Here is a 47,035-nt window from a genome sequence, read left to right as displayed (position 1 = left end):
ATTTCAAAGTACTTCTCGATATAATTCGCTTTTGCGAATCGCTCAAAGGGACGATTTGAAGAAAGTTTTCTTTGGGTGTTGGGTGTTGGGTGTTGGGTGTTGGGTGTTGGGTGTTGGGTATTGGGTGTTTAAAACTATACTTTTTAATTTAAAATTTAGCATTAAACATTTATAATTTATGAATGATTCTAAAAACTCAATACTATATTTCAAAAACTATTTCTCTCTACTTTTCAACACATTTACAATATCATTGAGTTTATATCCTTTAGCTTGAAGCAAGATTAAGTAATGAAATAGTAAATCGGCACTTTCGTTTAAGAATAAATCATCATTATCGTCTTTGGCTTCAATGACAACTTCCACAGCTTCTTCCCCAACTTTTTGTGCTATTTTATTCATTCCTTCTCGGAATAATGAAGCCACATAACTTTTTTCGTCTTCTTTGTTTTCTTTGCGATTTTGAATCGTATCTTCTAATTGACTTATGAAGCCATAAGACATTGTGTTTTCTTCATTCCAGCAGGTATCCGAACCTTTGTGACATGTTGGTCCAACTGGGTTTACTTTGATGAGTAAAGTATCTTTATCACAGTCATTTTGAATGCTTACTAGGTTGAGAAAGTTTCCGCTTTCTTCCCCTTTTGTCCATAAGCGTTGTTTTGTTCTGCTAAAAAAAGTTACTTTTTCGGTGGCAATTGTTCTTGCATACGCTGCTTCATTCATGTAACCTAACATCAAAACATTTTTAGTTTCATTGTCTTGAACGATGACAGGAACAAGTCCATCGTTATTTTTATTGAAGTTAATCTTCATTTATCGAGTATTGAGGTTTTTGGATTTTGAGCTAATTTGTTTACTTCCAAAGTATAAACTATCAAATTTATAAACTCTTACACCTTATTATTTGTCGCCAAAAATAAGAAAACTTAGCGGAGTCAAAGTTAAATTATATATAATTTATAGTTTAAATTCTGACATTAATTCCGTTATCTTTTAAATTTTGTTTAAGTTCAGGTATTCCGATTTCTTTGAAATGAAATACACTTGCAGCTAAAGCGGCATCTGCTTTTCCAGTAACGAATGTATCTTTGAAATGTTGCATGTTTCCTGCGCCACCAGAAGCTATGACTGGAATATTAACCGTTTCTGATAGTTTTGCCAAAGCTGTATTTGCAAAACCGTCTTTTGTACCGTCATTGTCCATTGATGTGAATAGAATTTCTCCTGCGCCACGTTGTTCGACTTCTTGTGCCCAATCAAAGAGTTTGATTTCTGTTGGAACTTTTCCTCCTACTAAATGTACAATCCATTCGCCATCAATTTGTTTTGCGTCAATTGCAACGACAATACATTGATTTCCAAATTTGGACGCTAATTCATTGATTAATTCTGGGCGTTTTACTGCTGCCGAATTGATAGAAACTTTATCTGCGCCCGCTTGGAGTAAGCGATCTACATCTTCTGTAGAGGAAATTCCGCCGCCAACTGTAAATGGTATGTCTACTTGCGAGGCAACATCTAAAACCAGTTTCTGCAATGTTTTTCTACGCTCTTCGGTTGCCGAAATGTCTAAAAACACCAATTCGTCTGCACCTTCATTTGCATATATTTTTGCGAGTTCTACAGGATCGCCAGCATCACGGAGATTTACAAAGTTGACTCCTTTTACTGTACGTCCGTTTTTGATGTCTAAACACGGAATGATTCTTTTTGTAAGCATTGTTTATCTTTTTATGTCATTTCGAATGAAATGAAGCAACCTGTTACTTTAAGATTACTTCGACATACTTTCTCGTAATGACCTATCTTTTTTATACTAATTTTTCAAGTTGCTTGAGTGATATTTTGTTTTCGTAAATCGCTTTCCCAATAATTACACCTTCACAACCTAGTTCTTTAAGTTTTGGCAATTCGTCAAACGTAGATATTCCGCCGGAAGCGATTAATTTTAATCTAGAATCGCATTCCACCATGATCCTTTTGTATAATTCAAATGATGGTCCTTCGAGCATACCGTCTTTGGCAATGTCAGTACAGATTACATATTGAATGTTCTTTTTTAGATATTCTTGAATGAAAGGAATCAATTCTTCATTACTTTCTTCTTGCCAACCGCTAATTGCGATCTTTTCATCCATTGCATCTGCACCTAAAATAATGCGTTCTCTACCATATTTTTGAATCCATTGTGTAAATAGCTCTCTGTCTTTTACGGCAATGCTTCCGCCTGTAATCTGTTTTGCGCCACTTTCAAACGCGACATGTAAATCTGAATTCGATTTAAGTCCGCCACCAAAATCAATCTTTAAGTTTGTTTTAGAAGCAACGAGTTCTAATACTTTATAATTGACAATATGCTTGGCTTTAGCGCCATCCAAATCGACCATGTGTAAGTATTGAATGCCAGCATCTTCAAATTGTTTTGCGACTTCCAACGGACTTTCATTGTATATTTTCTTCGTGTCATAATCACCTTTCGAAAGTCGGACGCACTTTCCGTCGATAATATCTATTGCTGGTATGATTCTCATGAGTTATTTTTTTGTTGATTCGTTTGTTTGTCTTTTGTTAGTAAATAACAACTATAAAATTTCAAAGTATATTTTGAAACTTCTCAATTCTCAATACTAACACCTCAATACTACTTTATAATTTCAAAAAATTTTGTAATACTACACTTCCTGCTTTGCTACTTTTTTCTGGGTGAAATTGCACTCCATAAAAGTTACCTTTTTGCAAAGCCGAAGCATAATTGATATCATATTCACTTTCAGAAATCATTTCAGGTGATTTTTTAGCGTAATAACTGTGAACCAAATACATATATTCATTTTCTCTGATTCCTTCAAATAGTGGGCTTTTCAAATTTTGAATCGTATTCCAGCCAATTTGTGGCACTTTTACATTTGCTGAAAAATGAACGACTTCCGTATCAAAAATGCCCAACCCTTGTGTGTTTCCTTCTTCCGAAGAGTTACACATGAGTTGCATACCTAAGCAAATTCCTAAAACTGGTTGCGTTAAAGTCGGTATGATTGTATCAAGCTTACTTTCTTTTAGCTTTTTCATCGCGCTACTCGCCTCTCCTACGCCTGGAAATATAACTTTGTCTGCGTTTCTTATTTCGTCTACATTATTGCTCAAAATAGCTTCTACTCCTAATCGTTTCAAAGCAAATTTGATGCTTTGTATGTTTCCTGCTCCGTAATTTATGATGACTACTTTCATTTATTTAGTATTGAGATTTTAGATGTTAGTATTGAGATATTTTAAAACTCAATTCTCATTACTAACATCTCAGAAGTATATTAGAGCATTCCTTTTGTTGATGGCAAAATCATTTTTTCGACATCTCGTTTTACGGCTGCTTTGATGGCTTTTGCGAATGATTTAAAGATTGCTTCAATTTTGTGGTGTTCGTTGATGCCTTCCGCTTTGATGTTTAGATTGGCTTTTGCGCCATCAGTGAACGATTTGAAGAAGTGATAAAACATTTCTGTTGGCATTTTTCCAATCATTTCACGCTTGAAATCTGCTTCCCAAACCAACCAATTTCTTCCTCCAAAGTCAATAGCTACTTGTGCCAGACAATCATCCATTGGCAAACAGAAACCATAACGTTCTATGCCAAGTTTGTTTCCTAAAGCTTCCGCAAATACTTCACCCAAAGCAATCGCAGTATCTTCAATTGTGTGGTGTTCGTCTACTTCTAAATCGCCTTTTACAGTTATATCCAAATCTAATTGTCCGTGACGTGCAATTTGATCTAACATGTGATCGAAGAATGCAATTCCTGTTTCTATGTTTGATTTTCCTGTTCCATCTAAGTTTAAATCAATTTGAATCTTAGTTTCATTTGTATTTCGTGTTAATGAAGCTTTGCGCTCTTTTGCTTTTAGAAACGCGTAAATTTCATCCCAATCGTTTGATTCTAAACCAATATATTCATCTAAATCAGAACGTTTTACTGTGATTTCATCTGTTCCTAAAAAGGTTTCATCGTTGATGTAAATTCCTTTAGAATCTAAGTTTTTAGCCAATTCGATATCCGTTAATCGATCGCCAATTACGAATGAATTTGCTAAGTCATAAGCTTCCGAAAAATATTCTGTCAGCAAGCCCGTATTGGGTTTACGAGTTGGCGCATTGTCTTTGGCAAAAGTTCTGTCAATGACTATTTTATCAAAAACAATTCCTTCTCCTTCTAGCGTTTGCAAGATAAAGTTGTGCACAGGCCAGAATGTATTTTCTGGATATACATCTGTTCCTAAACCATCTTGATTAGTAATCATTACCAATTCAAAATCTAGTTCGTTGGCAATTTTTCGAAGTGAAGATAAGGCTTTCGGATAGAATTCTAGTTTTTCAAAACTGTCTATTTGCTCGTCTGCTGGTTCTTTGATGATCGTTCCGTCACGATCTATGAATAGTACTTTTTTCATAATATTTTTTATTCCTGTATTTTAAACTGCGATCAATATGACACGCAGGAATCTATTTTATAGGTTTTATAATTGCATCTCGACTGCGCTCGATGTGACATTTAGTATTTTGAAATTGCTACTAATTCCGAAATCAATTTCTTGTTCTCAAATTCAGTTCCTACCGTAAGTCGCAAACAATTTTCACATAAAGGTTGCGTTGTTCGGTTTCTGATTACGATTCCTTTTTCTATTAATTGTTGGTAGCGAAGATCGGCATTATCTACCTTAACTAAGATAAAATTGGCATCTGATGGATATATTTTCGTTACAAAGTTTACATTCTTTAATGCATTCGCTAATTTCACTTTGTTTTCTTGAATGTTAGCTATTTCTTGTTGTACACCTTTTTCATCTAAAATACGATCCAATGCATGCATTTGTGTTAGTAGATTCACATTATACGGAGGTTTTATACGATTTAAAACATCAACAATAGTGAACGAAGCATAACAGATTCCAAGTCTGATGCCTGCCATTCCATACGCTTTTGAGAGCGTTTGTGTAATGATAAGATTAGGAAATTCCTCAAGCCGTTTCAACCAACTTTCTTGGCTTGAGAAGTCTATATATGCTTCGTCGATCACTATGATTCCGTTAAATTCTTTGAGTAGTTTTTCTACTGTTTCCGTATCGAAACTGTTTCCTGTTGGATTGTTTGGCGAACAGAGAAATAAGATTTTACTGTTTGCGTCTGCTGCATTTAAAATTTGATCTGCTTTTGGTTGAAACGATTCCGTTAAGCATATTTCTTTTACAGCAATGTCGTTTACGCCTGCCAATACATTGTACATTCCATAAGTTGGCGGCAACGTGATAATGTTGTCTTGCTTAGGTTCACAAAATGCTCTGAAAATCAAATCGAGAATTTCATCACTTCCATTTCCCAAAACCATATTGTTTGGATTGCAGTTTTTTACGGCTGCCAACGCTTTTTTTACATCCTTCTGTTTTGGATCTGGATAGCGATTTACGCCATTTTCATACGGATTTTCGTTGGCATCCAAGAATACCATGTCATTCCCAGAAGCTTTGTATTCATCTCTTGCAGAGGAATATGGCTTGAGTGTTTTTATGTTTTCTCTTATGAGAGAATTTAGATTGAATGTGTCCATCTCTATAGCTCTTAGCTGTTTGCTTTTAGTTCATTTAATCGAAGTGTCACAGCATTTTTGTGCGCTTGTAAGCCTTCTGCTTCTGCCATGAGTTCAATAGCATTTCCAATGTTTTGGATTCCTTTTTTGGATATTTTTTGAAATGTCATGCTTTTTTGAAAACTTGCTAGGTTTACACCAGAATATGCTTTTGCATAACCGTTTGTTGGCAAGGTGTGATTGGTTCCTGAAGCATAATCGCCCGCACTTTCTGGCGTGTAATTACCAACAAAGACAGAACCTGCATTTTGAATTCCGTTTGTATAGAAATCTTCATCTTTTACACAAATGATAAAGTGTTCGGGACCGTATTCATTGATTAAGTCTAAAGCAATTTGATCGTTTTCAACTAAGATTAGTTTTGAATTGTCAATCGCTTTTGCTGCAATTTCTTTTCGTGGCAATTGTTGTAGTTGTGTTTCTACTGCTTTTTCCACTTCCGTTAGAAAGTTCTTTGAGGTCGTTACTAATATTACTTGACTGTCAGTTCCATGTTCTGCCTGACTTAGTAAGTCGGAAGCCACAAAGTCTGCATTTGCAGAATCGTCTGCTACAACGAGTAATTCACTTGGTCCGGCTGGCATGTCAATAGCAACTCCGTATTTAGTTGCGAGTTGTTTTGCTACAGTTACGAATTGATTTCCTGGTCCAAATATTTTATAGACTTTGGAGATGGTTTCCGATCCAAAGGTCATACCTGCAATGGCTTGGATTCCTCCTACTTTGTATATTTTGGTAATTCCGCATAATTGTGCAGTGTACAATATTGCTGGATTTACCTTGCCTTCTTTGTTTGGTGGCGTACATAGAATTATTTCGTTGCAACCTGCAATTTTTGCAGGAATAGCCAACATTAAGATCGTTGAGAATAAAGGTGCCGTTCCGCCAGGAATATACAATCCGACTTTTTGAATGGCTCTTTTTTCTTGCCAACATTGTACGCCCTGAGTCGTTTCTATCGTTACAGTAGCGGTTTCTTGTGCCGCGTGAAATGAAGTAATATTTGCCTTTGCGACAGCAATGGCCGCTTTCAGTTTTTCTGAAACGGTTTTTGCAGCAGTATCTATTTCAGCTTGACTGACAACAAAATTATCTAGTAAAACATTGTCAAAGAACGACGTGTATTTTTTAATTGCTTGATCGCCATTTTTTTGAACTTCAGAGAAGATTTGCGAAACCGTAGCTTCAATATCGTCTACTGTTTGTGTTGGACGCTCTAAAATTGCTGTCCAAGTGGATGGTTGTGGATTGAATATTTTGTTCATTATAATACCATTTTTTCGATTGGACATACTAAAATTCCTTCTGCGCCATTTTGTTTGAGTTCATCAATGACGTCCCAAAAGTCTTCTTTTTTGATTACTGAGTGCAGTGAACTCCAGCCTTCTTCAGCTAGTGGAAGAATTGTTGGGCTTTTTAATACAGGTAATATTTTGCTGATGGCTTCTATTTTGTCGTTTGGAGCATTGAGCAGAATGTATTTGGAAGTGCGCGCCGTTAATACAGATTGAATTCTGAATTGTAGTTTTTGAAGAATTTCGTTTTCTTCGGGTTGAATTTTTGGAGAAACCGCTAGTACAGCTTCACTTCTTAGCATGATTTCCACTTCTTTAAGATTGTTTTTAAAGAGTGTACTTCCACTGGAAACTATGTCGCATATTGCATCGGCAAGTCCTATGTTTGGTGCAATTTCTACAGAACCATTAATGATGTGTAATTCTGCATTAACATCTTTTTCTTTGAGATATGCTTTCACCGTTTCTGGATATGAAGTTGCGATACGCTTGCCTTCAAAGTCTTTAACAGAATTGTAGTTTTCTCCTTTTGGAATGGCTAATGAGACTTTGCATTTGGAGAATCCTAGTTTTTCGGCGATGGTGATGTTTTCTCCTTTTTCTACCAATACATTTTCTCCAATGATGGCAACATCTACCACGCCGTCGCGAAGGTATTGTGGAATGTCTCCGTTTCTTAGGTAGAAAACTTCTAAAGGAAAGTTGCGTGCTGCTGCTTTGAGTTGTGCTTTTCCGTTGTCGATGGAAATTCCGCAGTCTTTTAACATTTTGAGCGAATCTTCATTGAGTCGTCCCGATTTTTGAATGGCAATTTTTAACTTTTTCATTATTTCTTTTATAATGTTTGAGTACAAAAATTGAGCATTAAAAAACCCGTTTGATGTACTCAAACGGGTTTTAATATATTTTTAAATTACTTCAATACATTATCATTTCGCCTGAGAGCAAGTATGAGAATGATGATGATGTAATTGTGTGTAAGACATGTTTGTTTTTTATTTGATGCAAATGTAATTAATATTTTTGATAGCTTCCTAGTGTTTTTTCAAATAATTTTTCTGCATTTTATCGAAAATATACGATTATATGTGTTTTTTTGGCAGTTATGATTGCGATATCGGAAATGAATCCCTAATTTTAGAAGCATTAATAGCCAGCCCAACTATGAAACATTTTGTGATTGCCTTTGTACTCTTTTGTACATGGTTTTACTTTGGTGTTCGTTACTACGAATGCAATGTAAAGAATCTTTGTGAAGTTCCTAAAAACCCAGTAGTTGATACTATTAAGGTTGTTAAGGAAGTTCCAGCAAAAAAAATACTTACTTTTTTACCTTTTTCTATTACAAAAAATGCTGCGGCTGTTTCTTTAATTGATTCAGTTTCTAATCCGCTGCAACCGTTTTTTACATATTTGAATGCAAATCAAAAAGAAGAATTGATTGTTACTTCATTTTTTAGTAAAGATGAAAATGGTGCTATTGCACTTTCTCGAAACGAGGTTGTAAAGAAAAAGTTAGCCAGTTTTGGAATTAATGTAGATCGCGTTGTATTTCAGACCAAACAAGAAGACATTAAGTTTGTAACGAATAATCAATATGATAAAGGCTTTGCGTATGAATATCAAGAAATGTCTGAAGAGCGCATAAATGCTATTGATGAGAGTATTGCTTCTAAGATTTTATACGCTGGTTTTGGCTCAAAAACATTTAAACCAGATAATACCTTGAATGCATATGCTATTGAATTGAAAAGTTATTTAGCAAAACATCCTTCAAAAACAGTTGAAATTATTGGTCATACTGATAGTAGTGGCGATGCAGAAGATAATATGTGGTATGGAAAAGAACGCGCTAAAAGTGTGATGCACTATTTTGTTTCTCAAGGAATTGATGCTAGTAAATTGACTATTTCTTCTAAAGGTGAAACCGAACCAATTGCCCCAAATACCAAAGAAGGACAACGATTGAATAGACGCATTGAAATTAATATAACACAAGACTAACTAAACATAACTAACACAACTAATTGATTATATGCCACTTTTATTTTTACAAAACCTCACACCTACATCTACTTGGGAATATTTTGTAGTATTCTTGATAGGATTTGGTTGTTTTTTGATTGGCTGGATTTTTTCGAAACGTAGCTCTAAACGTAAATATGAGAAGTTACTCGCTGAACAGAAAAAGAAAAACAAAGAAGAATTTATTAATACAAGTTATGCCCCATCTAAAGGTGTACGTGCTGTAAAAACACGCGAACGTTCAGGAAGAGCTGTTGATGCCACTGATGACTTAGGTGCTACAGAAGGTGCAGCTATTGAGAATTCTCCTTTAAATTTTGAGAGCTTTGGAGTTGCAGATGCTTCAGAGAAAGATGATTTGAAACGAATTAAAGGCGTTGGCCCTTTTATTGAGAATAAATTGAATACGATCGGAATTTATACATTTGATCAAATAAGCAAGTTTTCTTCAGAAGATATGCAAACAGTTACGGAGTTAATTTCGTTCTTCCCAGGACGTATAGAACGTGACGATTGGAAAGGACAAGCTTCTGTTTTGAAAAAAGATAGTGATACTGATTTTAGCAAACGATTAAGCTCTGATAAATAGATTGCTGTTAGACTTTCTTAGATTTTTAGATTGTTAGATTATAATGATATTAAAATACAGGATAGCTAAATGAAATTAAAGCGTCCTCCTTACCTAGAATTACTCAGAATAAAAAAAGGGAAACTTTAAGCCAGTTTCCCTTTTATTTTATGTGTTATTTTGTTTTCTATTTTATTGATTTCCTAAGATTAAAGGCATTCCTCCTTGTCCAGAACCAATAACAATTACTTTAGAGTTTGGAGACTCCGATAATTTTATAGTAGCTTCAATTCCTTTTTCTTGAAGAATCTTGTCTGTTAACGAAGCACTTAAAATTTTGTTTGCTGCTGCTTTACCTTCCGCTTCTACACGTTGTCTTTCAGCTTCTTTTTCGGCAGTTTGTAATAAGTACTTATATTTTTCTAATTCCTGCTCTTTTGTTTTCTTGTCTTCAATTGCTGCAGTAATCTTTTTTGGTAATTCAATCTTTTCAACTAAAACTTTTAGTAAGTCAATATATACTTTCTCTAAGTCTTTTTTAGTTTGCTCTTCAATTTCTTTCTGAATTGAATTCTTTTTAGATGAATACAATTCTTCCGCAGTATATTGTCCAATAATACTTCTTGCTACCGAGTTAATAGCTGGTCTTACTTTTCTTGAGTAATAGTCTAAACCTACTGTTTGGTGTAATTTACCTAAGTTTTCTTGGCTAGGTTTGTACTGAATTGTTAAATCTACTTCAACAGGTAAACCATCTACTGATAATAACGCTGGTAATTGTTCTTGAACTGTTTGATCTCTTAATTCATATTTAATCATACTATTCCAAGGTGCTACTACATGAAATCCTTCTCCATAAGTGTTTTCGAGGTCAACTCCGCCAGAAAATTGTTTGTATAAAACGCCTGCTTCTCCAGAGTTTATGGTTACTGCCGATTTTGCAATTAGTACAATTGCTATAATTACAATGATTAATATTGGTATTCCAATTTTAGGTAATTTGTCCATTTTTATTAGTTTTTGATTATTTTTTTAGTGATTATATTTCCGTTTGTTAATTCTATAGTTAGTATATAGATACCTTTTGAGAGTGACGATATATCTATTGTATTCTTTTTTATGTTTGTTTTTATAGATTCTCCTAGTAAATTATTGATATGTATGTTAGATATGTCATTTGTTACATTAATCGTTAGAATTCCTTTTGTTGGGTTTGGATATATTTTAATATCATTTATTGTAGTTGATTGATTCTGTACAAATTGACCAGTATTATCAGATGAATTGGTAGCTCTAGAAGCTATAAATGATCTATCATTAAATGTATATACAATGATCCCTCCATCTGTATTTCTTAACGCGATAAGTTCGTCGTTATTTGTTTCAGCATTAAAGTTACCACTTCCTAAAATATTTCCTTCTATCTGTTTTTTGTGGAATGTTTCTGATCCCAATGCTCCAATAGTATAGGTACTTCCACTTTCGTTCACATGATACACTTTATATTTTGATTCATAGTTACCATGCATGATAATATTGTCTTTTCCATCACCATCATAGTCACCAACAGTCAGTGCTTGCCAATCATGACCTGTTCCCCAACCTGTATTTTGTGATTTGACTTCAAACTGATATGTACTTGTGTTTAATGACAGTACGTAATATCCATTGGTTAAATAGTCTGGAGAATTTACTAATACTACCAATTCATCTCCTAGTATATTGTCAATCACATTTCCAGAAGCAATTCCTGTTATTGTAGCATTTGCTGGTATTTCAAGTAATGCTTTTAGTGAAATAGTAGACCGTGCTGTTCTAGCACCAGTAGCATCATGTGTAAATAATCGTATTTCCTGGTTATAATTTCTTGCTAACACAAAATCTTCTCTATCTGTATTGTCAAAATTACCTGCTGCTGCTCCAACCCAGTCTGATGCTGCCCCCCAACCTATAGCTTCAGTATCTTGGACAATATTTCCTGCTGAAATACTGTATATGTAATAACCATTTTTTCCAACTTCATTAGAGACAATCACTATTTCATCCTTTTCATCACCATAAAAATCTCCTGCAGCTAAATTTCCCCAATCAAAACTACTTACATGAGAAAATGGGGTAATTATGTCATCCTTTATTTTATTATCAGAAGTAATTGTTCCAATTCTAATGGTTCCTTCTTTGTTATTTGCATACACAAATTCTTCAGTAGGATCGTCATAAAAATTTCCACTATCTACACCAGACCAATTTATATCTGTAGCATATTTGTGTTCAGATGCTATTGGTGCAAATAATTGTTGTGTTTTATGTAAAAATGCAATAGTTAATCCTCTTCGTAAGTTTCTTGAGAAGTTATCTATAGAATTTAGTGTTGGATAATAATTTGTAGTATTGAAATCAGTAAGCATTTGATGAATTCTAGCATCTACACTTGCATACAACATCCAATAATCATATAAATAACCATTTGGAGCTTCTGTAAGAGGCAATCCTGAATCATATGGATGAGTATTGGTATTGTCTTTAAAATTCCATGTATTATTTACTGTATATCCATTGTCTACACCATCATCAAGTTCTAATATATCTATAAATATATCATTTAGAAAAGTATTGGCGTATTGTTGTATATCCGTAGCTGTAAAGGTACTTGCAATATTATATTCTACACACTCATAAGCAAATGCAGCAGTTAAAGCAGCATGCGAGATATCTTCTCTTAATGGATCTCCGTCTCTTGCAATATCTGGATGCTCAGGGTCAGTTATTCCCGTTGGCAATGATGCAGTAGGTGTCGGATCTACATATCCCCAATATGTCCATTGTTTAGCATCTGCAACTACTTTAGTATATTCTTTTATATAATCTGCTAATAGCTTTGCTTTATCTAAATATTCGGAATTGTCAGTAGCCTCATATAATTGTACAAATGCTCGTCCCATACTCGCTTGCATATTCATAGGAAGTCTAGCACCTTTAAATGCTAGAAAAGCATTTGCTCCATTATGTTCTCTATAATAACCTATGGTGTTTCCGCCAGCACCCAAAGCAGTTTCCCAAAAAGTGTTGAAATACGTATAAGTTGCTTCAGATGCATCTAATAAATCATCTGCTATTTGTAAATATGTATAGGACAAATTTTCTGATTGTCCAAAATGATTAAAATTAGTGTCTTGAATAGCTGTGTCAGCATCTTTTATAATATTGTAAAACTTTGTAAAAGCATAAATAATATTAGCATTTCCAATTAGATGCGGAACGTCTTTACATTCAGGACAACTTGTATATTGTCTTGTAGGTGCATGTGTGTTTTTATGCCAATCGTCGTCTCCACCAAAACCTTCGTATCTTGGACAGCCTTTATTATAATATCTAGTTGACCATACTTTATTCAACGTAGTTCCATCATACGGATCAATTGGGTCATACTCAACAGATGTAGCATCAGGAATAGGAATGATGCCATTTCTATTATCGTCACGTCTATTGAGTGTTCTATTTGCATTCCATAAAAAACGGTCTAAATAATAAGTATTTCCTGTATTTTCATACATAACTAGCAATGCATCCATTCGCATGCTTATGTCATAATAAAAAGAAGCTCCATCATACGCATAGTATGCGCTTGCCATATCTATTCCTCCTGAATCATTTACATAGACATCTTCATAATAATTAGCTAATTGGGCAGAAGAAATTATTACATTGAATAGTAATGCGATGAAAAGTATTGTTTTTTTCATGAAATGAGTTGTTGGTTATATTAGACCGTAATATTTTCTTAAAAACCATTCTAAGGCAAGGAAAACTGCTATTATTGCAAGTAAATATTTCCAATCTATCAAAGATACGACCTTTTCATTACTTTTCTCAATGGTTTTGAAACGTTGATCGTTAATTAATTCAGAAATTATATTTTGCGAATTGTCATTGATATGAAATGTTTTACCATTGGTTTTAGCAGCAATAGCCTGTAATCGTTGTGTATCTGCGTTTAAGAATTGTTTTTCAATATCGAATTCAAGAATTTTGAAACTTCCCGATTTACTGATATTCTTTCCTTCTGCTCGTACAGTGAAGTTATAGGATGCTGGCGGTAAATTGTTTAAATCGACTGTGTAGAAACCTGCGTTTAACAACATCGGATACGTTGTAGTTTCGTCTGTATCTTTGTTTTTGACGATTGCAGTTAGGTTTGCATTTGCATCAAATTCATAAGATGGATTGAAGTATTGCGCCGTGAGTTGAATTTCACGATTTCCATAGTAGAATGATTCGTAACCAACCGTTAAGCGTTCGCGTTTTTTGTTAGACGCTAGGTATTGTACCAATTTCCCAAGAAACGTATCAAATTCAATAAAGTTTTCTTGCGCCAAGAAACTGTTTGCACGCCATTTCCAAATGTTTTCTCCAGCTAAGATTGCTGCACGTTTATTATCGTCCGTATACGTTGCCAATAATGCTGAATTTGTAGAAACACCAGATATTACTTGCGATAAAATGATTTCGTGCGCCACATTGAATTCTACTTCTCCAAATGCATTTTCTAATGGCGGATAGTCTGAAAAGTCAATAGCATCAATCAAGAAATTTGTGTAGTTTGAATTTAACTGCCCTTGCACTTCTTCTGTTTCTTGCAAGTCATCTTTTCGGAAACTCGTTTGAATATCGTTTAAGAAATTCCAGTCGGTTTGTGTTCCTGTAATTGTAAGTGTATTTTTCTCTAAACGTTTAATGTTTTGGTATACTTCCTGAAATTTTCTATTTGGCTGATAGAGAATAACTAACTGATAATCATTCAGTACGCTTGAAGCTTCATTGGGTTTTAAAATATCTACGCCGCGTAGTTCGTTACTTTCTAAGCTTTTCTTTAAGGCTCCTAAATCCGGATGGATAATGTCTGAAACCAATGCAATTTTCACTTTTTGGTCAATGACTTCTACAGCAAAATAGCGTGAATTATTTTGTGTATTTTTTTCTAAATTTAAAGGTGTCAACGTAGCACGTAATGTTTGTACACCAATTTTTGTAGCAGACACATTTAAATTTACTACTTTGGAATTGTCTGTAGGTGAAAATGTCAATGCTTTACTCGCCAAACGTTTTCCATCGGCAGTGAGTATTAAATTTGTTTGAACCGTTTCGTTTCCAGTATATGTTGCAATGACTTCTACAGGAAATTTATTTTTCAAATACGCGTATTTGTTTGCGTTTAGTTGATCGATTTTTAAATCGACAAATGTTGTAGTATCTCCTGCTACGACAGGAAATATAGGTTGTTTTATTTTTGAGGATAGAAACTGATAATCGTTTCCATAAGTTTGATTTCCATCAGTAATTAAAATGGTAGGCGCAATAGCATCTTTGTAGAGTTTATTGATGTCTTTTAACGCTTTGCTAATATTTGTTTGTGATCCTGTAAAGTTTACGGAATCGTTTTCTTTCAATTCATTTGAAAAAGTATACGTATCAATTTCAAATTTATCTTGAAGTTCTTTCGAGTTTTTTAATGCTGCTAAAATAGAAGTTACTTTAGTATCGTAACCCAATTCTGCTACCGAAGAAGAATTATCAACTGCAATAGTCAATACTGGTTTTTCGGTGTAATAGCTTTTTTGTTTAAATTTTGGATTGATAATTAAGAGCAATAGGGCAAATACACTTAAAAATCGTAAAAACGAAAAAAGCACTAATTTTTTAGTGCGTTTTTTCGTTTTATAGTAATAATGAAATATCGCAACAAGTGCTGATATTATAGCTGCTATACAGATGTATACTATCGTTGTTGTTTGCAATAGTTTATTTTGTTTTTATGAGTTCAAAAGATTTTAAGAAGCGGAAAATGCTATCATTATGATCCTTGTCTGCCGTACAAATTACTTGTGTGATAAACATAGAATTTTCTACTAGATACGCATTTATGTATATAAATCCTTTTTCCATTTGAATTTTGATGCTTCTTCCTGGATATCCGTTGAATTTGACTGGATGGTCAAAATTTAAAAATCCTTTTACATTTGAAACCGCTCCTTTAACAGCACCATCTAATACAGTATTGTTGTATTCTTCGTCTGCATTTTTGAATTGTTCTTTAGGATAGTCTGAGCGAATTACAGAATACACAGCATTGTCATCACCAGAAGCTGGTGTATACATAATCATGTGCATGTCTAGTTCACCAACAGCCGTATCAATTTTTTGAACAGTTCTTTTGGGTTCACTAGGAAAATGTGCTACAAATCCTAAGTCTTCTGCTTTATACTTCTCCCAGTCTTGTGCTTGTACTGCATTGAACGAAAGAAAAAATACTGTCATTAAAAAAAGTGCTTTCTTCATATTTATTATTATTGTGGTTTAAGTTAACATTCCACCGTCAACGTTGAGCACTTGCCCAGTAATGTACGCTGACATATCACTAGCAAGGAAAACACATGTATTTGCTACATCTTCAGGTGTTCCTCCTCTTTTTAACGGAATTGCATCTCTCCATCCTTTTACGACATCTTCTGGCAATTTACCTGTCATTTCAGTTTCTATAAAACCTGGTGCAATTACGTTGCTACGAATGTTTCTAGAACCTAATTCTAATGCTACTGATTTAGAGAATCCGATAATTCCTGCTTTGGAAGCTGCATAATTTGTTTGTCCAGCATTTCCTTTAACTCCAACAACAGAACTCATATTAATGATAGAACCTTTACGTTGTTTCAACATTGTACGTTGAACTGCTTTGGTCATATTGAAGACAGATTTTAAGTTGACTTCGATTACTTTGTCAAAATCTTCTTCTGAAATACGCATTAATAAATTGTCTTTCGTGATTCCTGCATTATTAATCAATACATCAATCGAGCCAAACTCTTTTAATACTTCTGCAGCCAAGTCTTGTGACTCTTGATAATTTGCTGCATTACTCTTATATCCTTTTGCTTTTATGCCTAATCCGTTTAATTCTTTTTCTAATTCGTTGGCAGCTTCTACAGATGAACTGTATGTAAAAGCAACATTTGCTCCATGAGCTGCAAATACTTGCGCTATTCCTTTTCCTATTCCTCTACTCGCGCCTGTTATGATGGCTGTTTTGCCTTCTAGTAATTTCATACGTAATAATGGTTGAATTTATTTAGTTCAAATATAGTTAGAATAGTTAGGTTTTCAATAGCAAGTTTTAGGATTATTCAGAAAATAATAAAGGGTTTCTGATATAATGAGTTCGCATGTAATAGTTTATAAATTTATCAAAATAAAGATGAAGTTGAAGATAATTTCTAAAAAAATTATGTTAAATAGTGTAACAAAATTCTAGTTTCACAGTCTTACAGGGATATCATACAAAAAACAATATCATGAGAAAACTACTGCTTTTTTCCTTAGTACTGCTTTTTATAGCATGTAAAGAGGAAGCCAAAAAACAACCTGAGCTTACAGAATTGAAGCCACCACCAAAAATTTCAGTTGAAGATTTCTTTAAGAATTCTGAAAAAACATCATACCGTTTATCTCCAAATGGTGAATACCTTGCTTACTTAGCTCCTTACAAGGATCGAATGAATATTCATGTACAAAAGATTGATGGCGACGAAACGACTAGAGTTACTAGCGTAGAAGATCGTGATCTTGCTGGATATTTCTGGGCTAGTGACGACCGTTTAGTATATGCAAGAGATAAAGGCGGAAATGAAAATTTTCATGTTTTTGCTGTAAATAAAGATGGAAGTAACGAAAAAGATTTGACTCCTTTTGATGGCGTACGTTGTGAAATAATTGATGCACTTGAAGATAATCAAGATGAAATGATTATTGGATTAAATAAGAGAATTCCGCAAGTATATGATCCGTATCGCTTGAATATTAATACTGGAGAATTGACAATACTTTACGAAAACCCAGGAAATATTACAGGTTGGGACACTGACCATGACGGGAAATTACGTGTAGCTACGAAGACAAATGGTGTTGATACGACTATTTTATACCGTACTACAGAAGAGGAACCTTTTAAAGAAGTAATGACTACTAATTTTAAGCAAACATTAGCTATTCAATATTTTGATTTTGATAATGGTGATATTGTATATGCTGCTTCAAACTTAGGAAGAGATAAAGCTGCGATTGTTAAGTACGATTTAAAAGAAAACAAAGAAGTTGAAGAGATTTTTATGGATACAGAAGTTGATGTAAGCGGAATATCTTATTCTTCTAAAAGAAAAGTACCTACATTTATTAGCTATACCAAAGCAAAATTGAATAGAAAATTTTTAGATAAAGATGCTGAAAACTTTTTTAAAATGCTTGAAGATAAATTAGGTGCAGACAACGAATATTATATTACATCAAGCAATAAAGATGAAGATAAGTTTTTAATTTATGCTGGAAATGATAAGACAAGAGGAATATATTATTTTTATGATGTGAAGAAAGAAAGCCTAAAAGAATTGGCTAATTTAAGTCCATGGATCAATTCTGAACACATGGCAAATATGAAACCTATCACCTACACTTCTAGAGATGGTTTGACAATTCATGGATATTTAACATTGCCAGTTGGTGTAAAAGCAGAAAACTTGCCAGTTGTTGTAAATCCGCATGGTGGACCTTGGGCTCGTGATAATTGGGGATTCAACCCAGAAGTACAGTTTTTAGCCAATAGAGGTTTTGCTGTATTGCAAATGAATTTTAGAGGTTCTACAGGATATGGGAAGAAGTTTATGGAAAGTTCGTTTAAGAAATGGGGACAAGAAATGCAAAACGATATTACTGATGGCGTAAAATGGTTGATTAAGGAAGGTATTGCGGATAAAGATCGTGTTGCTATTTATGGTGGAAGTTATGGTGGTTATGCTACTTTAGCAGGAATTACGAATACGCCAGACTTGTATGCAGCAGCTGTTGATTATGTAGGTGTTTCAAACTTATTTACATTTATGGAAACAATTCCTCCATATTGGGAACCATATAAGAAAATGTTATATGAAATGGTTGGAGATCCGAATACGAAAGATAGTATTATGATGAAAGCTAACAGTCCTGTTTTTCATGTTGACAAGATTAAAACACCATTATTTGTTGCACAAGGAGCAAATGATCCGCGTGTAGTACAAGCAGAATCTGACCAAATGGTTGAAGCATTGAAAAAGAATGGAGTTACTGTAGAATATATGTTAAAAAAGAACGAAGGTCACGGATTTAGAAACCAAGAGAATCGTTTCGATTTTTATAATTCTATGATTACATTTTTAAATGAAAACATGAGAACTAAAGTGAAAGGGTAATTTTTTATCCAATTTACAACTATAAAAAAAGCGCTTCGAATGAAGCGCTTTTTTGTTGCATATAATTTTCTTATTGTTTGATCTCCTTTGCTTTTTCGTAGTTGAAAAGATAATCGACATCCATTTCTTGAATTTCCCCAAGCTTAGATAAAGCCTTCATATCAATGTCCTTTTTGTTTCCTATAACCATAACATTGAATTCTTCTCCTTTTACATTTTCATTAAAGAATGTTTTTAAATCAGCCAACGTCATATTTTTAATAGCGTTATACTCTTCTTTTATATCACTCATTTCAATTCCTTTTTCTTTAAAGTTTTCATGAGTCCAAAATATATTCGACTTGGTAATACGATCGGCTGCCATTTGTTTTAAAATTGATTCTTTAGCAGTGTTGAATTGCTCTTCTGCTTCTGGCATATCATTCATTAACGCCATCATAGCATCAACAGCTTGCGGCATCTTATTGGCTTGTGTTCCAATAAATGCCATTAAATAGTTCGATTTTCCTTTTTCTGAAGCATCAGCATAAAATGCATACGTGGAATATGCTAATGACTTTGATTCTCTTATATCCTGAAATACAATATCTCCAAAATATGAATTGAATAAGTTTGAAGCCGCCATGTTTTCTGTTTTGAAAGTGTTTCCTTTTGCTAAGAGTGACATTTTAGCCTGTACCATATCATAATCAACAAAGAATACATTTCCTCCAGTTTCTTGCTCTACATATGCTGTCGCTTCTTGATATGGTTTTAATTCATCTGCTACTTTATGGTGTTGATTTAGCGCTGTTATCGCTTTCCCCACATCTTTTCCATAATAGAAAATACGCTGCTCATAATTCTTAAGATCCTTTACTAAGTCTACCAATTCTTGCGGATTCATATCTAGTAACTCGCTTCTACTGTATATATTACGTAAACGTGAGTTTTCACCATATTTAGCAAAGTTTCGCAAACCTGTATTTAAAATAGTGCTTTCACGAACTTTGTTGTCTTGTCTTGTTTTGATGATTTTTGCCACATATTTATCGTAGGCTTCTTGGTTTGGTATGGCATTATTCCATAAGTGAGACAACAACTCTAAACCTTTAGGTAAGTTTTCCTTTAAACCGTTCAATCCAACATACGATCTCTTAGCTCCTGTACTTACATAATAATTGATTCCTAATTTATAAAACTCCTTCTTTAATTCTTCTGCGGTGTATTTATTTGTTCCTAAATATTCCATATAACGAACCCCCAAAGCAAGTTTTTTATTATGATCTTTTCCCATGTCAAAAATAACATTGAGTTCGAATAAATCGTTTTGCTCATTTTCAATATAAGAAACCTTAATACCATTGGTTAGTTGTGTTTCTTTTATTTTTGATTTAAGGTCTGGAAATACTGGCTCTATTGGGTCAGATTTTCTCGAATTAAATGCTTGTAGATACGGAGAACTTTTATCTTTATTAAGGTTTACAGGTGTTATTCCTGGGTTTTCAACTTTTACAACATTAGCATCTGTTCCTTTACGCTTATAGGTAATTACATAATTGTCTTTGTAAAATTTGTTAGCAAAATCAACTAATTCTTGCTTAGTGACTTTTTTCATTTCATTTAAAAACTTCACTTTTTTATCCCAATTTTCTCTATGAATAAACGCGCTGTAATAGGCTTGTGCTACATTTGTGCTACTTTCATAGTCTTCAGTTTGTCGTAGTTTTAAATCGTTTACAACTGCTTCAATCATCCATTCATCAAACTCTCCTTTTTTTAACTTTTCAATTTGATCTAAAATCAGATTTTTTACTTCGTCTAACGATTGACCAGCTTTTGGAAATCCTCTAAGCATTTGATATCCATAATCATTTAAAAATGTTGCAGAACCTCCTGCATATTGTACTAATTGTTCTTGATTTAAATTTAAGTCAATTAAACCAGCTTCTCCATTCGCTAAGATCATATCTATTAATGTCAATAATACTTCATCTTTCGAGTTAATTCCGCCTGAACGAAAACCAATAAAAACATTTTCAGCAGTTGGTCCAAAAACTTCTCTTTCTATTGGAGCTGTAATAGGTTCTTCTTTAGGTAATGTAGGATGTGACACTTCCTTTTTCTCCATTTTACCAAAAGTATTGTTCACTTTCTCAATAGTTTTCTCAAAATCTAAATCACCCACTAAAACAATTGCCATATTGTTTGGTACATAGTATTTGTCAAAATAATTGTTAATATCAACTAGTGAAGGGTTTTTTAAGTGTTCTGCAGTTCCGATAGTACGTTGCTGTCCATACGGATGATTTGGAAATAGAGCATCCATCAAGGCATAGTATCCTTTTCTGTAGTCGTTATCTTGTGTTCTATTAAATTCTTCGAATACAGCTTCTAATTCTGTGTGAAACAAACGTAAAACCAGCTGACTAAAACGTTCACTTTCTAAGTCTAACCATTTGTCTAATTCATTAGAAGGAATTTTTCCTTTGTAAATCGTTTCTTCAAACCAAGTATGTGCGTTGGAACCTGTTGTTCCTAATGAACTTGTCATTTTATCATATTCATTGGCAATGCTATAGTTTGAAGCAACTAGAGAAACGCTATCAATCTTTCGATATAAGACTTTCTTTTTTTCTGGATCTTTTTCTGCTCTATGTTGTTCGTATAAAGCGGATATTTTTTCTATTTCTGCTTTTTCTTTTTCCCAGTCTTGTGTTCCAATCTCGTCTGTTCCTTTAAAAAGCATGTGCTCTAAGTAGTGAGCTAATCCTGTAGATTCTTTCGGATCGTAGTTAGAACCCGCACGCACCGCAATATAGGTTTGTATTTTAGGCTCATCTGTGTTCTTACTTAGGTATACTTTCAAACCATTTTCTAAAGTATACAGTCGCAATCCTGTTGGATCATTTGATACAGTTTCATACGAAAAACCATTCGCATCTTTTTGTTGATTGACTTCAACAGTATCATTCGTTTTTTTACAACTAAAAATTACAAGTGTACTTGTAATTAACAGCAGCAGGTTAATTTTTTTCATTTTCATTTTTTGATTAATTTACATTACAGAAACCAGCAATATTGTGTTCTAATATAGCGTATCACAATATATTACATTTTTCAACATTTTGGTTTATTGTTGTGTAGCAGATCAAGTCAGAAAACGTTATTTTTTTCGAATAGAACAGTATGTTTATTTTTTAATAGTTTTTTACTTAACAATATTGAAAGAAATTCGAACATGTAGTGTGTAGAGACAAAAAAAGTGAACCGAAGTTCACTTTTCACTTTTTTTCATGATAATTAATGTATTAACAAATACCTATTGGCTCACAAGAAATACTTGGCGGACAACCATCAGTTGGACTACAACCAATTTGAGTTCCACAATTGTTAGTTCCGCAATTGTTTTGTGTTCCACAATCATCTGTTTCAATTCCACAAATTCCAAATGGTTGACAAGAAATTGTTCTCATTCCTCCTTTTACACCATTCTGGCGCCCTAAGTTCGAAATTGACTTTTTGTTCAATGATAAATTTGTTAAATTTCTTTTTTTCATGGTTAACGTATTTAGAGTTAATTTTCGAATCTAAGCTACATATCCTAAAACGATTTTAAAAGAAATCACTCTTCAGATTCATAAATCATAAGCAACAAAAACAAACGCAACTAAATGATATAAAGATCATTATATTCAATACTGTAGTTCAATAACAAGATTGTGACAACACATACCATTTGTGTTTTTAAAGTGATGTTTTTATAGCAAACCATGTAACTAATTAAGCATTTTTACTTATCAATATTAGAAATCTATTATCGTCCTATTTTAAACAATTTAGGTTGTTAGCTAGCTTAATGACAATTAATTTTAGGTTTTTATGAGATACCTTTAGACATATTAATTTTAAAAAAATCATTATGTTACAAAATTTAGAAAAGTATCAAATCGAAAATCAAGAGGTTATTACTGGAGGAAGTAATCATGTTGGCAATCCTGATTGTTTTGGAGAAAATCAATAAGTGATTGATTATAATTATGAACTAAAAAAGCGCATTACCAATACGATAATGCGCTTTATATATTTTAAAAGTGATTGTTATGCCATCACTTCTGCTACTTTCTTTCCAATTTCAGCTGGAGAATCTACTACGTGAATTCCACATTCGCGCATAATTCTTTTCTTAGCTTCTGCAGTATCATCTGCTCCACCAACAATTGCTCCTGCATGTCCCATTGTACGTCCTGCAGGTGCTGTTTCTCCTGCGATGAACCCTACAACTGGTTTTTTACTTCCGCTTTCTTTGTACCATTTAGCTGCATCTGCCTCTAATTGTCCACCAATTTCACCGATCATTACTACACATTCAGTTTCTGAATCATTGATTAATAACTCAACAGCTTCTTTTGTTGTAGTTCCAATAATTGGATCTCCACCAATACCAATTGCAGTTGTAATTCCTAATCCTTGTTTTACTACTTGATCCGCAGCTTCATATGTTAATGTTCCTGATTTAGAAACAATTCCTACATTCCCTTCTTTAAAAACAAATCCTGGCATAATTCCAACTTTTGCTTCTCCTGGCGTAATTACACCTGGACAGTTAGGACCAACTAAGCGACAGTCTTTGTTACTAATATAAGCAGCAACTTTAGTCATGTCTCCTACAGGAATTCCTTCTGTAATAGTGATGATTACTTTTATTCCTGCATCAGCAGCTTCCATAATTGCATCGGCAGCAAATGCTGGCGGTACAAAGATGATTGTAGTATCTGCTCCAACTTTTTCAACAGCTTCTGTTACTGTATTAAAAACTGGTTTATCTAAGTGAGTTTGTCCACCTTTTCCTGGAGTTACACCACCAACTACGTTAGTTCCGTACTCAATCATTTGACCTGCATGAAATGTTCCTTCACTTCCTGTAAATCCTTGAACAATTATTTTTGAATCTTTGTTTACTAAAACGCTCATTTTGATATTTGTTTTTTGGCTGAACAAAAATAGTTTTTTCTATAGTATTACTAAAGTATTTTTTGAGTTTTATCAAGAAATACTTTTTCTACCCAAAAACTATCTATTCGTTTAAGTTTTCTATTTTCTTTATCAATTCTGGAATTTGACGAATTGCTGCAATTTCCTTGTATTTTTTTCTAAAATCATCTGCTGGTGTTCCAAAGTAGCTTTTTCCACCTTCTAAGCTTTTGCTTACGCCAGATTGTGCCGAAATAACTGCCTTTGCTCCTATGGTGATTCCGCTTGTAATTCCTACTTGTCCCCAAATAGTAACTTCATTTTCTATAACAACACAACCAGCAATTCCTGTTTGTGATGCAATCAAACATTTTTCTCCAATTACAGTATCGTGACCAACATGTACTTGATTGTCTATTTTTGTTCCTTGTTTGATAGTTGTATCACCTGTAACACCTTTATCAATTGTACATAACGAACCTAAATCTACATTATCTTCTAAGACTACTCTTCCGCCAGAGCGTAATTTATCAAATCCTTCAGGGCGTTTTTTGTAATAGAAAGCATCTGCTCCTAAAACCGTTCCTGAATGAATGGTTACATTATTTCCAATTACGGCATTGTCATATATAGCCACATTTGCATGAATCATACAATCTGAACCAATAGTTACATTGTTTCCAATAAAACAATTTGGCTGAATTACCGTACGTTCTCCAATGGTTGCTGATGGCGAAATTGCCGCAGACGCACTTACAAAAGGTCTAAAATGATCTGTAAGTGTATTGAAATCTCTAAAAGGATCATCAGAAATTAATAATGCTTTCCCTTCTGGACACTCAACTTCTTTATTGATTAATACGATTGTTGCTTTCGATTCTAATGCTTTATCATAGTATTTTGGATGATCGACAAAGACAATATCTCCAGCTTCGACTACATGAATTTCGTTCATTCCATGCACAGGAAACAAATCGTCACCAACATAATTTGTGTTGATGATTTCCGCTATTTCTTTGAGAGTGTGTATTCTAGGGAATTTCATACTGCAGTTAAATCAAAAAAAGCGCAATGTTAGTGATTGCGCTTTTTGGTTTATTTATTCTTTTATACGTTCCATGTAGGAACCTTTTTCTGTCTCAATTTTAATTTTGTCTCCTTCATTGATGAATAATGGAACATTTACTCTTGCTCCTGTTTCAACCGTTGCAGGTTTTGTAGCATTTGTTGCTGTATTTCCTTTTACACCTGGTTCTGTGTGTGTTACTTCTAAAATAACACTTGCAGGCATATCTACAGATAATGGCAAGCTATCTTCTGAATTGATCAAAATTTTTACATTTTCTCCTTCTTTTAATAAGTCTGGAGCATCTAAAGCAGATTTTTGTAATGTAATTTGGTTGTAATCAGATGTATTCATGAAGTGAAACGTATCACCATCACTATATAAATATTGGAATGTGTGCGTTTCTACACGAACATCGTCAATTTTGTGTCCAGCAGAAAATGTATTATCAATTACTTTTCCTGTAGTAACACTTTTTAGTTTTGTACGTACAAATGCAGGTCCTTTACCTGGTTTTACGTGTAAAAACTCAATAATTTTAAATATATCGTGGTTGTAACGAATGCACAATCCTTTTCTAATGTCTGATGTTGATGCCATTGATTATTATTTTAATTTTAGTTTGAAGCAATATATCCTTTCATGATACCTCTGTGTGAGTTTTTGATGAATTGTAATATTTCATCGCGCTCAGTAGTGGCTTCCATTTCTGCTTCTATGATTTCCGCAGCTTGCGTATTGTTATAATTTTTTTGGTATAGGATTCTAAAAATGTTTTGAATCTCTCTTATTTTTTCTGTTGAAAAGCCTCTTCTACGCAGTCCAACCGAGTTGATTCCTACATACGATAATGGTTCACGTGCCGCTTTTACATACGGTGGTACATCTTTACGAACTAACGATCCACCAGTTACAAACGCATGGTTTCCAATGGAACAGAATTGATGTACAGCCGTCATTCCCGCAAGGATCACATGATCTCCAACAGTAATATGACCTGCTAAGGTACTATTGTTTGAAAAAATACAGTTATCGCCTACAATACAATCGTGTGCAACGTGGCAATATGCCATAATGAGGCAATTTTTACCAATTTTCGTTTTCATACGATCGGTTGTTCCTTTATTGATGGTAACACATTCTCGTATGGTAGTATTATCACCTATTTCAGCAATTGTATCTTCTCCTTGGTATTTTAAATCTTGTGGTGGTGCTGAGATTACTGAACCTGGAAAAATATTACAGTTTTTCCCAATTCGTGCTCCTTCCATTATGGTTACGTTTGAACCGATCCAAGTTCCTTCTCCAATAATTACATTGTTATGAATGGTTGTAAAAGGTTCTACAACTACATTTTTTGCAATTTTTGCTCCTGGATGAACATAAGCTAAAGGTTGATTCATCTACTACTTTTTAGTTATTTGTATGATTTGACTCGATAATCGAGTTTTAATACGCTGACACTTTCGCCAATATATTTTTATTACTTTATTATAGTTCAAAATTTCTTTTGAGTATAATTTATTTGTGACAAAATACACTTTTTTTTGGAAGTGTTATTTTTTTACGATGTCTTCTTCTTTTTTACGTGCAATTTGCGCCATTAATTCTGCTTCAGCAACTAACCTACCATTTGCATACGCGTATGCTTGCATGTGGCAAATTCCTCTACGAATTGGCGTAATTAAATCGGCTTTGAATATTAAAGTATCTCCAGGAATTACTTTTTGTTTGAATTTTACTTTATCAATTTTCATGAAAAAAGTCAAATAATTTTCTGGATCAGGAACTGTACTAAGTACTAGAATTCCACCTGTTTGTGCCATTGCTTCTACTTGTAATACACCTGGCATTACTGGTGCTCCCGGGAAATGCCCTACGAAAAACGGTTCGTTCATCGTTACATTTTTTACACCAACTACATGACTATCAGACAATTCTAATATTTTATCTATAAGTAAAAATGGTGGCCTGTGTGGCAACATTGTCATGATTTGATTTATGTCCATTAATGGAGTTTGATGCAAATCGTATGTTGGTACTTTGTTGCGTTTTTCTATCTTGATTATTTTAGATAGTTTTTTTGCAAATTGTGTGTTTACAAAGTGTCCAGGCTTGTTAGCAATGACTTTTCCGCGAATGCGAGTTCCTACCAAAGCTAAATCACCTATAACATCGAGTAATTTGTGACGTGCAGCTTCGTTTGGATGATGCAATGTTAAGTTGTCTAAAATTCCATTAGGTTTTACTGCAATATCTTCTTTTCCAAAAGCAACTCTAAGCTTGTCCATCGTTTCTGGAGATAATTCTTTATCTACATATACGATTGCATTGTTTAAATCGCCTCCTTTAATAAGTCCGTGCTCTAATAACATTTCTAATTCATGTAAGAAACTAAATGTTCTTGAGCTTGCAATGTCCTTTTTAAAGTCTGAAATGTGCTTTAAGGTAGCATTTTGTGTTCCCAATACTTTCGTTCCAAAGTCAACCATAGTAGTTACTTGGTATTCATCAGAAGGAATGATTGTTATTTCGCTGCCTGTTTCTTCATCTATATACGAAATTACATCTTTTACAATGTATTCTTCACGTGGTTTGTCTTGTTCAACAATACCAGCTTTTTCCAAAGCTTCTAAAAAGAATTTCGCAGAACCATCCATAATTGGCGGTTCGGAAGCATCCAATTCTATACTTACATTGTCGATTTCTAAACCAACTAATGCAGCTAGTACATGCTCACAAGTTTGAATTTTTACGCCTCTTTTTTCTAAAACCGTTCCACGTTGTGTATTTACAACATAGTTTGCATCAGCTTCAATAACTGGGCTACCTTCAAGATCGACTCTTACGAAAGTGTATCCCTGATTTTCTGCTGCGGGTTTAAAAGTTAAGGTAACTTCTTTTCCTGTGTGAAGTCCAACGCCTTTTAAAGAAACTTCTTTGGCGATAGTAGTTTGTTTAACAATAATTTCACTCATTGTTGTTTATTTTTTTTTCTAGTTGATTTATTGTTTTTGCAAGTTTTGGCAAGTTTTTGAAGTATACATACGATTTGTTGTAATCTCCATAATTTAATGCTGGCGAACCTTGCAACGTTTCCCCGTCTTTTACGTTTCTTCCAATTCCAGATTGCGCTTGAATTTTTACATTGTCACCAATAGTAATATGTCCTACTATTCCAACTTGTCCACCAATCATACAGTTTTTACCAATTTTGGTAGAACCTGCAATTCCTGTTTGTGCTGCAATGACTGTGTTTTCTCCAATTTCTACATTGTGAGCAATTTGAATTTGATTGTCGAGCTTTACGCCTCTTTTTATTACTGTTGAACCTAAAGTCGCTCTGTCTATAGTAGTTCCTGCACCAATATCTACATTCGCTTCTAGAATTACATTTCCTGTTTGTGGTACTTTTTGATATTCACCTTTTTCATTCGGCGAAAAGCCAAATCCATCAGCGCCAACAATAGCTCCACTATGAATTACACAATTGTCTCCAATAACCGATTCCGAGTATATTTTTGCTCCTGCAAAGATAATTACATTGTCTCCAATAGTAACATTATCTCCAATGTAAGCGTTTGGATATACCTTTACATAGTCACCAATTTTTACATTGTCGCCCATGTATGAGAACGCTCCAAAATATAAATCTTCTCCATACACAGCAGAGTCTGATATAAATGCTGGCTGTTCAATTCCAACTTTATTCAGCTTTACTTTATTGTAATATTCTAAGAGTTTTGAGAATGATTTGTATGCGTCTTCTACTTTTATAAGTGTTGTATACAATTCTTCTTCTGCCGAGAAATCTTTATTTACGATGGTTATGGATGCACGCGTACTATATATGTACTGTGTGTATTTTGGGTTTGCTAAGAAAGTTAATGAACCTTCTGCACCTTCTTCTATTTTAGAAAGTTTGGATACTTCAGTGTTTGGATCACCTACGATATCTCCTTCTAAAATACCTGCTATTTGTGTCGCTGTAAACTTCATTCCCGCAAAAGTATAAAAAAAGTACTAAAGTTTGTCTTTTGGGTAACATATATAATATTTTGTCACCAGTTTTGAAAGCGCTTTCAGATTTAATTGGTCAGAAGCCTTAACTACATCTTGAATTTTTCCTGTTTTTAGTAAGATATTTATATTTTGACTTGTGGTTTTGTATGCTTGATTAGAAATTTCGCCCGAAAATACAAAATACGCTGCTTCCGTTTTGCTAATTTTATACTGTTCCATCAAAGTTTCAGTTTCGCTTTGAAGTTTTTTATTAGAAATCTTTTTCTTTTTGATTTTTATCTGAAGTAAATCGCGATTAATAATCATTCTACAAAGGTTTGACAGAACAAAATCGTCTTCTTCTACCCATTCTTTCATAGCGGAAACAATATCGTAATCGTCCAATTTGGCAAATCGATCTAACACTTCATAATTAAAATCTTCAATAGATATTTCATTCTGAATGAAAAAAGATAACGCTGCACTTGCTTTTAAGTTAGTGCCTTGCAAAGTCAATTCTTTCGCTCTTTTTAAAACTCTAATAAGTAATTGCTCTGCGACTAAACTCGTTTTGTGCAAATATACTTGCCAATACATTAAACGCCTGGCAACCAGAAATTTTTCAACCGAATAGATTCCTTTTTCTTCAATGACTAATTCATCATCTACGACACTTAACATCGTAATAATTCGTTCTGAATTAATGTTTCCTTCAGCAACACCAGTATAAAAACTATCGCGCTTTAAATAATCGGCTCTATCCATATCAATTTGACCAGAAATTAACTGATACATGAATTTTCTTGGGTAGTTTCCTTTAAATATTTCGATGGCAAGCGTTAAACTTCCGTTAAATTCTTCATTTAATTGCTCCATCAACAACAACGAAATTTCTTCATGATGCACGCTATTTACGATACTGTGTTCCATTGCATGCGAAAAAGGTCCATGACCAATATCGTGTAATAAGATCGCAATTAACAAGGCTTCTTTTTCTTCTTCTGAAATTTCAACGCCTTTAAAACAAAGCACTTGAATTGCTTTTTGCATTAAATGCATACAACCCAACGCATGATGAAAACGTGTGTGATGCGCACCAGGATATACCAAGTATGACATTCCCATTTGTGAAATTCTGCGTAAGCGCTGAAAATATTTATGCTCAATTAAGTCAAAAATGAGCGGATTGGGAATTGTAATAAATCCGTAAATTGGGTCGTTTAAGATTTTAAGCTTATTTCTAGTATTCAATGTGTAGTTTTTTATACTTTTTTTAGAATAAGCACAAATATAAGTACATTACAAGATACCTTACTAACAATTTACAAATAAAGACATACATGAGTGCATTCAAGATTCTTTGGGTTGATGACGAAATTGACCTATTAAAGCCACATATCCTCTTTTTAGAGAAAAAAAACTACAATGTAACTACCTGTACAAGTGGTACAGAAGCTATTGAAATGATTGATGAAGACAATTTTGACATTGTGCTTCTAGACGAAAATATGCCAGGTTTGACAGGGATTGAAACATTGGCAGAATTAAAAGAAAAGCAAAACAATCTTCCTGTGGTAATGATTACCAAAAGTGAAGAAGAATATATAATGGAAGAAGCAATTGGCTCTAAAATTGCTGATTATTTGATAAAACCAGTAAATCCGAATCAGATTTTATTGAGTTTGAAGAAAAACTTGGACCATTCGCGTTTGGTTTCTGAAAAAACAACTTCTAATTACCAGCAAGAGTTTCGAAAGATTGCGATGGACATGGCAATGGTGAATACAATTGAGGAATGGATTGAATTGTATCAAAAACTGATTTATTGGGAATTGCAATTAGAAAGCATTGAAGATACTGGAATGTTTGAAATTCTAGAGTCGCAAAAACATGAAGCTAATGTGCAATTTGGGAAATTTATCGATAAAAATTATCCTGATTGGTTTGGAAATGAAGAAGCACCGATTATGTCGCACACTTTATTTAGAGAATTGGTCATGCCAGAAATTAGCAAGGCACAACCAACCTTATTAGTTGTGGTTGATAATTTACGTTACGATCAATGGAAAGCTTTTGAACCAATTGTAAATACACATTATAAAAAAGAAAAAGAAGTTCCGTTTGTGAGCATCTTGCCTACTGCGACACAATATGCTAGAAATGCTATTTTTTCTGGTTTAATGCCATCGGACATGGAGAAGTTACATCCAGAATACTGGAAGAACGATACAGATGAAGGTGGAAAGAATTTGCATGAAGATGATTTCTTAAAAGCACAATTAAAACGCTTGGGACTTAATATTAAGCACGAGTATCACAAAATTACCAGCTTAAAAGGCGGTAGAAAGCTCGCAGACAACTTTAAATCACAAAAAGACAATGACTTAACGGTTGTCGTTTATAACTTCGTAGACATGCTCTCACACGCTAAAACCGAAATGGATGTTGTAAAAGAGTTAGCTTCAGATGATAAGGCGTATAGATCGCTCACGCAGAGTTGGTTTAAAAATTCTCCTTTGCTGGATATTATACAACAATCGCAACGCTTAGGTTTTAAATTGATCATTACAACCGACCACGGAACAATTAATGTAAAACATCCATCAAAAGTAGTTGGAGACAAAAACACAAGTTTAAATCTGCGATACAAAACTGGAAGAAGCTTAACATACGAACAAAAAGATGTATTGGCAGCCAAAGATCCAAGAACAATTCATTTACCAGCTATCAACATGAGTAGTTCTTTTATTTTTGCTAAAACGGACTTATTCTTCGCGTATCCTAATAATTACAATCATTATGTAAGTTATTACAGAAACACCTACCAACATGGTGGAGTTTCTTTGGAAGAAATGATCATTCCGTTTGCAGTTTTATCGCCTAGATAGTGTTCAAAATATAGAGTCAGCAAGTGATTTTATAGGCATTTACAGAATTTTTACTAAATTTGAGGAAAGCCTCAAAAATAAAAACCTAGTGAAAAAAGAATACAATCTTTCTCAAATTGATGAGATTGCAGAAGCTATTTTAGCGGAATCTGAGCATAAAATTATTGCTTTTCATGGAGAAATGGGCGTTGGCAAAACTACCCTCATAAAAGTGTTAGCCAAACAACTTGGTGTAAACGAGTTGACTAGCAGTCCTACATTCTCCATTGTGAATGAATATCATGCACCGAATGATATTTTATACCATTTTGATTGTTACCGAATAGAAAATGAAGAAGAAGCCTATGATATTGGCATTGAAGATTACTTATATAGTGATGCTTGGTGTTTTATAGAATGGCCGGAACACATTGAAAATTTGCTTCCTGAAGACATAACTAAGGTCACAATTGACAAAATAAATGAAAAACTGCGCTCAATTCACCTAAAAAATTGAGCACTTTACCGAAAAATGAATAACTATAACCTATAAATAATTGAAAAGACTGACAAATGACTGACTTTTATACTATATTGAATGAAAATTCTTATAATATACAAAAGTGAAAAATTGATAAAAATACGGAGAAAATAAAATATGATAATTTTCTGAAAATCATTGCTTTAGTCGATAAGTTTGCATCATCGTAAAACTAAAACCTAAAACAAAATGAAATTAAGAAATTATTTATTCGCAGCAGTCGTATTCGCATCAGTAACATTTGTGTCTTGTAACCCAGATAGCATTGCAGACGAAGACAACCCATACCAAACAGAAGAAAAAATCGACAAGAGTAAAGTCAAAATTCCTGGGGAATAGTGAAAACAAATCTAGACTCCAGTCCAAAATAGTATTAAATACTTTAGTCGCATTATTAATAGCAATTACACCATATCTATTTCAATTGTATGAGTACGTACCTAAAGGTACAAGCGTATGGGAAACGCCTTTTTTTACAATAACTGAAACTAATTATGACACTGTACGGATATTAGTTTGGTCAAGTATGAATAAAGCTATTCCGTTGTTATTAATGATTATTTGGTTTTTAACCTGCAACAAATGGTGGTATCATGTCATTTTAATTCCTATGTTCATGTTTGGATTCCAACTATTTGGAGCTATAAATGATAAATCGAGTATTTTAGACGTAGTAGAGATTTATTGGTTATTACCTATCATGATGATAATAATTCCTTTTGTTTATCTCATAAGAATAAAACTCATGGACAAATTAGTTCACGGAATAGATTTAAAAAAGATAGATGCTGAATTAGCAGAATATGAACGTAAAGAACAGGAGCAACAAAGTTTACTAACAAAAACACAAGAATAATAAGTTCATTGAAATAAAATAATATACTATTTTCTACGTATTTCATTAATATTAGGTAAAACTAGCAAAAATACGTAGAAAATATATTATGCTTTTTTTAAAGGTAACATTTGGTTATTCAATAAGTTTGACCCATCGTTAAACTAAATAATCTAAATTAAAATGAAAACTAAATTCTACCTTTACTTATTAGCAGCCGTATCGTCAATTTTATTTGTATCTTGTAATCCAGATAGCATTGCTGATGAAGACAACCCATACGAAACAGAAGAAGGAGTCAAAAGAGGAGATATCAAAACGACAGATATGGGCTAAAAAGAAAATATTTATAGATTCATTAATCATATTTTCTATAGCCATTTCACCTTTTTTAGCTTATTTATATTTATATGTACCTGAAGGTGATAGCTGGACTACAGCATTTTTTACTGTTGACAAAAATGGTTTTTCCAGTGTTAATATCGCCATATGGATATACTCGGGTAAGATAATACCCCTGTATCTATTGATATTTTGGTTTTTAACTTGTAAACATTGGTGGTATCATATTATAATTGTACCAATTACTTTATATGCATTTCAATTATTCACAGTTTTAAATAAAAAGGCTGATTTTATAGATGAAAACGAAATTGTATGGGTAATAACTGTATTAATGATTATTGCTCCATTTGTTTACTTAATTAGATTAAGATTATATGATAGACTTGTTCTAGGAATTGATTTAAAGAAAATTGACGCTGAACTAGAAGAATATGATCGAAAGGAAAAAGAAGCTAAAAATAAAATAGAAACTAAATAATTACGTATATTCGCGAAAATACTTACGTAAAAAATACAAAAAATACCAAATTCTACGACTTTTGCTAGTTTTGCCCAAAACTAGCAAAAGTACGTAGAAAATATATATACGTATTTTTCTGAAAACTAGCTGGTTATTAAATAAGTTTGTACCATCGTTAAACTAAATAACCTAATTAATCAGATGAAAACTAAATTTTACTTTTACTTACTAGCCGCTTTTTCAACAATATTATTTGTATCTTGTAACCCAGACAGTATTGCTGATGAAGACAATCCATACGAAACAGAACAAAAAGTCGATAAAACAAAAATCATCCGTCCTACTAAAGGGTAGTGTCATTGCTATTTTAATAGCTATAACACCATATATATATTATTTATACGAAAGTTTCCCAGAAGAAAAAGTCTGGGAAACTTTCTTATTTACTTACGAAGCTAAACATTATCAGACTGTTGATTATGCTGTTTGGATATTTATGGGAAAAATAGTACCTATAATATTACTCATCTTATGGTTTGTAACTTGTCGTGATTGGTGGTATCATGTAATTTTAATTCCAATCGCCATGTATTCATTTCAACTATATAGCGCTATAAATGATGATGTTAAATTCATGGATGAAGTTGAAATTTACTGGATGATCCCAATAATGATGATTATCGTACCAATTGTATATTTTATTCGAATTAAATTATTTGACAAATATGTATACAATATAGACCTCAAAAAAATGGATGCTGAACTTGCTGAGTACGAACGAAAAGAAAAAGAAATGTTAGAAGAACACAATGAGTAGTTTTTTAACTTCATTTTTATTTGTAACTTCATGTTTTAACCAATCGTAATGCTTCATGGCTGAGTCTTTATCACCTTTTACCAAACAACAATTACTTCCGCAAGAGGAAACGCTTGAAATTTTAAAACACAAGAAAGAGTTGTTTATTGGTATTCCAAAAGAAACATCGTATCAAGAGAAACGTGTTTGTTTAACTCCAGATGCAGTAGCAGCTATTGTTGCGCATGGACACCGTGTGCTGATTGAAAGTTGTGCCGGAAAAGAAGCTAATTTCTCTGATAAAGAATATACAGAAGCTGGTGCAGAAATTACAAATGATACTCAAAAAGTATTCTCCTGCCCTATTATCCTAAAAGTTGAACCACCAACTTTGGATGAATTGCAATTATTGAATCCGCAAACAATTTTAATTTCTGCCTTACAGATAAAAACACAAACCAAAAAATATTTTGAAACTCTTGCAAGCAAACGCGTTACCGCACTTGCTTTTGAATATATTCGTGATGAAGACGGAACCTATCCTGCTGTACGATCTTTAAGTGAAATTGCAGGAACTTCCTCAGTATTAATCGCTTCTGAAATTATGACAAATGTAAATAGAGGAAATGGATTAATGCTAGGAAATATTAGCGGAGTTCCACCTGCAGAAGTCGTAATTCTTGGTGCAGGAACTGTTGGAGAATTTGCTGCACGTTCTGCTTTAGGACTTGGTGCGAATATTAAAGTGTTTGATAATTCTATTACTAAACTACGTCGTATTCAAACAAATTTAGGAAGGCCAATATACACCTGTACCGTGCAACCAAAAAATTTACTAAAAGCTTTAAAGCGCTGTGATGTATTGATTGGTGCTGTTCGCGGAAAAAATAGATCCCCAATTTTAGTTACTGAAACAATGGTTTCACACATGAAAAAAGGTGCTGTTATTATTGATGTAAGTATCGATATGGGCGGTTGTGTAGAAACTAGCGAAATTACTTCTCACGATAAACCAACATTTGAAAAACACGGAGTCATACATTATTGTGTTCCAAATATTCCTGCAAGATACTCCAGAACTGCTTCTGTATCAATTAGTAACATCTTCACTCCATATTTACTAAAAATTGCAGATGATGGCGGATTAGAAAATTCGCTTCGTTTTGACAAAGGATTGAAAAATGGTTTGTACTTTTACCACGGCGTTTTATCGAACAAATCAGTAGCAGAATGGTTCGATTTGCCGTACAGAGATATCAATTTATTAATTTTTTAGTACATGAATAGTAGTCTTTTAAGACGTTTTGGATTTTATTTCGCAGGATTAGCCATTGGATTGGTAATGTTTGCTTTTCTCGTGAAAGGTCGTGGAGTTAAATGTGAGTTTGATTATTTACCAAACGCTCGAACTTTAAAAAACATTCGCAATAAAGAACGCCGTTTCTCACCTGAAATTCGTCAATTAATTGATAATAAAGAGATTGATACAGCTGAAATTTCAAATATTCTTAGAGATGGTGATGTAGATTTTTCAAGAAGCAAAGCCAAAGTAGACGCCGATACGTGTAAAGTGTATATAATTGAAGGTACTCTTCGCAATAAAGATATTGAATTAACTATTCACAACTGCGACAGCACTGCTTTGATAAAAACGATAAAAATGAAAAACTAATTTAATCAATAATTAGTTTTTCAGCTCATTTCCGTAAATATCTAATTCCGTAGCATCTCCTTTTCCAAAAGCATTCACTTCTTTTAATTGTGTTTCTTTGTCTCCAACAATCAGATAAAACATATCCTCTTCTTGAATATGTGTTTTAATCATATCTTGAAAATCATCGAGAGACATATCAACCAACTCTTTTTGCTCTTTTTCAAGGAAATCGAAATCCTTACCGTATTTACTAATTTGTCTTAAGATTCCTAATTTAGAATTTAATTCCTCATAATCTTTCGCACTACTTTTCAGGATTTTATTCTTCGTAATTGCTACTTCTGGTTCGTTAAAATCTTTCGAATAATTATCAACTAGATTTTTAATAATCTTTAACGACGGTAAAGTCGCATTAGCTCTTACGCTAGTCTGCACAACAAAAGGTGCTTTTTCATTTAAGTTTTGTAAATACGAATACGCTCCGTACGTATATCCTTTTTCAATACGAAGTGTTTGAAATAAACGTCCACTAGATCCTCCACCAAGTATTTGATTTGCATATTCCAAGTTATTATACATAGAATCCGCTTCTGATAACGCCAATTTTCCAGCATAAATAACAGATTGTTTTGCACCAGGGAAATCAATAAAATATATCTTCCCAGCTTTATCTTGTTTTGGCAATGTATACACTGGAGCATTCACTACTTTAGCTTCCCAATTTTTCCCAAGATTTTCAAGTGATTTTACAGCACTAACTTTACTAACTGCGCCAGCGATATGAATATTAGCCAAACTTGCAGATATATTTTTGTTATAAAATTCTTTTAAATCATTTAATGAGATATTTGAAATCGTTTTTGTGTTTCCAATAGCGGGAATTCCTAAAATATGATCGTCTCCATAAATCAATTTTCTAAATGATTGATACGCTATCGTTTTAGGATTTGCTTCTCTACCTTTTAAACTAGTTAACAACTCCTTTTTAAGTCGCTTATATTCAGACTCATCCCAACGTGGTTTTAACAATATTTCTTCTACTAATGCGATCGTTTTGTCAAAGTTTTTAGCCAAACAACTTCCTGAGACCGTCATGTTTTCATCTCTTGTGCTAATATTGATTCTTGCTCCAAGCAACTCAATAGCTTCTTCCAACTCTGATGAAGTTTTAAACTCAGTTCCTTCTTTCATCAATCTTCCTAATAATGAAGATAAGCCAGCTTTGTCTTTCGGATCTAAATAATGACCTCCATCAATTGTAATTGTAAATGAAACTAAAGGAACTTCGTTATTTTCAATTCCATAGACATCAATTCCATTTGCCAATTTACTTTTCCAAACTTCAGGAGATTTAAACAATGGCAACTCTCCGAATTCTGGTTCAGATCGATCATGCTTTGTTACTGTTTTTTCATAATTCGCTTCTGCTCCTTGTCCAACTTCCTCATTTGCTTTTCCTTGTACAATTTTTTCTTGATACACTTCAGCCTTTTCAGCACCGTTCATAGCCAAGTCAAATTGCCCTTTAGGAACAAATGATGTCATTACATAATGATGATCTTTAACATATTTATTATAAACACGAATTACATCTTCTTTAGTTACCTTCTTAGTCAACTCTGCATCTTTAATAATACGCGCAGGATCATTAGCATATTCATTTCCATTAGCTAAAGCAAACGCTTTGTCCATCACGGATTCAGTGCCGCTATACAATTGAACCTCTTGCAATGCTTTAATACGTTCTAACTGAGCTTCATCAAAGTTTGCTTCAAAATTCTTTAATCCAGCATCAATTGCATTTTTCACTTCATTCAAGTCTACACCAGCATTTGCACGCACAATAAATGTAAACTCTCCTGCCAATTCACTACTACTATTGAAAGAAGTAACTCTAGGTGCTAATTTTTTTGAAACGACTAATTCTTGATAGAGAGGAGATTTTTTACTTCCGCTTAATATTTCCCCCAAAATATCTAAAGCATATTGATCTTCATGATACATCTCTACTGTTGGAAATACCATTCGAAGTTCTGGAAGCTTTGCAAAATTGTCTTCAAAATACAAAGATTTCGTTTCTGTTAAAGCAACTGGTTTTGGTTCTAAATCTTGTATTTCATTTCCTTTTTTAATTTCACCAAACCACCTTTTAACAGCTTTTTTAGTCTTTTCAATATCTATATCTCCAGCAATTACCAAAGTCGCATTGTTTGGGCCATAATACATATTGTAAAACTCTTTTACATCTTCTAAGGTAGCTGCTTGTAAATCAGGAAGTGAACCAATTACTGTCCAGTTATACGGATGGTCTTTTGGATATAAATTTGCTCGAATGACTTCAGATGTAAAACCATAGGGAACATTATCATAGTTTTGACGTTTTTCGTTCTTTACAACCTGTTTTTCACGCTCTAGCGCTTCAGTTGTAACAGTATTAATCATGTAGCCTAAACGATCAGAATCTATCCATAATATTTTTTCAAAAGCATCTTTAGGAACTACTTCATAATAAATTGTTCCATCAGACCAAGTCCCACCATTACGACTTCCACCCCATTCCGGAATTACTTTTCTATTAGAACCTCTTGGCACATTTTCAGAATCATTAAACGCCATGTGCTCGAAAAAATGAGCAAAACCTGTTTTCCCTGGCTTTTCTCTGTTTGATCCAACATGCATAAGCGTGGCAACTGCAACCATAGGATCTGAATGATCTTCGTGCAATACTACTTCCAAACCATTATCTAAGGTAAATTTCTCATAGTTCAGCGTAAATTTTGAATCATTTTCTGTAGTTTTCACCTCCTTTTTCTCTTCACAAGAAAAAGTTATAGCTATAAACAGAATTAATAATTTAGTAGGTAGAATAGTGGTTTTCATGGTTGTATTCTGGTTATTTTAGGTTGGCAACTTTTGGTACAATGGTTTTTATATCTTTCTTCTTTTTCGTTCTTGTTTTAATAAACTTAATTCTCTAGATGTTTGTCCTGCGACAGAAGTGTTTTCTTCCGCTCTTCTAATTAAATATGGCATTACATCTCTTACGGGACCAAAAGGTAAGTATTTTGCTACATTATATCCAATTTTTGCTAAATTAAAACTGATATGATCGCTCATTCCATATAATTGACCAAACCAAACGCGCGCATCATCATTGGCAACTCCTTTATTTTTCATGATTTCAGCAACTTTATAAGAACTCTCTTCATTATGCGTTCCTGCAAAAACAGCCATACAATCCAAATTGTCTAACATATACGCAACAGCAGTATCAAAATTTTCATCGGTAGCTTCTTTCGAAACACATATTGGTGACTTATAACCTTTATCTTCTGCTTTTTTATTTTCTTTTTCCATGTAAGCTCCACGTACCAATTTCATCCCAATATGAAACCCTTGTGCCTTTGCATCTATATGTAACTGTTTTAAGTAATCCATTCGATCCCAACGATACATTTGCAGTGTATTGTAAACAATCGCTTTTTCTTTATTATACTTTCGCATCATATCTGCAACAATTGCATCAGCTGCATCTTGCATCCAACTTTCTTCACCATCAATCAATAAAGCTACGTCCATTTCGTATGCTTTTTTACAAACTGTCTCATAACGGTTTAACACACGTTCCCATTCAGCCTGCTCTTCGCTTGTCAATGTTTCGTTATTACCTACTTTTTCATACAAATCAATTCGTCCAAAACCTGTTGGCTTAAATACCGCAAAAGGAATGGCTTGTCTTTCTTTGACAAAATTTAAAATTTTCAGTATTTTTTCTAGTGTTGCATCAAACTGCTCTTCTTCTTGTTTTCCTTCTACAGAATAGTCAAGTACGCTGCATACGCCTTTTTCAAACATATTGTCTACTACAGACAAACATTCTTCTTCTGTCGTTCCGCCACAAAAATGATCGAAAACGGTAGCTCTAATTAAGCTTTCTACAGGCAAATGCGCCTTAATAGCAAAGTTAGTTACCGCAGTTCCAATCCTTACTAGAGGCTGGTTTGAGATTAGTTTAAATAAAAAATAGGCTCTATCGAGCTGAGAATCTGTTTTTAAAGCAAAAGCATTCTCTGTGTTGTTAAAAATTGGATCCATTTATAAATAATTGCTTTCACAAATATAGTTATTGAATTATTATTTTTTTGTTTAAAAAAGGCTTTATTTTGCTGTTAATATTAGTTTTTACAGATTATGAATTCCATCCAAGCGGCGAATTATTTAGTGCATTTTAACACAGATTGCTATACAAATCTTCAAGAACATCTTGCAAACTCTAATTATTCCAAGATTTTTATTTTGGTTGATGAACACACGCATGCACATTGCTTATCATATTTTATGAGCAATTTGCAGACGGAAACCTCTATAGAAGTTATTGAAATTTTAGCTGGAGAGATTCATAAGAATATTGAAACTTGCACAGGCGTATGGAATGTTCTTTCTGAATTGAATGCAGACCGTAAAAGCTTGTTAATTAATGTTGGTGGCGGTGTTGTTACTGATCTTGGTGGATTTGTAGCTTCTACTTTTAAACGTGGTATTTCATACATTAACGTTCCAACTTCTTTATTATCAATGGTAGATGCTTCTGTAGGTGGAAAAACTGGTGTTGATTTAGGAACATTGAAAAATCAAATTGGTGTGATTAATATTCCAGAAATGGTATTGATTGATACTTCTTTCTTAAATACACTTCCAGCTAATGAAATGCGAAGCGGTTTGGCTGAAATGCTGAAACACGGACTTATTTATGACGAAGCATATTGGAAAAAAATGATTGATCTCTCAAATTTCACTATTGAAGATTTGGATGAATTAATTTACGATTCAGTAAAAATAAAAAATACCGTTGTTACAGAAGATCCAAAGGAAAATGGACTTCGAAAAATATTAAACTTCGGGCATACTCTTGGACATGCCATTGAATCTTATTTATTAACACACGACACTAAAGAAGCCTTGCTACACGGCGAGGCCATTGCAGTCGGAATGGTACTAGCTACTTATATTTCCAATAAACAAGAAAACTTCCCTACTGACAAGCTAACTGAAATTAAATGTGTTATTTTAGATATGTATGGAAGAGTTGAATTTGAAGATTCTGATTACGAATCTATTATTGATTTAATGAAATACGACAAGAAAAATTCGCATGGAAATATCAATTTTGTCTTGCTAAGCGATATTGGCAAGCCAGTTTTAGATAAAATTGTTCCAAATGCAACCATTATTGAAGCTTTCAATTTTTACAATTCTTAACATAAAAAATACAGTTAACTGACATTATTTTTTTCTTTTCAAAAAAAATAGTTGTACTTTTAGTATAAGCTACATAGCTGATAATTCTCCTTATTTACCTAAGACCGTAGTATTAATTTTAAAAAGATTACTCCTATGAGAAAAGCTATCATAGATTACAAAAAAGTGACGCCAGAAATTCTTCAACTCTTGCAAGAACGTTATCCTGGCGGCTACAGAGATCGCGACATTATTGTATTTGACGATCACCACAACAATACGATTGAAGCCGTAGAAGTACGGACTAGCGATACCATTTACTTGGTAAAAGTGAGTAGCAAACTACATTACACAATGACCAATGTAGATAAAACTACTCCAATTGATATTGAAGAAATTATACCTGACGATAAAGTTGTAAATGATCTCTCGGAAGAGTAGTATTATATATAACGCTCGTTAATGACGTTTACATGATGTTTTTCGTGACCAGCGGCAATATATGCCAAAGCACGAACAGACATTTCATTGTCGCTTCCTACACCAATCCTTGACAGCATTTCGTCTGTGAATCCTTTAAATAAGGTAATTGTTCCTTGCCTGATTGCATTGTACTCAATTAGCATTTCCGAACTATCTCGTTCATTAGCTCCAGAAAAAGGAACATAATCATCTTGTTCAAAACCAGGTAAATTTGTTTTGTCATTTCTTGCAAAACGCAATGCTCTATTACAGAATATACGTTCTGTATCCATAATGTGTTGCAACACTTCTTTGATAGTCCATTTTCCTTCAGCATACGCACTTCTTAATTGCTCTTCCGTAAGCGAAGCTACTAACCTATTCACTTCTTCTACGCCATTTGCTAATGCGTTTACTATATTTTCTCCTTTGAACATTTGAATATATGGTTCGTAATATGGATTGTATTCGTTTGCTTCTGGAAATGGTATCATGATGATTTATGTTTGTAGATTTATGATTTTATGGACGCTGAATATACTATTAATTCCGCATCTTGAAAAATTAGTATGACAGCTTAGTCGAAAGAAAATCAAGTTTTAAACAGATGCATCCAAATTATTCTTGAGATTCGCATGTTAAAAACGGACAATCCAATCATAGTCGCAGCAATCATCAAGAAGATTTGAAAATTATTTTCAAACTGAAAAACATACGCAAGTAACATATACAAACCAACAGCTTCTCCAACTGTAAGCATGTAACTCACATACATAGCACCATAAAAATACCCAGGTTCTTTTTCAAATTTATAGCTGCAAATTGTACAATTTTTATACATTTTAGGCAGTTTTAACTTAAAAAAACCTCCTTTATCTTCAAAAACCTTTCCTTTACTACAATTTGGGCAACTTCCTAAACAGATGTTTTTTATCATATTTCCCATGATTTCTAATTTTAATACAAAGTTAAAAGTCAGATACTTGCTTTAAAGTTTGTATTTTCGCTTTTTATAGCACAAAAAAGACATTTTGCAGAAAATGAAATTACTTCCAGTATATAATATTTCGCAATTTAAAGAACAAGACACAAGCAAACACTTGTATTGCAATCGCTTTAAAGAACATTTGCGTACACATCCATTTATTGAAAAACCGCATAGACACGACTTTCATTTACTTGTAATCTTCACCAAAGGAACTGGAACACACGTAGTCGATTTTAATAGCTTTGAAATTTCTGCAGGAAGCGTTTTTGTATTGCAACCTGGACAAATGCATCACTGGAATTTATCAAAAGATATTGATGGTTATATTTTATTTCATTCGAAAGAATTTTACAATGTGCATTTTCAACACAAACAGATCAATGATTATCCGTTTTACTTTTCTACCTACAATACACCTGAGTTAATTCTAAACTCAACAGAAACACAAAAAATTGCATCGTTTTTTGAAATGGTTTTAGTAGAATATTCCTCTCAAGAGCTATTTAAAGAGCATGCTACATTGAATTTATTGGATTTAATTTACATTGAACTATCACGTCACTACATTACACCTACTCAACTACAAGTCAAGCGTTCTCATTCAATTCTACGAAACTTTGAAGTCTTACTTGAACAATTTTATAAGCACGAAAAGAAGCCTTCGTTCTATGCTTCCAAATTAAACATCACCTTGAAACATTTGAATCGTGTATGCAAAGAAACGTTACAAAAAACTGCCACCATCGTCATTACTGACAGAGTCATTCTTGAAGCCAAACGATTGTTGTTAAATCCAGAATTGTCCGTAAATGAAATCGCGAATCTTTTGGGCTTTGAAGATTACTCCTATTTCTCGCGATTATTTAAGCAGAAAACGAATCAGACACCTTCTGGGTTTAGAAGATTAGAATACTAGAGGATAAATTACTGAAAAATGTTAAATCAGAATATTCAGAATCCTTAACCTTATTAAAAACGATACATCTACATATATTTTTAAAAAGCGGTGTTTTAAAGGATTTCTTATAGCACTGAAAGGCAGTTTTTTACCAGAAAAATATGTATATTGTTAACCCCAAACTCCTAAAATTAATATGAAATTTTTAGCAAAAATATTAATTCTAATTATATACTGCTTCAGTTTACATTTACAAGGTCAAACACAAGATGTAGATTCTAACTTAAATTCAAATAATCTTAATTCTATTTTAGACGCATTGCCTAAAATATCTAAAGACTCTACAAAAGCTGAGATCACTAAACATGTAGATGCCATGATTAAGTTAATGAGTGAGGAACATTTCAAAGCAAATTACGCCCCAATATTAATTTATGCAGATAAAGGTTTAGCTTTAGCAAAGAAGAGTAATAATGCTAATCATATTCACGATACTAGAGCAATTGTTGGCAATACTCTGATTAAAGTTAAAGATAGCTTAAGAGCAAAGAAAATATTTTTAAAGTCATTAGAATATGCCGAAAAAACAAATGACAGCTCTCTTATTTTAAAGTCAAAAGGCAATTTGGCAAATATTTATTACTACATGGAAGGCTATAGAAGTAAAACCATTAGTATATATCTAGAAAGTATTGAACTTGCAGAACGCTTAAAAGATACAACACGCTTATTTGTATTACATCATAATTTAGCACGCGCATTTAATGAAACCAAGAACCCTAATCATAGTGATTATCATATAAAAAAGACAGCGCTCTATTTGAATTCATTAGGAAACCCACCTCATTTTCAAGCAAGCCATTTTCATAATATAGGAAGAAGGTTTTTATTACTTAACAAAGCAGATGAAGCAATAATAAACTTTAAAAAAACAATTGCACTTTGTGAGAACACTGATTTTACTGAAGCTTTAGTAGAAGGCTACACAGGTTACAGAGAAGCCTTGGAGTTGAAAAAAGATTATAAAGAATTTTATAAAATTAATAAAATCCTTAAGGTCTACGAAGAAGGAAAAGAAGAAAGTGAGGCTAAAAATATTATTGATGCCGTAAATGCAAAGTTAAATGTAGAGCGTTATAAAAATCAGATTAAGACGAACGAGCTAGAAAAAGAACTTTTAGTAGAACAAGCAGAACGAAAAAATATTTTTTTCATACTTTCTATAGCTACTGTTGGTTTTTTGGTTTTAATATTAGTAATAACATATGTTTCTAGTAAAAGAAGAAAAGCACTAGTAAAAGATTTAAAAGTTAAGAATAAACAGTATTTAATAGCTAAAAAAGAAAGTGAAGAATTTGCAAAAACAAAGACTAAATTCTTTGCTACAGTAAGCCATGAGTTACGTACGCCATTGTACGGCGTTATTGGTTTAAGTTCTATTCTACTTGAAAATGAAGATTTAAAAAAGCATGAAAAAGATTTAAAATCATTAAAGTTTTCAGCTAATTATTTACTCACTCTTGTCAATGATTTACTAAATATCAATAAAATTGAAAATAAAAACTTCATGGATGAAGATATTACGTTTAATTTAAAAACATTAACGACTAGAATAGTCTCTTCATTCGAGTATATAACACTACAACATCAAAATGAAATTAGTATAACGCTACATGAAGAGGTTCCTTTGTTGTTAAAATGTAACTCGGTAAGATTGTCACAAATACTTATGAATTTAATAGGCAACGCTTGTAAGTTTACAGAGAAAGGAAAGATTGATATTGCTATAGATCTATTAGAACGTACAGATGATGTTGCAAAGCTAAAATTTACAATTAAAGATACTGGACCTGGCATTGAGAAAACTAAATTAAATCACATTTTTGATGAATTTGCGCAAATAGATTCGTCATCTTCCGCTTATCAAGGTACTGGTTTAGGCTTACCAATTGTTAAAAAATTAATAGAGCAAGCCAACGGAACCATTAAAGTAGAAAGCGAACTTGGAAAAGGCAGTACGTTTACTTTTACTATAAGCGTGTTAATTTCTAACGAGGTTTTAGAACAGAATATACCTCCAATTTTAGATTTTAAACAATTAGAACATAAAAAAGTACTTATTGCAGAAGATAACCGTATTAATCAAACCGTTACAAAGCGTATTCTAGAAAATGAAGGAGTTGTTTGTTCTATTGCTGAAAATGGAGAAAAAGCAGTGAGCGCAGTTAAGCAATTTGCCTTCGATTTAATATTAATGGATATCAATATGCCTGTGAAAAATGGCATTGAAGCTACTAAAGATATTAGAATGTTTAATACCACTATTCCAATAATTGCACTTACTGCTGTAGATATAGAAGAACAAAAGAATCAAATCTTCGAATGTGGTATGAATGACATTATTTTAAAACCGTATGATATAGATCAATTCAAAAAAACAATTGCCTCTAACTTAAATTCCAAATTAGAGAATGAACTTTAAAATGAGCTTACTTAGCATAAGTTTAATATAATTGTTTTTCCATACATCTAAAAACCAACGACTTACATTAAATATTAAATCGAGCATTATTAAATTCAAAATACCTAGCAAAGCTATCAAGATTCAATTGAAATTTTAGTTTTTCTAGTGTTCTCGACTGCGCTCGAACTGACAAGTATTTATTTTTCAACTTTCTTTGCTTTTAGATTACTACTATTATCTAGCTTGGTTGACGGCACGAGTTGAGAAATTCGCGCTAGCGAAGGCTTAGATTGTTAGATTGCTGCGCTCTTTGACACACTATCGCTTTAGTTTCTTGATAGGTAAATTTTAACATGAAACTTTATTTTTCAAATTGACAAAAAAAATGGACTCGATTTGTTTTAGAAAGCAATTTTAATTCAAAAGAAAAAAATCCAGAACTCACTGCCAAACACAGGAAAAGTTCTGAATCTTGATATGTTATTTTTTATATAAGAATAGATTCCTGCCTTCACAGGAGTGACAATGATCTATAGTTATCAAAGTATTTCTCGATACAATTTTTCTTCATTTTATTGCGAAAAATCACTCGAAATGACGCCTTCAATTACTAAGAAACAGATTGCCACGCGTTTAAACGCTCGCAATGACGTTTCAAAGAAGTTTAA

Annotated in this window: 41 protein-coding genes; 15 read left to right on the top strand and 26 right to left on the bottom strand. The window is 33.1% G+C overall.

Features of this window, described 5'->3' with window-relative positions:
- Positions 1-216: 216 nt before the first annotated feature.
- The 8 genes from hisIE to hisG form a co-directional block, all read right to left on the bottom strand.
- A complete protein-coding gene (gene hisIE, locus ACRBBL_RS25545) occupies positions 217-816 on the bottom strand; it encodes a bifunctional phosphoribosyl-AMP cyclohydrolase/phosphoribosyl-ATP diphosphatase HisIE (RefSeq protein WP_431371939.1) in 600 nt (199 codons plus the stop codon).
- Positions 817-967: 151 nt separating this feature from the next.
- Positions 968-1,723, bottom strand: a complete 756-nt coding sequence (hisF, locus tag ACRBBL_RS25540) for an imidazole glycerol phosphate synthase subunit HisF (RefSeq protein ID WP_431371938.1) — start codon at positions 1,721-1,723, stop codon at positions 968-970.
- A 91-nt stretch (positions 1,724-1,814) separates the two neighbouring features.
- Positions 1,815-2,534, bottom strand: coding sequence for a 1-(5-phosphoribosyl)-5-[(5-phosphoribosylamino)methylideneamino]imidazole-4-carboxamide isomerase (gene hisA / locus ACRBBL_RS25535; RefSeq protein WP_431371937.1), 720 nt, complete (start codon positions 2,532-2,534; stop codon positions 1,815-1,817).
- 115 nt (positions 2,535-2,649) lie between these two features.
- A complete protein-coding gene (hisH, locus tag ACRBBL_RS25530) occupies positions 2,650-3,231 on the bottom strand; it encodes an imidazole glycerol phosphate synthase subunit HisH (protein WP_431371936.1) in 582 nt (193 codons plus the stop codon).
- Between the two features lie 80 nt (positions 3,232-3,311).
- Positions 3,312-4,445, bottom strand: a complete 1,134-nt coding sequence (hisB, locus tag ACRBBL_RS25525; protein ID WP_431371935.1) for a bifunctional histidinol-phosphatase/imidazoleglycerol-phosphate dehydratase HisB — start codon at positions 4,443-4,445, stop codon at positions 3,312-3,314.
- Between the two features lie 101 nt (positions 4,446-4,546).
- Positions 4,547-5,599, bottom strand: a complete 1,053-nt coding sequence (gene hisC, locus ACRBBL_RS25520) for a histidinol-phosphate transaminase (RefSeq protein WP_431371934.1) — start codon at positions 5,597-5,599, stop codon at positions 4,547-4,549.
- Positions 5,600-5,610: 11 nt separating this feature from the next.
- Positions 5,611-6,903, bottom strand: a complete 1,293-nt coding sequence (gene hisD / locus ACRBBL_RS25515; protein ID WP_431371933.1) for a histidinol dehydrogenase — start codon at positions 6,901-6,903, stop codon at positions 5,611-5,613.
- On the bottom strand, positions 6,903-7,760 hold the full coding sequence (gene hisG / locus ACRBBL_RS25510) for an ATP phosphoribosyltransferase (RefSeq protein WP_431371932.1): 858 nt from the start codon (positions 7,758-7,760) through the stop codon (positions 6,903-6,905). The genes hisD and hisG overlap by 1 nt, the downstream gene beginning before the upstream one ends.
- A gap of 259 nt (positions 7,761-8,019) precedes the next feature.
- Here hisG and ACRBBL_RS25505 point away from each other — a divergent pair, with 259 nt between their 5' ends.
- Together ACRBBL_RS25505 and ACRBBL_RS25500 are read left to right on the top strand one after the other, a co-directional pair.
- Complete coding sequence (locus ACRBBL_RS25505) at positions 8,020-8,937, top strand: OmpA family protein (protein ID WP_431371931.1); 918 nt, start codon at positions 8,020-8,022, stop codon at positions 8,935-8,937.
- 31 nt (positions 8,938-8,968) lie between these two features.
- On the top strand, positions 8,969-9,547 hold the full coding sequence (locus tag ACRBBL_RS25500) for a hypothetical protein (RefSeq protein ID WP_431371930.1): 579 nt from the start codon (positions 8,969-8,971) through the stop codon (positions 9,545-9,547).
- A 171-nt stretch (positions 9,548-9,718) separates the two neighbouring features.
- On the opposite strand, the gene ACRBBL_RS25495 is transcribed toward ACRBBL_RS25500, so the two are convergent.
- From ACRBBL_RS25495 to fabG, 5 genes are read right to left on the bottom strand one after another with little or no spacing between them, the layout of a single operon-like run.
- Positions 9,719-10,534: a prohibitin family protein gene (locus tag ACRBBL_RS25495; RefSeq protein WP_431371929.1), complete on the bottom strand. Its 816-nt coding sequence runs from the start codon at positions 10,532-10,534 to the stop codon at positions 9,719-9,721.
- A 5-nt stretch (positions 10,535-10,539) separates the two neighbouring features.
- Positions 10,540-13,269 carry a T9SS type A sorting domain-containing protein gene (locus ACRBBL_RS25490; protein ID WP_431371928.1) on the bottom strand — a complete coding sequence of 910 codons (2,730 nt, stop codon included), beginning with the start codon at positions 13,267-13,269 and terminating at the stop codon, positions 10,540-10,542.
- Positions 13,270-13,284: 15 nt separating this feature from the next.
- On the bottom strand, positions 13,285-15,321 hold the full coding sequence (locus ACRBBL_RS25485; protein WP_431371927.1) for a vWA domain-containing protein: 2,037 nt from the start codon (positions 15,319-15,321) through the stop codon (positions 13,285-13,287).
- Positions 15,322-15,325: 4 nt separating this feature from the next.
- Positions 15,326-15,862, bottom strand: coding sequence for a hypothetical protein (locus ACRBBL_RS25480; RefSeq protein ID WP_431371926.1), 537 nt, complete (start codon positions 15,860-15,862; stop codon positions 15,326-15,328).
- Positions 15,863-15,880: 18 nt separating this feature from the next.
- Entirely contained in the window at positions 15,881-16,627 is a 747-nt protein-coding gene (gene fabG / locus ACRBBL_RS25475; protein WP_431371925.1) for a 3-oxoacyl-[acyl-carrier-protein] reductase, read from the bottom strand.
- A 245-nt stretch (positions 16,628-16,872) separates the two neighbouring features.
- Here fabG and ACRBBL_RS25470 point away from each other — a divergent pair, with 245 nt between their 5' ends.
- Positions 16,873-18,798 carry a S9 family peptidase gene (locus tag ACRBBL_RS25470; protein WP_431371924.1) on the top strand — a complete coding sequence of 642 codons (1,926 nt, stop codon included), beginning with the start codon at positions 16,873-16,875 and terminating at the stop codon, positions 18,796-18,798.
- 70 nt (positions 18,799-18,868) lie between these two features.
- Here ACRBBL_RS25470 and ACRBBL_RS25465 read toward each other — a convergent pair whose 3' ends face one another.
- The 9 genes from ACRBBL_RS25465 to ACRBBL_RS25425 all read right to left on the bottom strand — a co-directional run bounded on the left by ACRBBL_RS25465 (position 18,869) and on the right by ACRBBL_RS25425 (position 30,070).
- Positions 18,869-21,817, bottom strand: coding sequence for a M16 family metallopeptidase (locus ACRBBL_RS25465; RefSeq protein WP_431371923.1), 2,949 nt, complete (start codon positions 21,815-21,817; stop codon positions 18,869-18,871).
- A 271-nt stretch (positions 21,818-22,088) separates the two neighbouring features.
- Entirely contained in the window at positions 22,089-22,337 is a 249-nt protein-coding gene (locus ACRBBL_RS25460) for a hypothetical protein (RefSeq protein WP_431371922.1), read from the bottom strand.
- 541 nt (positions 22,338-22,878) lie between these two features.
- Positions 22,879-23,751 (bottom strand): succinate--CoA ligase subunit alpha, encoded by an 873-nt coding sequence (gene sucD, locus ACRBBL_RS25455; protein WP_431371921.1) that lies wholly within the window; start codon positions 23,749-23,751, stop codon positions 22,879-22,881.
- 103 nt (positions 23,752-23,854) lie between these two features.
- Entirely contained in the window at positions 23,855-24,796 is a 942-nt protein-coding gene (locus ACRBBL_RS25450; RefSeq protein ID WP_431371920.1) for a UDP-3-O-(3-hydroxymyristoyl)glucosamine N-acyltransferase, read from the bottom strand.
- 54 nt (positions 24,797-24,850) lie between these two features.
- Positions 24,851-25,417 carry an elongation factor P gene (efp, locus tag ACRBBL_RS25445; protein WP_114903956.1) on the bottom strand — a complete coding sequence of 189 codons (567 nt, stop codon included), beginning with the start codon at positions 25,415-25,417 and terminating at the stop codon, positions 24,851-24,853.
- 17 nt (positions 25,418-25,434) lie between these two features.
- Positions 25,435-26,220 (bottom strand): acyl-ACP--UDP-N-acetylglucosamine O-acyltransferase, encoded by a 786-nt coding sequence (lpxA, locus tag ACRBBL_RS25440; protein WP_431371919.1) that lies wholly within the window; start codon positions 26,218-26,220, stop codon positions 25,435-25,437.
- 153 nt (positions 26,221-26,373) lie between these two features.
- The gene (locus tag ACRBBL_RS25435; protein WP_431371918.1) at positions 26,374-27,795 is read right to left on the bottom strand and encodes a bifunctional UDP-3-O-[3-hydroxymyristoyl] N-acetylglucosamine deacetylase/3-hydroxyacyl-ACP dehydratase; all 1,422 of its coding nucleotides are present in this window, start codon (positions 27,793-27,795) and stop codon (positions 26,374-26,376) included.
- Positions 27,788-28,816: a UDP-3-O-(3-hydroxymyristoyl)glucosamine N-acyltransferase gene (gene lpxD, locus ACRBBL_RS25430; protein ID WP_431371917.1), complete on the bottom strand. Its 1,029-nt coding sequence runs from the start codon at positions 28,814-28,816 to the stop codon at positions 27,788-27,790. The genes ACRBBL_RS25435 and lpxD overlap by 8 nt, the downstream gene beginning before the upstream one ends.
- A 24-nt stretch (positions 28,817-28,840) precedes the next feature.
- The gene (locus ACRBBL_RS25425; protein ID WP_431371916.1) at positions 28,841-30,070 is read right to left on the bottom strand and encodes an HD domain-containing protein; all 1,230 of its coding nucleotides are present in this window, start codon (positions 30,068-30,070) and stop codon (positions 28,841-28,843) included.
- Positions 30,071-30,159: 89 nt separating this feature from the next.
- Between ACRBBL_RS25425 and ACRBBL_RS25420 the strand changes: the two genes are divergently transcribed.
- From ACRBBL_RS25420 to ACRBBL_RS25385, 8 genes are all read left to right on the top strand, one after another.
- Entirely contained in the window at positions 30,160-31,707 is a 1,548-nt protein-coding gene (locus ACRBBL_RS25420) for a response regulator (RefSeq protein ID WP_431371915.1), read from the top strand.
- Positions 31,708-31,795: 88 nt separating this feature from the next.
- A complete protein-coding gene (gene tsaE, locus ACRBBL_RS25415; RefSeq protein WP_431371914.1) occupies positions 31,796-32,203 on the top strand; it encodes a tRNA (adenosine(37)-N6)-threonylcarbamoyltransferase complex ATPase subunit type 1 TsaE in 408 nt (135 codons plus the stop codon).
- Between the two features lie 289 nt (positions 32,204-32,492).
- Positions 32,493-33,083, top strand: coding sequence for a hypothetical protein (locus ACRBBL_RS25410; protein WP_431371913.1), 591 nt, complete (start codon positions 32,493-32,495; stop codon positions 33,081-33,083).
- A 162-nt stretch (positions 33,084-33,245) separates the two neighbouring features.
- The gene (locus tag ACRBBL_RS25405) at positions 33,246-33,398 is read left to right on the top strand and encodes a hypothetical protein (protein ID WP_431371912.1); all 153 of its coding nucleotides are present in this window, start codon (positions 33,246-33,248) and stop codon (positions 33,396-33,398) included.
- Positions 33,328-33,885 (top strand): hypothetical protein, encoded by a 558-nt coding sequence (locus ACRBBL_RS25400; RefSeq protein WP_431371911.1) that lies wholly within the window; start codon positions 33,328-33,330, stop codon positions 33,883-33,885. Before ACRBBL_RS25405 ends, ACRBBL_RS25400 begins: the two co-directional genes overlap by 71 nt.
- A gap of 265 nt (positions 33,886-34,150) precedes the next feature.
- Positions 34,151-34,684, top strand: a complete 534-nt coding sequence (locus tag ACRBBL_RS25395; RefSeq protein WP_431371910.1) for a hypothetical protein — start codon at positions 34,151-34,153, stop codon at positions 34,682-34,684.
- 55 nt (positions 34,685-34,739) lie between these two features.
- Complete coding sequence (locus ACRBBL_RS25390; protein ID WP_431371909.1) at positions 34,740-35,939, top strand: alanine dehydrogenase; 1,200 nt, start codon at positions 34,740-34,742, stop codon at positions 35,937-35,939.
- Between the two features lie 3 nt (positions 35,940-35,942).
- The gene (locus ACRBBL_RS25385; protein ID WP_431371908.1) at positions 35,943-36,335 is read left to right on the top strand and encodes a DUF4258 domain-containing protein; all 393 of its coding nucleotides are present in this window, start codon (positions 35,943-35,945) and stop codon (positions 36,333-36,335) included.
- Positions 36,336-36,347: 12 nt separating this feature from the next.
- On the opposite strand, the gene ACRBBL_RS25380 is transcribed toward ACRBBL_RS25385, so the two are convergent.
- Together ACRBBL_RS25380 and ACRBBL_RS25375 are read right to left on the bottom strand one after the other, a co-directional pair.
- Positions 36,348-39,197 carry a M16 family metallopeptidase gene (locus tag ACRBBL_RS25380; RefSeq protein ID WP_431371907.1) on the bottom strand — a complete coding sequence of 950 codons (2,850 nt, stop codon included), beginning with the start codon at positions 39,195-39,197 and terminating at the stop codon, positions 36,348-36,350.
- 48 nt (positions 39,198-39,245) lie between these two features.
- Entirely contained in the window at positions 39,246-40,412 is a 1,167-nt protein-coding gene (locus ACRBBL_RS25375; RefSeq protein ID WP_431371906.1) for a proline dehydrogenase family protein, read from the bottom strand.
- A 96-nt stretch (positions 40,413-40,508) separates the two neighbouring features.
- Between ACRBBL_RS25375 and aroB the strand changes: the two genes are divergently transcribed.
- Together aroB and ACRBBL_RS25365 are read left to right on the top strand one after the other, a co-directional pair.
- Positions 40,509-41,576, top strand: a complete 1,068-nt coding sequence (aroB, locus tag ACRBBL_RS25370; protein ID WP_431371905.1) for a 3-dehydroquinate synthase — start codon at positions 40,509-40,511, stop codon at positions 41,574-41,576.
- Between the two features lie 135 nt (positions 41,577-41,711).
- Positions 41,712-41,996, top strand: a complete 285-nt coding sequence (locus ACRBBL_RS25365) for a hypothetical protein (protein ID WP_431371904.1) — start codon at positions 41,712-41,714, stop codon at positions 41,994-41,996.
- Between the two features lie 2 nt (positions 41,997-41,998).
- Here the strand turns inward: ACRBBL_RS25365 and ACRBBL_RS25360 are convergent, their stop codons facing one another.
- Positions 41,999-42,511, bottom strand: coding sequence for a DinB family protein (locus ACRBBL_RS25360; protein ID WP_431371903.1), 513 nt, complete (start codon positions 42,509-42,511; stop codon positions 41,999-42,001).
- Between the two features lie 98 nt (positions 42,512-42,609).
- Positions 42,610-42,963 (bottom strand): DUF983 domain-containing protein, encoded by a 354-nt coding sequence (locus ACRBBL_RS25355; RefSeq protein WP_431371902.1) that lies wholly within the window; start codon positions 42,961-42,963, stop codon positions 42,610-42,612.
- A 94-nt stretch (positions 42,964-43,057) separates the two neighbouring features.
- Between ACRBBL_RS25355 and ACRBBL_RS25350 the strand changes: the two genes are divergently transcribed.
- The gene (locus ACRBBL_RS25350) at positions 43,058-43,921 is read left to right on the top strand and encodes an AraC family transcriptional regulator (RefSeq protein WP_431371901.1); all 864 of its coding nucleotides are present in this window, start codon (positions 43,058-43,060) and stop codon (positions 43,919-43,921) included.
- 178 nt (positions 43,922-44,099) lie between these two features.
- Positions 44,100-46,385 carry an ATP-binding protein gene (locus ACRBBL_RS25345; RefSeq protein WP_431371900.1) on the top strand — a complete coding sequence of 762 codons (2,286 nt, stop codon included), beginning with the start codon at positions 44,100-44,102 and terminating at the stop codon, positions 46,383-46,385.
- Positions 46,386-47,035: the final 650 nt, after the last annotated feature.

This window comes from Kordia sp. (assembly GCF_050633145.1).
Classification (GTDB): domain Bacteria; phylum Bacteroidota; class Bacteroidia; order Flavobacteriales; family Flavobacteriaceae; genus Kordia.
Note: the sequence above shows the minus strand (reverse complement) of the source record. Positions and strands in the feature narration are given on the sequence as shown.

Excerpts from the sequence above, each read along its gene's own strand:
- aroB (WP_431371905.1), top strand. The coding sequence starts at position 40,509 with ATGAATTCCATCCAAGCGGCGAATTATTTAGTGCATTTTAACACAGAT.
- lpxA (WP_431371919.1), bottom strand. The coding sequence starts at position 26,220 with ATGAATCAACCTTTAGCTTATGTTCATCCAGGAGCAAAAATTGCAAAA.
- ACRBBL_RS25450 (WP_431371920.1), bottom strand. The coding sequence starts at position 24,796 with ATGAAATTCCCTAGAATACACACTCTCAAAGAAATAGCGGAAATCATC.
- lpxD (WP_431371917.1), bottom strand. The coding sequence starts at position 28,816 with ATGAAGTTTACAGCGACACAAATAGCAGGTATTTTAGAAGGAGATATC.
- ACRBBL_RS25405 (WP_431371912.1), top strand. The coding sequence starts at position 33,246 with ATGAAAACTAAATTCTACCTTTACTTATTAGCAGCCGTATCGTCAATT.
- ACRBBL_RS25480 (WP_431371926.1), bottom strand. The coding sequence starts at position 15,862 with ATGAAGAAAGCACTTTTTTTAATGACAGTATTTTTTCTTTCGTTCAAT.
- ACRBBL_RS25365 (WP_431371904.1), top strand. The coding sequence starts at position 41,712 with ATGAGAAAAGCTATCATAGATTACAAAAAAGTGACGCCAGAAATTCTT.
- hisC (WP_431371934.1), bottom strand. The coding sequence starts at position 5,599 with ATGGACACATTCAATCTAAATTCTCTCATAAGAGAAAACATAAAAACA.
- ACRBBL_RS25385 (WP_431371908.1), top strand. The coding sequence starts at position 35,943 with ATGAATAGTAGTCTTTTAAGACGTTTTGGATTTTATTTCGCAGGATTA.
- hisG (WP_431371932.1), bottom strand. The coding sequence starts at position 7,760 with ATGAAAAAGTTAAAAATTGCCATTCAAAAATCGGGACGACTCAATGAA.
- ACRBBL_RS25465 (WP_431371923.1), bottom strand. The coding sequence starts at position 21,817 with ATGAAAAAAATTAACCTGCTGCTGTTAATTACAAGTACACTTGTAATT.
- ACRBBL_RS25420 (WP_431371915.1), top strand. The coding sequence starts at position 30,160 with ATGAGTGCATTCAAGATTCTTTGGGTTGATGACGAAATTGACCTATTA.
- hisF (WP_431371938.1), bottom strand. The coding sequence starts at position 1,723 with ATGCTTACAAAAAGAATCATTCCGTGTTTAGACATCAAAAACGGACGT.
- hisH (WP_431371936.1), bottom strand. The coding sequence starts at position 3,231 with ATGAAAGTAGTCATCATAAATTACGGAGCAGGAAACATACAAAGCATC.
- ACRBBL_RS25400 (WP_431371911.1), top strand. The coding sequence starts at position 33,328 with ATGAAGACAACCCATACGAAACAGAAGAAGGAGTCAAAAGAGGAGATA.
- hisA (WP_431371937.1), bottom strand. The coding sequence starts at position 2,534 with ATGAGAATCATACCAGCAATAGATATTATCGACGGAAAGTGCGTCCGA.
- ACRBBL_RS25345 (WP_431371900.1), top strand. The coding sequence starts at position 44,100 with ATGAAATTTTTAGCAAAAATATTAATTCTAATTATATACTGCTTCAGT.
- efp (WP_114903956.1), bottom strand. The coding sequence starts at position 25,417 with ATGGCATCAACATCAGACATTAGAAAAGGATTGTGCATTCGTTACAAC.
- ACRBBL_RS25505 (WP_431371931.1), top strand. The coding sequence starts at position 8,020 with ATGTGTTTTTTTGGCAGTTATGATTGCGATATCGGAAATGAATCCCTA.
- ACRBBL_RS25460 (WP_431371922.1), bottom strand. The coding sequence starts at position 22,337 with ATGAAAAAAAGAAATTTAACAAATTTATCATTGAACAAAAAGTCAATT.
- ACRBBL_RS25380 (WP_431371907.1), bottom strand. The coding sequence starts at position 39,197 with ATGAAAACCACTATTCTACCTACTAAATTATTAATTCTGTTTATAGCT.
- ACRBBL_RS25435 (WP_431371918.1), bottom strand. The coding sequence starts at position 27,795 with ATGAGTGAAATTATTGTTAAACAAACTACTATCGCCAAAGAAGTTTCT.
- ACRBBL_RS25390 (WP_431371909.1), top strand. The coding sequence starts at position 34,740 with ATGGCTGAGTCTTTATCACCTTTTACCAAACAACAATTACTTCCGCAA.
- ACRBBL_RS25350 (WP_431371901.1), top strand. The coding sequence starts at position 43,058 with ATGAAATTACTTCCAGTATATAATATTTCGCAATTTAAAGAACAAGAC.
- ACRBBL_RS25490 (WP_431371928.1), bottom strand. The coding sequence starts at position 13,269 with ATGAAAAAAACAATACTTTTCATCGCATTACTATTCAATGTAATAATT.
- fabG (WP_431371925.1), bottom strand. The coding sequence starts at position 16,627 with ATGAAATTACTAGAAGGCAAAACAGCCATCATAACAGGCGCGAGTAGA.
- hisD (WP_431371933.1), bottom strand. The coding sequence starts at position 6,903 with ATGAACAAAATATTCAATCCACAACCATCCACTTGGACAGCAATTTTA.
- ACRBBL_RS25495 (WP_431371929.1), bottom strand. The coding sequence starts at position 10,534 with ATGGACAAATTACCTAAAATTGGAATACCAATATTAATCATTGTAATT.
- sucD (WP_431371921.1), bottom strand. The coding sequence starts at position 23,751 with ATGAGCGTTTTAGTAAACAAAGATTCAAAAATAATTGTTCAAGGATTT.
- hisB (WP_431371935.1), bottom strand. The coding sequence starts at position 4,445 with ATGAAAAAAGTACTATTCATAGATCGTGACGGAACGATCATCAAAGAA.
- ACRBBL_RS25395 (WP_431371910.1), top strand. The coding sequence starts at position 34,151 with ATGAAGACAATCCATACGAAACAGAACAAAAAGTCGATAAAACAAAAA.
- ACRBBL_RS25355 (WP_431371902.1), bottom strand. The coding sequence starts at position 42,963 with ATGGGAAATATGATAAAAAACATCTGTTTAGGAAGTTGCCCAAATTGT.
- hisIE (WP_431371939.1), bottom strand. The coding sequence starts at position 816 with ATGAAGATTAACTTCAATAAAAATAACGATGGACTTGTTCCTGTCATC.
- ACRBBL_RS25470 (WP_431371924.1), top strand. The coding sequence starts at position 16,873 with ATGAGAAAACTACTGCTTTTTTCCTTAGTACTGCTTTTTATAGCATGT.
- ACRBBL_RS25500 (WP_431371930.1), top strand. The coding sequence starts at position 8,969 with ATGCCACTTTTATTTTTACAAAACCTCACACCTACATCTACTTGGGAA.
- ACRBBL_RS25375 (WP_431371906.1), bottom strand. The coding sequence starts at position 40,412 with ATGGATCCAATTTTTAACAACACAGAGAATGCTTTTGCTTTAAAAACA.
- ACRBBL_RS25360 (WP_431371903.1), bottom strand. The coding sequence starts at position 42,511 with ATGATACCATTTCCAGAAGCAAACGAATACAATCCATATTACGAACCA.